We start from the raw sequence: 57,671 nt of genomic DNA on the forward strand, positions 1-57,671 counted from the left end.
TAAATCCTATATTTATAAGCTTTTAACATATCCTCACATCATTTCATTCCTTGATTTTCTATATACTTTTTAACTATATCTATAGGAACACCACCAGTTGTTATAAGACAATAGCTTCTACTCCAAAAATATTCTTTCCATAACTGATTTTTTATTTTCGGAAATTCTTTTTTTATAAGTCTACTACTGGCACTTTTATACGCATTAATAAATTTTGATATATCTGTATTAGGTGAACCTTTAAATAATAAATGTACATGGTCTAAATCATGATTCCATTCTTCTAAAACAATATTATATTTAGGACAGATATACTCGAATATTTCTTTTAATCTATTTGATACTTGGTCATCTATAACGTTCCTTCTGTATTTTATAACTAATACCAAATGATAATTTAGCAAGAATGCTGAATGGTTATTATTATATAATTGCATTGATAATACTACCTTTCAGTTAATGTAACTGATTATAATTTATCATATTTGTTGCCTATCGGCAAGCGCTATCCATCTCCCACCTATAGAGGATGGGAGATGGATAGCACAATTAGGTTAAATTATTTTATCTTTCTTCTTATAGTGATTTAAACTTGAAACAATATTAGAAACACCTAAAATTATAAAAAATACTGCAAAATATTTTTTCTCAATTAAATTTGATATTCCTAAAGCCAAAAACATAACACCTGTAAATGCATCTATTTTCCACAAGTTTTTGTTATTTATTATTTCACTTTTACACTTACCGTATTTTTTTATTTGTTTAATTCTAGAATTATATGCTAAATAAGGCATAAAATTAAAAACAAACACAACAATATCAATTATTAGTAATCCAAATATAATCAGAAACATAGGTCTTGCAGTAATTAAGGAAGTAACTAACAAACCTATTAGTACTATAGCTATTATTAAAGAATAAAATGTTCCCTTTCTTGTTTGATTTCTTGCACTTATATATTTATCTATTTCTGATTCACAATCACTATAAATAGGTTTAGTTCCAGCTTGTGCCGAAAAAATATGCATTTGGTTTCCTAAAGAAACAACAGGTTTCCATCCTGCTTCTTTAAATATAGTAAAATACTCTTCATCTGCCTCACTTTGATAGTCTACACTATATACTATGTCTTGAGGCTTATCTTTTTTTAATTTATAGAAAAATCCTCCCATTATATCTTCTAGTATCCAACCTTCTCTTGCATAATTTTTTAGTTTTTCCATATCACTTTCTTCACTAAAGGCAAGTCCACTAATCATTACATATTTATTTTTCATGAATATTCTCCTTTTCTAAATCCAAAAATTTTTCAGCAAATTTAATCATCTGTTTTTTACGTTCAATCTCTTTTATAAGCATATCTCGTCCTTTATTTGTTATTTTATATACTTTTTTATTTCCATCAGTATTAGGATTTAATTCCACTAAGTCTGCTGCTAAAAGCTTTTTAAGTGTTGTATAAAGTGATGCAGGACCAATAGTAACTTCATTATTAGTAACATTCTCAATAGTTTTCATAATTAAATATCCGTGCTTTTCCTCAATAACACTAGATAAAATATAAAAAGCAGAATCTGTTAGTTCCCCAATGTCAATAGAATCTTTTCTTGCCATAAAATTCTCCTTCCTATTTTTCAATATATCATTAAATGTAATATATCATTTAATGATATATTCGTCAAATGATATATTTATCAAAAATTAAAATGAACCTTTTGGTATATATATGCATCTAATTAGTGTAAGGCAAAAAAGTAGCGCTACATTTTGCGAAGAAAGGTAGGAATTCAATTGAATAAAGATGCATTTGTAGAGAAAGTCCTTGAGGCTGAATCTACTTTATATCATGTATCAAAATCAATTTTGATTCATGATGAAGATTGTGAAGACGCAGTTCAAAATGCAATTTTAAAAGCCTATAACAAATTAGACACATTAAAGAAAGAAGAATATTTTAAAACTTGGCTTATTAGGATACTCATAAATGAATGTTATAGTTTAAAACGCAGAAAGCATCCAATGGTATCTTATGAAGAGTACTTTGAGTATGCCAAGGCTAAAGATAAAGAGGATTATAGTGAATTATATTTCGCTATTAGGCAATTACCAAATCGTATTCGTATTACAATTGTTCTTTATTATGTGGAGGGATATTCTGTAGAAGAAATTAAACAGATTTTAAAAATACCTTCAGGAACTGTAAAAAGTAGATTAGCAAGAGGACGAAAATTATTAAAAATAGAATTAGAGCATATGGAGGTAACTTATGAATAATTATAATTGGAATAATGCCTTTCCAGATACACCTGAAAGTTTTAAAAATAAGGTAAGTGCAACATTAAACAGCTTACCAAATCAAAAGGAGAATTGTGAAATGGAAAATAAAAAAATATGTATAAAGGGATTATTTAAGAAAAAAATTGTGGCTGCTCTAGTGGCTGTTATGGTAGTAGGGACAACTGTATTTGCTGCAGGAAAAATATTCTCTATAACTTCACATAGCAGTATCATACCAACTTACACTGATATACCTACAATAGAGCAAGTAAAAAAGGACTTTGGATTTAATCCTAAACTAGTTAAGAAATTTGATAACGGATATACATTTAAAAGTGGGCATACTGTAAATAATGAGGGGCTTGATGAAAAAGGTAACTCTGTAGAGAAAACCAAATCACTTGATTTTACCTATACAAAAGAAAATGATAGCTTAGGTCTTTATATGGAAAATGGAAGATTAGGTGAAAAACCAAAGAAAGCAACTATTGTTGATACTTATAATGGTATAGAGTTATATTATCATTCATATACTAACAAGGTTGTACCAGAAGATTATAAAATGACAAAACAAGATAAGCAGGATAAATTGTCTGGTAAATATGTATTTACCTATGGATCTGATAAGGAAAAAATTTCTCAAGTTCAATGTTTAAATTGGATGGAAAATGGAATTAACTATTCTTTCGTAGCAATAGATTCTAATGTATCTCAAGATGAATTAGTTAAAATGGCACAACAAATTATTAATACAAAATAAAATCAGTATCTATAATGACTTTTAATGTCATAGATGTTTATATTCCCTGGTTATCCTTATAAAACTAAAAGGCTGTATTCACTTTGGAGTACAGCCTTAATTTTTTATCCGATGACTACCCGCTTTTTACTCCCGTCTTCTTTAAAGTGGAAGTAAAAAGCGGCTACGTCCCTCCTGGATAACGATTTCTAAGCTTCAATGGGAGTAAAAACTCCTTCTGAAGCCAAGAACTCTGTTTATAATGATAACCTAATGCCTTGTCCACCATTTATGCCGTCAATATCTCTTAACATCTTCATTACCTTATCATTTTTCATAAGGTTTTTAATCTTATCACTTGATTGTAAACTTGTATTACCATTTAAATTAATTTTATTATTTTTATCAAAACTTAGTTTAACAGAACCAAGCCTTTCTTGTTTAGATTTAGACTTACGCTTTTCTCTTTCCTTATCAGCTTCAGTTAATATCTCAATAATTCCTTTTCTAAGTCTTCTACGAGCTTCTTTTTCCTCTTCGCTAAGTGGACATTCAAAACGTTGTCCATTAATAACAACCCATCTTTTATCATCATCAATACCCATTTCCTCCCATTGACATTCTGGATTATTAGCACTATAGTTCAATATTTTCTCAAAAGAACCTCTATCAACATATAAAGTTGTATGTGCTGCAGTTCCTTTATCTATAGTTATTCCTCCAATCCCATTTACCCTTGGAAAATTTTTTCTTGATGCAGAAATATCTATGCTATCCTTAAATTCTAAAGATCTTCCCGCACTGTTTTTTGATGAATATGTATCTTTAGTTTCAGAATTCATCATTGATAAATTATTTAAATATCCCCCATAATTTCTTGTAATATTATTAATACTCATATTAACACCTTCTTTCTTTTAATAATATTATCTTCGTTTCAAATTGTTTCCTACTTTAATAGTTAATTTATTTATCTGTTATATTTTCTATACCCCATTTCACAACTTTACCATCTTCTGTATAAACAAAAAAATAATAATTCTTCATATTATATAAATACAATTCTCCATCAGATGTAGACTTCTTATCATAACTTATGCCATATAGCTTTTTCATTTTATCTATAGAATCACCTATTTTTAAATCTAATGATGTATTAACATCTTTTGTACTAGTTATTGCATATAATTTATTATATTTTTTATCAAAATCAAATATTATAGATTCTGTAGAAAGTTCTTTGTCTCCAAAATGCTTATCATTAAAATCCGAAGTTATTTCAATTTCATTATCAATTTTTATATTATTTTTCTCTAAAATTGACTTTACTCTATCAATAGACATTCCCAATTTAAAAGGCTTACTTTTGTCAGGTTCCATTTCATTTATTATAAATTTTACTTTCTCATCTTGTAAATTTATTTTATTTGAATGTTCCTCTATATTTCTAATATTTTTATTATCTTTTTTTACTTCTTTATCATTTGAACTACACCCTCCTAATAAAAAACTAAACATAATAATTATTGTAATTAATAATTTTTTCATATTTCCTCCTTAAACTTATCTGTATTAACTATGTTTTATCTATTCCATAATATAATTTCTGAATTTAATTATATATTAACACTTACTTGAAATTTTTCATATAAATATTATTAATTACCTATTTTAAATTTTATAAATATCTGAAAAATACTCTATAAATAAGTAATCAAATTTATAAATTCAACATAATGTAAATATAGAAACATTATTTTCACACAATAAATAATTTGAAATTTAATTTTCTGAAAGTCTATACCATAATTTTGAATAAAAGTATGTACTTTGCTTTATATTTATGGTATATTCTATATATAGAAATATTTCAAATATTCTAAATATTTCTATAACAACTTAATTGTTGTTCATAATATTAACCATCTTATCTTAAATATATGGTTAATTAAAATATTATAAAAAGGGGGACAAGATATGTTTAAGACAAAACAAAAAAAATTTATAGCCTCTCTACTATCTATGGTAATGCTTCTATTTACCTGTAGTACATCTATGGTTTCTGCAAAAGAGGTAACTACCAATCGCAAAGCAATGACTATTATAAGTAAAAACCTTGTGACAAATGAGGAAGGTAAACAAATATACTATGAAGGTGTTGAACCAGGAGATAAAACCTCTGGACGTAGCAATCCTTATATACCACCTCAAAAACCAGATGAAGGGCCTAAAAAAAGTGTAATAGGTACCGATGATAGATTTATGATAGATGATACTACAGCATTTCCTTATTCTGCTATAGCATATATGGAAATGACATGGGAAGATGGAGCTAGATATATAGGAAGTGCATGGATGTATGGCCCTAATATAGCAGTTACAGCTGGTCATTGTCTTTATTCAAGTAAAAATGGTGGATGGCCAAAAGAAGTTGTATTATATCCTGGAAGAAATGGATCCAGTTCACCATTTGGAAGTGCTAAAGCAGTAACAATACATGTTCCTGAGAACTATGCAAATAATAGCGATACCAATTTTGACTGGGGAGTAATTGAGTTAGATAAAAATATAGGAAATACAACAGGCTATTTTGGAGCTTCTTGGCAACTTGATTCACTAAATAATATTAATGTAGATGTAACAGGTTATCCAGGTGAAAAGCATAGAGAAATGTGGACAATGAATGGTGATATTACTTCTAGCAGAGAATATAAAATTGAATATACTATAGATACTACTGGTGGTCAAAGTGGATGTCCAGTGTATTCAGATGATGATCATGTATCTATTGCCATTCATACAAATGGAGACTTTTTCAAAATATCTAATAAAGCAACTCGTATAACAAAAGGTATTTTTGACTTTATAGAATCCTTTAGATAATAATTAATTAACCCTCTCCCCTATGAATAAAGTTCATAGGGGATTTCTTCTTAAATATATTTTACATTCATTAAATCTAATAAATGTAAAACTATTAAGCCTTTAACTATTTTTTGTACTGAAAAAATAAAATATAAAATATATATTAATCTTTTTTTAGATATATAAATATATTATAAATGTATAAAATTCCACCAATAAAACTTACAAATATAATAAAATTATCAGATTTAAAATTCATCTCATCATATAAAACACCCAAATAAAAATTTAAAAATATAATAGATATAACTATAAATAATGAACTAATTAAATTATAAATATTCTTTTTTTTCATAGTGAGAATAGTATTATATAATATAACAACTGTTAATAGTAGTACAGCAATTCTTAAAGATGACCAATATTTAAAGTATGGGTTATACATTATATATACTTCCTCCTTTCAAACAAAGTATTTTCTCTATAAAAATCAATGTTATATTGATTTTAGCCTTAATGTTATTTGGTAAATATGAAATTACATTACCTAAAAATAAGGTGATTAAGGTAGTGCTTATTATTACCAAATCCACTATATAAAGATTATTGATAATAGATCCTAAATTTAAAAAAGTATCTACCATTTTCCCACCTCATATAATTTTAATTACCTTTAAATGCTGCCTTCAATCTCAATAGTACACCTATTTAAAATAAAATTATACATTTCTTAGCCTATTAGTTGATATTATGTATTAAGCTTCATACTTGGGTAAACTCATCCTACTAAATACATTTTTATTGACTTTTAAATATTTATTTATTAAATCTTATATATAATTCCTGTATAAACACATCTTCATTAAAATTTGTTTGTAATAAAACATTCTCATATTTTTTATCTATATATATACAAACATAATAAAATACAAATCTAAATATTAACTATATCCAATATTTCATCACATTTTTTAATCCGCTTCTAGACAGTATACATTTAACATCATCCTTTAATATAACATAGGGATTATTATAATTTTTACAAACATTTTTTATATAATTTTTATTAATTATAGTTGTTCTATGAATCTGAATAAAATTATCATCCAATAAGCTACTTAAATTCTTTAATATATCATAAAATTCTAATCTACTATTAGATGTACATAAAACAACCTTACGATTATTTTTTATAGTTTCTATATAATTTATATCTTTAAATAATACAATTATATATCTGTGATTGTACTTTAACTTGTAACTTCTTTTCTTCTTGTTCATTTTCTTTTTTATTCAATATGTTAGTGGCAATTAAAAGGCTTTCCTTTAATTGTTTTTTAAATTATAATTTTTATCAATAAAATCTAAGGCTCTCAATTTATATTGAAAAACATTCATCATTAAAATGTCCCCCTTCATAAGAAAAAATGTCTATGATTAAACCCTACATTTTACAATAATATTATTTATAAATTAATTTTACCTCTATTTTCCTAGACATTCAATATTTAATTATTACTTTTTTGAATTTTTTGTCAAATTAGATATACACTTCTATTATAGACTCTAAATAATTTCATATTGTACTATTAATTAAAAAAGGAACATATCAAACTTTTGATATATCCCTCAGCAATTACATTTAACTACATTTGATCCCAATACTCTTCTTTTTTCATCTCTTCTAAAATTTGTTTTACTTTCATATTATCCACTGAATTAAATACTTTTTCATAAAGTTTTTTTCCATCTTCAATACTTAGATTATCTACTAATACTGATTTTAATAACTCATTGAAAAGTTCCTTATCTTTTTTAGATATATTATCCATGTTATTGAAAGCATCTATTACCTTTGCTACATTCATCTTTCTTAAATTAATTTCTCCACTTGTTAATACATCTATAGCTTTTTTATAATCCCCTAAATACATATCAATATAAATCATATTTATAAATTTGTAATCTGTCATTTTTTCATAACTTTCTCTAGCCTTTTCAAATTCCTCTAAAGCCAAATGGTATTTAGCTCTTTGATGATAATAATTTGTATCTCTATGCTTTTGTGGAATGTTATCTAATATTTCTTTTACTAATTTTTTATTTTCTCTTATATTTTGATTTTTCATAAAGTCCACTACTTCAAAGGAAAGTTTATTATTAGTTAAATCATCATATTCTTTGGCATATTTCAAAGCTTTATCATAATCTTTTTTATCTTTTTTCCAACCAATCATGTAAAATTTAGATAAATAAAGAAGTGCTTCCTTATCTTTTGGATTTTTATTTAATTTTTCTTCATAATATTTAATGGCTTTTTCATATTTTTCATCTAGTATAAGTTGTTCACCTAAAGTTAAATCCCCCTCCACTTTTATACTAGATATTTCATCATAATTACATATTGAAGGAAGGCTTTTAGCTATTAATTTTCCTTCTTTATCATATCCATTAACTACAATTGGATATTCTATATTAGGAGTGAATGTTCCTAGTATTCCTGATGGGTTAACTAGCATCTCTTCTTCATCAAAGGAAAGTCCTCCTACACCTATATTTTCATTTAGCTTTTTTATATTAAATTTAATATTATTTCCCTCTATCTTGTACTCTCCATTTTCATGATGTAATAGATACCTAAAGCTACTTCCTGACTTTTCCTTTGGATTACCAAATGTTATAACTTCTACTGTATAATAATCCACTCCCTTTACTTCATCCCAAGACACTTCAAATTTTTCTTCTATTGTAGTGCCTGGTAATGGATTTTTTATCCTTATTGGATTGGATAAATTAAAATTAAAATCTATATCTTTATTTAGTTGTATAGAGTTTATATTTTGTCTTAAAAAAACTTTATCATATAATTGAGAAGTATTAATTCCAATTCCCACATCATAAACACCTTGTGTAAATCCTAAAGTTTCAAATTCTCCATTTTTATCTGTTATAGCAACTGGGAAATTACCTCCTTTATAAAATACTCCAATTTCATCATTCATATAAACTTCTACAAAGGGTAGCCCTTTTCCATTGTAACTTACCTTTCCTCTAATTTTGTAATCTCCTTTTAATTTCTTTTTATAATCCTTAAACCATGTATTTTTATGACTTATGTTACTTCCCCCAAATAAATACTCTCCTGATATCCACCCGATACTACTTGCTTTTTCAAAGTAGTCCATAGCCTTTTCTATATTGCCCCTGTGCGAATAAATATCTCCTAATAAATAATAATATTTAAAATCTAAATCCATTCCCTTATTATATCCATGCAAAATTGTTTCTGCCTTTTTATAATCCCTTTGAGTGTAATAATAGTATCCTTCATAAAGTTTACTTATATTTTTAATTTCTTCATTATTCTTGTCTTTTCCCCAACTTATCCAATGTAGTAATTCATCTATATTTAAAGTAGCTATGCTTATATCCATTAGCCTAGAATAAGCTTTTTTAGTGTATTTATTATTATAATTTTTATCCGAATCCTTTAATAGAATTTTTTCAAATGCTTCTTTTGCCTTTTTTATGTCTTCTAGAGTATTATTTTTCTCTTCACCAAATCCACTAAACATAATAGTGTATTTATGAAATCCTCCTAAAATACTTTCCCCATATAAATATAAAGCCTTTTTTTCGTTTAGTTTTATGGGACTAGATAAATAATTTTTATAAAAAGCTTGTGCTTTAGGAGATCCCTTTTTATTTAAATACTCACCTATTCCTAAATTTATATAGGGTACTACAATTAAAATTATAAATAAACTTAATAATAAAAGTGATATTAAAGTTTTTAATTTTACCTTTATTTTCATATCCTCCACCCCCTAACTTATTGTACTATATATATCAAAAAAGGTTGCAAATCTTCTGATATGATTAAAATATAATGAACCAATCATAACTTTTATCTATCTATATAAGTGAAAGTACTAAAATACCATGGTATTAAGTTTAGGGGGAGACATAATGGAATTTATTGAAGATGTAAAATCAGCTCAAGCTGGAAATAAAGCTTCCTTTGTAAAACTTATAAGACATTATGAAAAATATTTTTATGTAGTCTCTAAATCAATTTTAGATAAAGATGAGGATTGTGCTGATGCTATACAGGAAACTATATTAAATTGTTATAAAAATATAAAATCCTTAAATAATCCAAAATGTTTTAAGGCTTGGTTTACAAAATGTCTTATAAATAATTGCTACAAAATATTAAAAAACAATAAAAAAATTATTTTATTAGATGAAATTGAAGATAAGAAATACTCTAAAGATGAATTTTACTTAGTTGAATTAAATCATCTATTAAGTACATTAGATGAAGATTTAAAAACAGTGATATTTCTTTATTATTTTGAAGATCTCTCTGTAAAAGATATTAGTAATGCAATCAATGTAAAGGAAGGTACTGTAAAATCTAGGCTTCATAGAGCTAGAACTAAGCTTTATGATATATTAAGAAAAGATGGGGAGGCTGTTTCCTATGAAAGACAAGTTAATAGATGAATATATTAAACATGAATTAGATAAATATAAAGAATCTATAGATAATGTTGAGGTTTCTTCTATTTTTCATGATAAATTAGAGGATAGTTTAGCTAATCTCTCAAATGAACAAAATAATAATACTACTAATAAAAAATCTAAAAATAAAAAATTAATTATTGCTGCTTCTATAGCCATAGCCTTAGGAGTTGGAACTCTATCCTTACCTGTTTTAGCTGAAAATATACCCATTATAAATAGTTTCTTACAAGGAAAATCTATATTTGAATTTCAAAAGAGAGAAACAAACTTTGGTACGGATAATCCCAATCTAAAGGAATATACTACAAAAGTAAATCAATCTTTAACTTTCAACGGAATTACTATAACTGTTAACGAAGTTGCTTGGGATGGCAATAAATTATTTGTAGGATATATAATTAAGGGAGAAAAAAAACTTTTACTTAATTCCCTTGGAGAACCTGATGTTCTTTCAGGCTATACCAATTCTATAAATGGTAAAATTTCTGGTAGTGGTGGATATGATTTTCAAAAAATAGATGATAAAACTTATTTATTAAAAGAAGATATTAATCTAAGTAATGATGGAAAAATACCTGATAAGTTTAGATTCTACGCTAAATTTACAGAAGTGTCAGGTGTTAAGGGCAATTGGGAATTTGATTTTATCGTTTCTCAAAAGGATTTTAAAGACCAATGTAAAACTATAAAAATAAATAAAAAGCATAAAATAGATAATAACAAACTTGTCATAAAAAGACTATCTTTAACCCCTGTAAGTTCTTTATTAGAAATGAGTGCCATAAATGCTACAAACGACAATAATCATATATCTTTTAACAATTACGAATTTTTAATAACTAATGAGAATGGTCAACTTCTAAAAAAAATTAGAGAGGGATATAGGACGGAAGAAAATGATACCTATGGAAGTATTGAATTTATACCTGATGAAATAAATAATTCAGAAAAAATAAATATAGAAATTTTGAAAAAAAACATAGATATTCTACGACCTGAAAATTATAAAACAACATATGAAATTCCTTTAAATAATGAAACTTTACCTAAAAAAATAACAACTAAAAAATTTGGAAGCATTACTATAAATAGATTTGAAGTAAAAGATGATAAACTTACTTTATATTTTTCTGTAGAAGGTAATTACTCAAGTTTACTTACACAAAATATTTTAATTAAAAATAAAAGTGACGATTCTACTTCCGATAGAGCTGCATTGTTTCGTCAATTTATCGCCGAATATAACAATAAGGAATATAAAAACTCTATAGATTTTAAAAATTCAAAAGATGAATTAAATCACATACTTAAAGACCCAATTATAGTAATACCTGATCCAAGCCCCTACTATGAACCATTAAAAGGATCTGAAACTGAAGTAAAAATAAAGTAAAAAATAAAGTGCCTAACTTTAGGCACTTTATTCTATTAAAATATTATTTTTCTGGAATTTCATAAACTGATACTGTATCTAAAGTAAGTACTGGGTCTTCAAATACATTAACAGCTGATGCTTGCTCAGCTATTCCTGCATTTTCAGCTATCTTAAATGCTCTTGCTTGTATTTTTAATTTATTTCCACAAACCCCTATGATTCTTCCCACAACTTCTATGAAGTCTCCTGAATATGTTGGAGCTGTAAAAGCTAATTTTTCATATTTTTTGCATTCCCCTTCGTTGCCTGCATACATAATACATAAATTTGTAGCAACATCCCCTATATATTCTGTTGTACGGGAACCATTTACTAAATCTCCTGCATAATGTGCATGTGACGCTGATATACGAACACGTATCATCGCTTCATAATCTTTATCAGGCTTTACAAATACTTCTGCCATTTAAAAGCACCTCCAAATTTATTTTAATTTTATTTTCAGATTTTAATTTTAATACTCTAATCCCATTTATTTTTTACTATACCTTCTGGTTGGTCTCCTCTTTGTAAATTCTTTTTAACAATTAAAGTTCCTTTAGCCTTAGCTACTAGAACTGGTGGATCTAATACATCAACATCATTTATCGCAGCATTTTCTTTTCCGTTTCTTGAAGCAGGTGTAGCAACTTTATAAGTTTCAAATTCACAAACTCTTGAGGAGTTCCCTAATTTAACAACTTTTCCTTTACACTCAATATAATCTCCTTCGTAAACTGGTTCTAAGAATTCTACATAATCATAACCTAAAAATAAGGATTCATCTCCGTCCTTTAAAACACATAACTCTGTTCCAATATCCCCATAGATATCTAAATGCTTATTAGGCTGAACTACTCCTCCTAAATAATGAGCATCTTCTGGATTCATTCTATACCTGTGTATAGCTTCTCTAACCATAAAAGGCCACCCCCTAATTATTTTCTGTAGGTCATCTCCTACACTACTAATATATTAGGATTCTTTTGAAAATATTTCTAATTTATTACATTTAGTTGAAAGTTTTTTATTTCATTATTTTACATCTTATTACAACCACTTGATTAATTAAGAAGAATTATCCTTAGTTGTTTATTATTAACTACCCATAAGAAAAGGCTTTACCTTATGACGTAGTAGATTTTAGTCTAGCATTAACGTATAATATATATTGTAATTCCAATTATTCATAAAGTATAAAAGAGGTGTTCTAATGACTTTATATGATGAAGATAATATAAATCTAATTAAAGATGACCTTAGATATTTAAAACTTTTATCAACTAAATATCATAATATTCCCTCTGCTTGTTCAGAAATAATAAATTTACAAGCAATATTAAATTTACCAAAGGGAACAGAACATTTTATAAGTGATATTCATGGAGAATATGAATCCTTTACCCATATGCTTAAAAATGCTTCTGGAGTTATTAAAAGAAAATTAGATGATATATTTGGTACTTCTCTAATGGACAAGGATAAAGATAGTTTAGCTACTCTTATTTATTATCCAAAAGAAAAACTTGAAATATTAAAGGAAAGTAATAACGATTTAGAAGAATGGTATAAAGTTACTTTATATAGACTAATACAAGTTTGCAAATCAGTTTCTTCAAAATACACTCGTTCTAAAGTTAGAAAGGCATTACCTAAAAACTTTTCTTATATTATAGAAGAACTTTTAAACGAACAAGCTGATAGAGTAAATAAACAAGAATATTATAGTGGTATAATAAATACCATAGTTGATATTGGTTGTGCAGATTCATTAATAATTGAAATATCAAAAGTTATACAAAAATTAGTTGTAGATAGGCTTCATATTATAGGCGATATATATGATAGAGGTCCTGGTGCAGAAATAATAATGGATGCTTTGATGGATCATCATTCAATGGACATACAATGGGGAAATCATGACATACTTTGGATGGGTGCAGCTTCTGGCTCTAAGGCTTGTACTGCCAATGTTTTAAGAATTTCCCTAAGATATGCTAACTTATCCACAGTTGAAGATGGTTATGGTATAAATCTACTTCCTTTAGCTACTTTTGCTATGAAATACTACGGAAATGACCCTTGTGAAAGTTTCATACCTAAAGCTTTAGATAAAATGCTGGATGAAAGTGATAAAAATTTATATGCTAAAATGCATAAAGCCATATCTATAATTCAATTTAAATTAGAAGGTCAAAAAATTAAAAGGCATCCTGAATTTAAATTAGAAAATATGCTTTTATTAGATAAAATAAATTTTGATGATGGAACTATAACCTTTGAAGGTTCAACTTATAAATTAAATGATACTAATTTGCCAACAATAGATCCTAAAAATCCATATAAATTAACAAAAGAAGAATCAGAACTAATAGAAAAACTTCAAGGATCATTTTTGAATAGCGAAAAACTTCAAAAACATATTAGATTTATGTACAGTATTGGAAGTCTTTATTTAGTTTATAATTCTAATTTATTATTCCATGGATGTATTCCTTTAAATGAAGATTCTTCTTTTAGAACTTTAAATATTTGTAATAAAGAATATAGCGGTAAAAGTCTTTTAGATTTATTTGATAAATATGCAAGGGAAGCTTATTACTATAAAGATGATGATAATGTAAAAAATTATGCCATGGATATGATGTGGTATTTATGGTGTGGCCCTATATCTCCACTATTTGGTAAGCATAAAATGACCACTTTTGAAAGATACTTTATAGATGATAAGAAAACTCATAAAGAAATTAAAGATCCTTATTATACTTATAGGGATAGTGAAGAACTTTGTAATAGAATATTTGAAGAGTTCCAATTGGATCTAGAAAAGTCTCATATAATAAATGGACATATACCTGTTAAAACTAAAAATGGTGAAAGTCCTGTAATGGCAAATGGAAAACTTCTTGTAATAGATGGTGGTTTTTGTAAAGCCTATCAGCCACAAACAGGTATTGCAGGCTATACATTGATATATAATTCCTATGGATTTTTACTTTCTTCTCATGAACCCTTTGAATCTACCAAAAAAGCTATAGAAGAAGAGCAGGATATTCTATCCTCTACTGTTATTTTAGAAAACTCTGTTACTAGAAAAAGAGTAATGGATACTGATATTGGAAAAGAGTTAAAAGAACAAATTAAAAATCTTAAAAAACTATTAGTAGCTTACAGAAAAGGACTAATACAAGAAAATATATAATAAATAATGGCGTTGTAAAAGAATAAAATAATCTTTTACAACGCCATTATATTATATTTTATTTAGAGGATATAGCTTTTTCTAACTTCATTAATTGTTTCATATTCTTAGAAAGGAAGAATACAGTTACTATAGCTGCTAAAACATCAGATACAGGTCCTACTATCCATACTCCATTTAGTCCGAATATTGGTGGTAGTATTAAAAGCATTGGAATAAGTAATATAACCTGTCTTAAAAGACTTAAAAATATTGCAATCTTTGCCTTTCCTACAGCTTGAAAGTAGTTTGAACTTACCACTTGGAATCCTATTATAGGAAGCATAGATAAAAATATTCTCATACCATAAGCTCCTATAGATACCAACTGTTCATCTTTATTAAAAATCTTTATTAATGCCGTTGGAAAAACTTCAACAACTATAAATCCTATAGTTGCAATAATCATAGCTGATGTTATGGCAAGTTTTAAAGTTTTTCTAACTCTTTTATATTGTTTTGCTCCATAGTTATATCCTATTATAGGTTGCATACCCTGATTTATACCAAACATAGGCATAAAAAACAACATAGATATGCTATTAACAATACCCATTGCACCTACCGCTAAATCTCCACCATGTGTAAGTAAATTTTTATTAAAAATAGTTGTAACTAAGCTAGCTGCTATTTGCATGGAAAAAGGAGATATTCCTATGGACATTATGGTTTTTATAGTTCCTTTATGCAAATTTAAATTTTCTCTTCTTATTTTTAAAGTACTTCTTCCACTAAAGAAGTAATATAGTACCCAAATAGATGATACTGTTTGAGCAAATATAGTTGCAAGAGCTGCTCCCTTTATTCCCATTTTAAATACAAATATAAAAATGGGATCTAATATAGTATTTATAATGGCACCTATTAACATTGTTGCCATAGCTATTTTAGGATTTCCTTCTGCACGAATTATATTATTCATACTAAATCCTATATTTTGAAGTAATGCCCCTGCAACTATGTATTTCATGTAATCTCTAGCATAAGGTAGGGTTTCTGCACTGGCACCAAATATTTTTAATATATCGTCTAAAAATATAAGACCTACTATACTTAAACAAATTGATATTAATATAATTAATATTAAAGAGTTACCTAATATTCTTTCTGCCTCATCCTTCTTTTTTTCTCCAAGCTTTATAGATATCATAGTAGAAGAACCTATCCCTACAAGCATTCCAAATGCCATACCTATTATAGATAAAGGAAATCCTACTGCTAATCCTGATATAGCAAGGGCTCCTACCCCTCTTCCTATAAACACTCTATCCACCATATTATATAATGCATTAACTAACATTCCTACTATTGCTGGCAAGGAAAACTTAAACAGAAGTGTACCTACTTTTTCTTCACCTAACTGCTTTGACCTATCTATATCTTTTTCCACAATTTTTCCTCCTTTATGACATCTTCTGTATAATAACCAATTATATAATTATATATTAAATAAAAATAAATTTCAAACATGAAACATTTTAAGGGCAATTGATAATGAATAACCTATATGCCCCCTAAACTGTTACTTGTTCATTAAATAAAGGTTTTCTGATCAAAGTCAGAAAACCTTTATTTAATGAGCTCTAGTTAATATTAATGCCCCTTATGTTTTCTTAATTTCTTTTCTTGTCTTAGTTTAAATTTCATCTTTTTTTCTGCTTCTTTTTTTTCTTTTGAAACCTTTTTTCTCTCTATCTTCTTTTCTTCATATTGCAATTTTATAGCAATTTGTGCTTGGGTACCTACTCCCATATTTTTCGTCTCTTTTTTGATTTTTCTTTGAAGTCTTTTAGGATTTATTTTTTTATCTTTAAGTAAATTACTAGATAGTGAATTACTAAATCTTAAATCATTAAAGTTTTTTAATATAAAATCATAAACTTCATAATCTTTAGGTTCAGAACCAAATGTAACTCTTGAAACTTCATACTTACCTTCATAAACTCTTTCAAATACTCCTACCCAAAATGTATCCTCAAAAAATACTGTTAATTCAATACTAGTTTTCATTTTAAAATTCCTCCTGTTAAAATTAATTTAATCATAGAGAATGGACAACCCCAGGAGGGCAGGTTACTGCTATTTAAAAATCAAATAGGTTCGGACTACCAACCGAACTGTGTTTTTATCTCTACTAAATCATTATATCAAAAATTATAGTTTATCAAAACTTCTAATAATTATACTACTTGACATTACATAGTAGTGGTAGTATGATTTTCATATAAGCTATTATGTAATGCAAAGTAGGTGGTTTTATGGCACGAAGTACTCAAATGTTAAAGGGTATATTAGAAGGATGTATATTAAAAATCATAAGCAAAAACGAAACTTATGGTTATGAAATATGTGAAAAATTGATAGAATTTGGATTTGAAGAAGTAACAGAAGGCAGTGTATATCCTATTCTTATAAGATTAGAAAAAAAAAGACTTCTACACTCTCTTATGAAACCATCTCCATTAGGTCCTATGAGAAAATATTATTATCTTACTAATGAAGGTAAAGATGAATTAAGTGAGTTTATAACCACTTGGTATAATATTAAAAAAAATGTTGAAAATGTATTGGAAGGGTAACTATGTTTTTGGAGTTAAAACTTTTAAAAATAAGAACTAAAGAAGAGAAAAAGTTAAATAAAAAAATCATACTATATTTAAAGAAATAGAGGAGTATATGAAAAATAGTACATTAAGCTCTTTTAAAAAAGAAGAGTTTTTTCAACAGTTATTAGATATGATGCTTCAATGACAGCTAGAAAACAAAAGTATAGACTTATTTATTGGTGAAGATTATAAAAAGTTTTGTGACTCAATAATAAATGAATATAATGAATCCAAAAGTTTTATATTTAATCAGCCCTGAAATCATTTCCGTTTGTAGTCCCAATAGTTTTTGTTGCAAAAATTATAATAACTATTATAACAGGTCTTTTTAATTATGATTTATCTAAAACAATAAAACTATATTCTATAAGATATGTTATATTGATTAGTGTATTATTTATATTACTATCTGAAATATATAAAATTAAATGTAATAAATCAAAAGTTATCTTATAAAATCTTGGTATTCAGTAACTCTGAACAAACTGCTTCATAAATTAACTAAAATAGCGATGTTAATCTCAGCTTAACGAGCCTACACAAATAAAATGAAAGGTGTTCTGACCAAAAAGTCAGAACACCCTCCTTAGTTATTGACTATATAAGCTCATTTTATCTAAAACTTTTGCAAAGTCTTCTACTTTTATGCTATTATCTTTTAAAATTACACTGTATCTTACATTGTTTTCTGCCCAAAGAAATATATTTATATTTCCTTCCACAACTGATCCTTTTTGTCCTCTTATATTTATATCCTTCTCACCAGGCATTTTAGTATCTTCTGGAATATTATCTCTGTCCTTTCTAACACTAATACTACAAAAGGGTTTGTTATCTTTTGTATACTCCATAATAATTTCATTATCAATATCCTTACTACCATATTGTTGTAGGTTTATGTCCTTTATATCTATTTTTGATTCTTTATTAAAATATAAGAAACTACATCCTAAATAATCTTCTACCGCTTTTAAGTCCATTTTCTTTGTTTTTGGACCTATGTCCTCCATCTTTTCAACCTTTACTCCCTTAGGAATTTCTTGTGTAAACAGACTATCTTTAATTTGAGGTGAAAAATCAAGTTTTGTGTATTCGCATGAAATCTTTGTATTTGCACTTTGTGAAATGCTTTTAACTACAAACCAATTATCTTTATTTATCCATAGCTCTTGTTCTCCTAATATACTTTTTTCTTCATTTGGTGTAGCCTTTAAATGATAAGTATGCATACCATTTATTTTTTCTTCTCCTAAAGTTTTTATTTCATGACTTTTCTTTATTATATCTAAAAGCTGTTTTGTTTCTTCTCTTATAGATTTTACTGGAAGACTACCACTATCTATACTTTCCATGGTTAAAGCCTTATTTTGATCCTTCATATAAAGTATAACTTTATCTCCATTATTTGTAGATACAAATCTAGGTTTATTGTTCTTGTCATAATCTTCAATTCTTACTCTGATTTTATCTTTAGAAATATCAAACCATTCTTTAGCGCTACTCTCCCCTACTACCTTATCTCCTTCATAAACCAACATTTTTCTTTCACCATAATAGGTTTTATTTTTATCATTTGCTTCCATAGCATGGGCAACTATTTCTTCTGGTAAAATACTATTTTTACCTTCACATCCTGCTAATGCAGTTACTCCAATTAAACCCACCATAAATATACTCATAATTTTCTTTTTTATCATAAAAATTCATTCCTTTCCTCTTTTAAAACACAAACTATCAAGGTTCCTCTCTTTTTACTTGATAAAATATTTATTTCTCCACCATGTTTTTCTATTATCAATTTCACTATACTTAATCCTAGTCCCGTCCCCCCTCGTTTATTTCTAGAGTTGTCCCCTTTATAAAAAGGTTCTATAATTCTTTTTATATTTTCTTTAGATATTTCATCTCCTTGATTTTTTACAATTATAACTGTATGATCTTTTCTAAAATTATTAATTTTTTCCCTATCATCTCCTTGTACCCAATTTGGTAATTCATATTGGCTACTAATTGCCCCCATGCAAATGTACTTTTCTTTTTCTGTATGTATTATGGCATTGGCTATTAAGTTGTCCACAAGTCTTATCATTTGTTTTACATCTACTTTATAATTTCTATTAACCTTAATTTCTGATAAATAATTTATATGATTCTTTTTACAAAGTTCTTTATATCCTGAAAATAACATTTCAAAGAATTCTTCACCTTCTACATCTACAAATTCCATATTATAGTTTGATGAAAGTATTGTGTACATTAATAAGTCTTGAAGCATATTGGTCATATAGTCACATTTATTTAATATGCCTTTTACATATTTATTATTTTTTTCTCCTTCTACATTCATAAGTTCTGCATAGGCCCTTATAGAAGTTAAAGGTGTTTTTAAATCATGGGATATAGCAGCTATCATGTATTCTTTGGACTTTTGTTGTTTTTCTATTTCATTATTTTTCTCTATTATTTCATCCTTCATATAATTAAAATGATTTATAAGTTCTCCTATTTCATCAGTAGCTTTATAATCTATAGAACTTTCTTCTCCTAGTGGAAAAGCTTTCATGGCTTTAATGAGCATTTGAATGGGGTTATTAAATTTTTTATTCATAAACTTTATCATACATAATAGTACAGTTAGAAAAATTAAAATAAATATAATAATTGCTTTAATAGTTGCGTCATTTACTCCTTTAATTATGTTATTACGCATTATGGTAATCTCATAAAATCCAATTAAGTCCTCATCTTTAAATACAGGTTTTTTTAGTGTATCTGCTCTAAAACCATGTATTATTTCATAAAGATTTGAATAAAGTTGTTTTTTAGGTAGTGGATAAAAGTATTCATCACTACTAGAGGAATATATCTTTCCTCCATTTTTATCGTAAAGCTCAATTCTCATACTATCTTTGTCTTTTTCATCTATTATATTTAATTTTTTAGTAGCGTAACTAAATAACCTTTCATTATTTAATAGTTCATCATATTTTTCAAAGGTTTGCATATTCTTTATATAATCTTCCATTTCTGTTTTTCTATTATAATTTTTTATCCAAGAAAACAACATTACAGCAGTTAAAATAGGTATGAGCATTACTGTTATATAGGAAACTGTAATCCAATTTTTAATTTTCATGGTAACACTTCTCCTATAAATTTGTATCCTACTCCCCATACTGTTTCTATAAAGTTAGGATTTTTAATATTTTCTTTTAGCTTTTCTCTAAGTTCTTTTATGTGCACAGTAACTGTATTATTTCCATGTACATCCTTTTCTCCCCATAAAATTTCGTAGAGTTCACTTTTTGTAAAGGTTTTTTTAGGATTTTCAGCCATTAACATTAGTAGTTCAAATTCCTTTGACGTTAAATGAATGTTTCTTCCATCCACTTCTACATATTTTCCTTCTTGGTATATTATAAGACCTCTTTTAAACTTTAAAATATGTTCATTATTTTCTATTCCATTATATCTTCTATATCTTCTTAAATGAGATTCTAACCTTGCTTGAAGTTCTACTAGACTAAATGGTTTTGTAATATAATCATCTGCACCTATATTTAATCCTTTAACTTTATACCCATCTTCATTTTTAGCACTTATAATAAGTATTGGTACATCACTTGTAAGTCTTATATTTTTGCAAAGAGTTAATCCGTCCATTTCTGGCATCATAATATCTATCATTAAAAGACTAAAATTTTCTCTCTTAAATTCTTCATATCCCTCTTTTCCTGTGGATGCCCACAAAACTTCATAACCTGTTTTTTCTACATATTCTTTTATACATAAAGCTATTTCTTCATCGTCTTCCACTATTAATATTCTTTCCTTCATAGAAAAGCCCTCCCTATACGTTAAATTATAGGTTATATTATAATGGTTTTTAAAAACTTTATAAATTCTTTATAATTAAAGAAAAAAGGTAACTTTTTCAACGCTATAAACCTAATAAAAAAACGATATAGTAGAAAACTATAATTAAATTAAAGTGTACTTTTTATATAATTATTGCGTAAAAATACACTAATATAATTGTAAAGGAGTATTTCACTATGTTAAAAGTTATGAGAACACCTTCTAGATACGTACAAGGATCAGATTCTATTTTAGATATTTATACTCATACTTCATTTCTTGGAGATTCATATTTCATAATAGCAGATAATATAGTTATGGAAATGACAAAAGGTAAAATAGAAAAAGCTTTTGAAAACAAGAATTGTAACATTGTATTTGAAAACTTTAATGGTCAATGTACAAGAAAAGAAATTAATAGATTACTGGATAAAATAAAAGAAAATAATTGCACTATAATAGTTGGCGTAGGTGGTGGAAGAACTCTAGATACTGCTAAGGCTATAGGACATTTTGGAAACTTACCTATTGTTATTATTCCAACAGTTGCGGCAACAGATGCACCTTGTACAGCTCTTTCTGTTCTATACACAGAAGAAGGAAATTTTGAAGAATATCTTTTTTATGAAAAAAATCCAGACGTAGTTCTTGTTGACACCACAGTAATTGCAAAAGCACCAGTAAGGTTTATGATAGCAGGTATGGGCGATGCACTTGCTACATATTTTGAAGCAAGAGCTTGTTTAAATTCTAATTCATTAAACCTTGTAAGTGGATCAATTTCATTGGCTGCATATTCACTTTCAAAACTTTGTTATGAAACACTTTTAGATTATGGTTATAAAGCTAAATTATCTGTAGAAGACAAAGTTGTAACTCCATCAGTGGAAAAGATAATTGAAGCTACAACTTATTTAAGTGGTGTAGGAGCTGAAAATGGTGGTCTTGCTGCAGCCCATTCGGTATATAATGCCTTTACACTTCTTGAAGAATGCGAAAAATATATGCATGGAGAAATTGTTGCCTTTGGTACCTTAGTTCAACTTGTTCTTGAAGATAGTCCAATGGAGGAAATAAATGAGGTTGCTTCATTCTGCGTAACTGTTAATCTTCCTTTAACTTTAGCTGAAATAGGAATTAATGAAATTAACGAAGAAAAATTAATGAAAGTTGCCAAAGCTGCCTGTGCACCAGGGGAAACTATTCATAATATGCTTGGAGGTGTAACCCCGGAACAACTATATAATGCTATTTTGGTAGCTAATAAATTAGGGCTTCAATATAAAAATTTATGTTAATTATAAAGTAGCAGTACATAAAAAATGTACTGCTATTTTTTAAATAACCGATGCTATTAATAAAAGTTCTTCATTATCTTCATAAATTTTATCAAACTGACTTATAGGTAGTGGATTTTTACCAAGTCCTACTTCTATAGTAAAACCAGGTCTTCTAAATTCTTCAATAAACCAATCTTTATAGCCTGCATATGAGGCTATTCCTTCCGTTTGACTTGGCGTATAACCGCTTACTTCTGCAAAAATTTCTACTATTCTTTCTGATTCTGGAGGTGTTAATGTGCTATATTGCCAGTATATTACCTCGCCTTGACTATGATATGCTAGTGTTAATCTAAAGTCATGTTCTCTAGTAAATTTAACCATAGCCTGAGTTTCTGGCTCTGATTCTGGATATGGTCCTGAATACCTTGTAGGTCCTGGACCATATATTCCATATTCTTTTTCAGCATCTTTAGATTTTTGCCAAGAAGCATTGTAATTATGATTTAAATCTACTCCTCTATTATTTGCTTGCCAATTTGTTGAAAAATCTGTACTTCCATTATTCCATACTATTAACTCATCATAATATGGATTGTCTCTTTTTAAGCCATTTAAAACTAGATCCACTCCATCTGGATTAACCATAGGCACTATATATATTGTACTTCTACTCCATATATCTCCTATATTATACCCTCTCATTTCTTCTCCAAAGGCATAACTTCTTATAAAGTTTTCAGCAAACTTCATAAGAAGAGGTGTAGTAATCCATTCTAAAGAATGATGTGCTCCATTATAAAAAACTTTATTAGGACCATTTCCTAGTTTTAAATAATAAAGCTCTCTTCCTAAAACACTTTTTCCTATGGAACCTACTTCTATAAAGGGATATCTTCTTTTTAAGCCATTAATATCTCTTTCTAATATTTCATAAGTATAATCAATATCTGTTTGAACTACTGGTATACCATAAGGTACTATTATTTCATTGCCTACCTGTAAATTATAGGGATCTATATTAGGGTTTGCTAATAATATACTATATAAATTTGTATTATATTTTTTAGCTATTTTGTAAAATGTATCTCCAGGTCTGATGGTGTATACATCATATCCTGATAAATATCTTCCTAAAGCTCTATAAGTATTTTCTCCTACTATTCCATCAGCTATAAGCCCCATATTTTTTTGAAAATTCCTTACCGCAGCTTCAGTTTGAGATCCATATATCCCATCAACCGTTCCTCTATAATATCCCATTTGTTTTAATATTGATTGGACTTCCCTTACTCTAGGGCCTCTACTCCCTAGTTTTAATAACTCCATATAACAACCTGCCTATTTATTGTTCCATTAACATTTTATTTTATAGTTATAATTATGTGAATAAATTATTCTACGCAAATTCAACATTTTACTTGTTTTTACATTATAAATTGACTATTTCCCACTTAATTCACATTTAATTATTGCTTTATAATATGGTAGTATATTAAGTAGATAAATATATATTATTTTTAACTATATATTAATTATTTTGTAACTACTTATAATATATAATTATAGTAAAATTCTATATGAGATACATTTCTCTCTTCTTAAAAGAGAGAATTTTATTGTTGCAAAGTTCTGGAGGTATGACAATGTATGATAAAAGAAAACTAAATAAAAAGAAATTTACTCGTTCTTTATTGATTATTCTAATATTATTATCAATTCCTACTTTTTTAATAAAAATCTGGGTTAATAATAATTCTAAAAAATCATCTTCAGCTTATTTGACTCATAAAGATAAGCCTATTGAAGAAACTAAAATAGAGGACAAGTCCTCTTCTGAAAAGAGTAATGAAAAAGATATTAAAAAGGATAATATTAATTTGGACAGTAAACCTTTAAATATTAATATTACCGACTATAAAACTTTCTTTAAAGATTCGATAATTTTAGGAGATTCTATTTCTGAGGGATTATCTTTTTATGAAGTTTTAGATACAAATAATGTAATTGCTAAAAAAGGTCTTACATTATATAAGGCACAGAAAGAAGTTCCGAATATAGTCGTTAAAAATCCTAAAAAATTATTTATATTTCTTGGTAACAATGATCTTTTTGAAGAAAACTTAACTAAAGATCAATTTATAAAGCAGTATTCAAGTTTAGTAAATACTATAAGGCAAAATGTTCCTAATACTAAGATATACATATTATCTATTTTGCCTGTAAGTAATAGTGCTGAAAAAGAAAACTCCTTTTTAAACCGCGAAAGAATTTTATCCTTTAATAATGCAATTAAATATATGGCAGAAAAGCATAATTTAAATTATATAAACACATTACCTGTTATACAAGGTAGAGAAAATCTATATGAACAAGATGGTATTCACTTTAAATATGATTTTTATAAATATTTGCTAAGCTATGTTGAAAACTACATTAAAGAAAATAATATATAAGGAGATTGATACAATGTTTAATATGAAAAACTTCAAAAAAATTTTAATGCCACTTTTAGTTATTAGTTTTATGGTTGCCACTTTTACTGGTTGTTCTAAGAGCTCAGATGCTAAGAATGTATCTATTAAAGAAATAGGTACAAAAATAGAAAAAGAAGTAGATCTATCAGATATGAACTCTGGAGATGAAGCTAAACTAGAAAAACTATATAAAATTAAATCCGATGATATAGAAGAATTTTTTCTATATGTTCCTAAATCAAATATAAAAGCTAGTGAAATAGCTATAGTTAAAGTAAAGGATGCTAAAAAAGTTGAAGATTTTAAAAAGAATTTTACCGAAAGATTAGACAAGCAATCCTCAAGCTTTAAGGATTACTTACCAGATGAATATTTTCTTATAGAAAAAAATGTATTAAAAACAAAAGATAATTACATATTTTTTACTATATCTAAAGATGTGGATAAAGTTGAAAAAATATTTGATGAATCATTTAAATAAAAATCACATTAGAAAAGAGGAATAAATTTTGGTTTTTAGCAGCTTAGTTTTTATTTTTGTATTTTTACCAATAACCTTACTTACTTATTATATATCCCCTAAAAAGTTAAGAAACTTAATTCTACTCATAGCAAGTCTTATATTTTATGCTTGGGGAGAACCTATATACATATTTTTAATGATGTTTACTACTGTATTTAGTTATTTTTCTTCTCTTTTTATTGATAAATATAAAAATCGCAAGGGAACATCTCTTGCCCTTTTTATACTATCTGTAATGGTTAATTTAGGTATTTTGTGTTTTTTTAAATATTATGGATTTTTCATAGATAATATAAATAATTTATTTTCTATGAATATAAATGTAAAAAAACTACCTTTACCTGTAGGTATATCTTTTTATACTTTCCAAACTCTTTCTTATGTAATTGATGTTTATCTTGAAAAAGTACCAGTGCAAAAGAATATAATTTCTTTTAGCACCTATGTAACTATGTTTCCTCAATTAGTTGCAGGACCTATAGTCAAGTATGGAGATATTAATAAGCAATTAGATAATAGAAAAGAAAGTTTAGATAAATTTGGAGATGGTGTTAGTTATTTTATTAGAGGACTTTCTAAGAAAGTTCTTCTGGCTAATAATTTGGGACTACTTTGGACAACTGTAAAAGCTACATCATTTACTGAGCTATCTATATTTTCAGCTTGGCTTGGAATAATAGCTTTTACTCTTCAAATATATTTTGATTTTAGCGGATATTCTGATATGGCCATTGGTCTTGGAAAATTTTTTGGATTTGAACTTATGGAAAACTTTAATTACCCATACATATCCAGAAGTGTTACTGAATTTTGGAGAAGGTGGCATATATCTTTAGGTTCTTGGTTTAGGGAATATGTGTATATTCCTCTTGGTGGTAATAGGACGGGGGCTATTAGACAATATAGAAACTTATTTATAGTTTGGTTTTTAACTGGCTTTTGGCATGGTTCAAACTGGAACTTTATAATATGGGGACTATATTTTGGAGTATTTATTACCTTAGAAAAGGTCTTTATTTTAAAATGGCTAAATAAAATTCCCAAATTTATAAGTCATTTTTACACTTTAATTATTCTAATTGTAGGTTGGGCAATATTTGAATTTGAAAATACTAGTTTAATGTTTTCATATATAAAAACTATGTTCGGCATGGGCTCTAACCCTTTAATAGATAATCAAAGCATTTACTATTTATATACAAATTTATTCTTATTTATGTTGGCAATAATCTTTTCTACACCATTACCTAAAAAGTTATTTCAAAGATTTATTTACAATATAAAACTAAGATCCTTTTCTAAATTAATAGTTCCAATAATCTATTTAATTTTGATTTTCTTATGTACTACTTATTTAGTAAATGAAACTTATAATCCTTTTCTTTACTTTAAATTCTAAATGAAGGAGTGTTATCTTTGAGGCAAATTAAAGCCACCATGAATAAAATCATGGCTATGCTATTTCTTATATTTATTAGTATTATGGTGATTTTAAGTTTTATGACTCCTATTAAAGAGTTTTCATCTTCTGAAAATAGAAGACTTGAACAAAAACCTAAAATATCATTATCTCTTATATCTAATGGTAAATTTACTAAGAATTTTGAAAAATATATTTCTGACCAATTTCCATTAAGAGATTTTTGGATTGGAATTAAATCTAATGTGGAAAAATTTATTGGCAAAAAGGAAAGTAACGGAGTTTTTTTAGGTAAAGATGGATATCTTCTTCAAGATTTTAAGACTCCCAATGATAAAGTTGTAGATAAAATCGTTAAAGCTATAAATACTTTTGCTAAATCTAATAAAAATGTAAATACTTATTTTATGTTAGTGCCAACTTCAATAAAAATATATGAAGATAAGCTTCCTAATTTTGCTTCAACAGAAAATCAGTTAAAATATATAAATATTATGGGTGAAAAATTAGATAAAAATATATCTTTTATATCTACTTATGAAATACTTAACTCTAAAAAACATGAGTACATATATTATAAAACTGATCATCACTGGACAACCAATGGAGCTTATTATGGATATGAAACTTTAGGAAAACATATGGGATTTACCCCACTAAAAAAAGATGATTTTAATATAAAAGATTTATCTAATAATTTTTTAGGTTCCCTTTATTCTAAGGGTGGTTTTAGGAATTTAGATTATGATAAAATACAATCTTATATTCCTAAGAATATAGAGGATATAAACTATGAAGTTTGGTATTCAGATACTAATAAAACTTTAAGTTCTTTTTATGATAAAGAAAAACTCAATGAAAAAGATAAATATGCGGTATTTTTTGATAGTAACCACCCGTTAGTTAAGATAAAAACAAAAGTACAAGGTGATATTAAAGGTAAAAAACTTTTGGTGATAAAGGATTCTTATGCAAATTGTCTTGTACCATTTTTAACTTCTCATTATGGTGAAATATATATGGTAGATTTGAGATATTATGATAAAGATTTAAATGAATTAATAAAATCTGAAGGTATAGAAGATACTTTAATTCTATACAATGTTAATACCTTTTTTGAAGATGCTTCAATTACAAATGTTATGTAAAAATAAGGGGACGGTACTTTAATTTAAAGATCCGTCCCCTTACTTTATAGTTTTCACAATTATATATATAAATACATATTATAATAAGTGTGTAAATATTATAAGAAAGAGGTATTTTTATGGCTTTTGCATATTGTGCTATAAAGGGTGGTCCTTTAGCTCCTTCAATAAGAGGTATGGTTTACTTCACTGATGTACCTGGTGGCTGTAAGGTTTGTATAACAATTAATGGCCTTCCTCCATATAAACCTGCTTCTGGAAATAATCCTCCTGTAGGACCTCATGGTTTTCACATCCATGAATTCGGCAATTGTAACATAGGTGATCCTAAAGATCCTTTTAAATCAGCAGGTGGACATTGGAATCCTACAAATCAACCCCATGGGAATCATGCTGGAGATTTCCCAGTAATTTTCTCAAACAATGGTTATTCTTTTATGTGTTTTTTCACCAATAAATTTAAGGTAAAAGATATTCTTGGTAAGTCCATAATAATTCATGAAAGTCCCGATGATTATAGAACTCAACCTGCTGGTGATTCTGGTAGAAGATTGGCTTGTGGTGTAATTCAAAGAGTATAAGTAGTAAATAGAATAAATCGTGATTTCCAAACAATTTAGAGGTTATTTTAAAAATACCCTCTAAATTTTTTACTTATATTTTAGATATCCTAAATCCATATCAGACTTTTTATTGGCTATATTAATATCCTAAATGTTTATTTACAATAATCACTTTTATTCTACTTTTGAACTGACCTTTTATTACTGTAAAGTAATTACAAATTCTCTCTGAACTTTTACAATCTACACAATATCCAATTTTAGCACAAGGTGTATTTTTTCCTAATCTTTTTGCATCTAATGGTGCTGCATAATTTCTAACTCTTTTTTCGGCCTCTTCTAAGTTATCTACTATTTTATTTATGCCTGCTACAATGATGACTTGTTCTGGACCATATATCATTGCAGCTACTCTACTGCCATTTCCATCTATATTATAAAGCTCTCCACTTTCTGTTAAGGCATTGGTACTACTTAAATAAGTGTGCGCAGTAAAACTTTTATTATATATATTCTTTTTTTCTTCACTTGTAATGCCTTCTTTATGTTTGTCCAAATAAATATATTTATCATTTCTTAACATATCAATGACCCCTGTTTCTAAAAGGGTCATTGAGTCTCCAGCAGTAACAATAACCCCTTTAGGTATCATTTCATCTATATTTTTTTTAAGCTCATCTTCATCTTTTACATAAAATGCCTCTATATTATGTTTTTCTAAATTTTCAATAGTTCTTTGTACTTTTTTATCTATATACCATTCTATGTTTTTATCCAATTTATCTCCTCCTAAAACATTTAGACATACTACTCATTTTTATTTAATTGAACTAATATCATTCCTAGTATATTATCATATTAATTTGAAATCAACCTACTCTAAAAGTTTCTCTTTTAAAAACTTCCCTAATCCTATATAATCTTTTATATATATTTAGAAATTAAACAAATTATTTTATACAGAAAGGATTAAAAAATGAGTATTTTATCAGTTGAAAATCTTACACATGGCTTTGGTGATAGAGCTATTTTTAATGATGTATCTTTCAACCTTTTAAAAGGGGAACATATTGGTCTTGTTGGCGCAAATGGTGAGGGTAAATCTAGTTTTATGAATATAATAACTGGAAATCTAGAGCCTGATGAAGGAGTTATTGAGTGGTCTAAACGTGTTAGAGTAGGCTATTTAGATCAACATACAGTTTTAAAGTCTGGCACAACTATACGTGAATTTTTAAAAACCGCTTTTAAATATTTATTTGACTTAGAAAAAGAAATGAATGAAATATGTGATAAAATGGGTACTGCTAATTCAGATGAGTTAGAATTATTATTAGAAGATATGGGTACTATTCAAGACATTTTAACTAATAATGATTTCTATATTATTGATGCCAAAATTGATGAAGTTGCAAGGGGCATGGGAATTGCTGATATAGGCTTGGATAAAGATGTGCAAGACCTTAGTGGTGGTCAAAGAACTAAGATTTTATTAGCAAAATTACTTCTTGAAAAACCAGATATACTTCTTTTAGATGAGCCTACAAATTACTTAGATGAACAACATATTGAATGGTTAAAACGTTATTTGCAGGATTATGAAAATGCATTTATTTTGATTTCTCACGATATACCATTCTTAAATAGTGTAATTAACCTTATATATCATATGGAAAATGGAGAACTTAATCGTTATGTTGGAAATTATGATGACTTTTTGAAGGTTTACGAAGCTAAAAAACAACAGTTAGAAGCTGCATATAAAAAACAGCAACAAGAAATTCAAGAACTTAAGGATTTTGTTTCAAGAAACAAGGCTAGAGTATCTACCCGAAATATGGCAATGTCAAGACAGAAAAAATTAGATAAAATGGACTTAATAGAACTACCTAAAGATAAACCAAAACCTGAATTTAACTTTAAAGAAGGTAGAACCTCTGGCAAAATGCTTTTTGAAACAAAGGATCTAGTTATAGGTTATAATGAAGCTTTATCTAAACCACTAAATCTTCATATGGAACGTGGTGAAAAAATAGCTCTTGTTGGAGCTAACGGTCTTGGAAAAACTACTCTTTTAAAAAGTATTTTAGGTGAAATAAAACCAATATCAGGTCATGCTACCTTAGGTGATTATCTAAATATAGGATACTTTGAGCAGGAGATAAAAAAAGCTAATTATAACACTTGTATAGAAGAAGTTTGGAGTGAATTTCCATCTTTTACTCAATACGAAGTTCGTGCAGCTCTTGCAAAATGTGGATTAACTACTAAACATATAGAAAGTAAGGTACTTGTATTAAGTGGTGGAGAACAAGCTAAAGTTAGATTATGTAAATTAATTAATAAAGAAACTAATTTCCTTGTTTTAGATGAGCCTACAAATCATTTAGATGTAGATGCAAAAGAAGAACTTAAAAGAGCAATTAAAGCCTATAAAGGAAGTGTTCTTCTTATTTGCCACGAACCTGAATTCTATCAGGACATAGTAACCGATGTTTGGAATTGCGAAAATTGGACAACTAAAATAGTTTAGCAATAAACAACATAAATAAAAATGATTAAAACATATATAATATGTTTTAATCATTTTTATTTAACGTTATTTTATTAACAATACTCCTACATAGGCAAGACTATCATCTGAATAATTAAATTGCAAACTACAGCTTTTTAAAAGGCTCCCCAAATTTATTCCATATGCTTCAGCGGAAGATATAGCTTTCTGTGGATAAATACACTTTTCACCTTTAAGATATCCACAAGTTGTGCATAATTCACAGGGTCCTGCACCCATAGGGAAAAATTCTAAATCTATGTATTTTTCTCTCAAGTTTTCTGTTAATTCTTTTGTAAAATTATTATGCTTGTCCCTAATCACATCTGTTTCTGCTCTATCCCTTATATTTTTTACAGGATGAATTGTTTGGTATATTATACCCTTTTTAAAGTTCATTACTTCCTTTTTTAAATCTTCTATTTCTCCTACCCCGGGAGGACACATCCAGTTTGTCCCATAATGTCCACAAAGATTTTCTTTACAATACTCCCTAAATTTATTATCAAATTCTACCTCTTCTAAATCAAAATCCTTAGCATATTTAGCTCCAAATTTTATTATATCTGCTAATATCAATTCTAAATTTAACATAATTAAAATACATCCCCCTATAAACTTATATATATAATTAAAGGTATAAAAGTATGGAAAAGAAATGACATACACTTCCACCTAACACAAATACATGCCATATTGCGTGGTTATACGGTATTTTATCCTTAGCATAAAATATACATCCTACTGTATATATTAATCCACCTGCTATTAAAAGAACTATTCCTTTAACTGGTAGAGAAGAAATTATACTTTTCAATGCTACTACAATTACCCATCCCATAGCTATGTATAAAAATGTAGATACCTTTTCCATTTTTTCAAAACAAACTATTTTTAATACTATACCTACTATAGTTATTACCCAAATAATTCCTAAAATAGACCAACCTAATTTTCCCCTAAGTATTGTTAAAGTAAAAGGGGTATAGGTTCCTGCTATAAGTAAGAATATAGATGAATGATCAAATTTTCTAAATATCTTTTTAACTTTTTCATTGGTAAAACTATGATAAAGAGTTGAACACATATATAGTATTATTAAGGTTGAACCATAGATACTATAACTTACAGTATACCAAGCATCTTTATATTTCGTGGCAAAAACCACTAATAAGACTAACGCCACAATAGAAAATATAACCCCTATTCCATGAGTAATAGCATTTGCTATTTCCTCCTTCTTAGTATAAAAATTCATTGTCCCCATAAAATTTATCTCCTCACTAAGTTATTTTTTTATATTAATTCTTAATATATATTCTATCACTATCTGCTTTAAAATATAATCTGTTTTTCTTATTTAAAATTTATTTCTCTTTATTAGATATATCTTCTACTATATCTTTAAAATTACTCATTATTTTCCCATTATTTATTAATCCACCTATTACAAATTGATTTATTCCCCAAGGTAATCTTATACCCTCATATCCCTTGCTATCTTGCCTTATATCACTCAAATGGCAGTATATATCTTTATATGGTATTTTTTCCTTTATTTCTTCTAAAGTATATCCTTCTTCAAATAACTCATAGAAATAATTTACTGTCCATGCAATAAATAATTCTGCTATAGTTCCTGGATCTTCATCATCAAGCTCTGCTACTATATAATTTGATTCTAATACTTTTTTACAGTCATTATTAAATATAGTCTCTGCTGTTGGCACCTTAGATTTATCATTTGCTTCAGGATCATTTATAGGATTATGCCACTTTACATTAGATATTTCTTTTTTTAAAGATTCTTCCTCATATAATCTTTGTCGTATATCCCCCTCTTTAAATAATTTACCTGCTATATATCCTTTTTTCATTTTTCAACAACTCCTCCTGATTTATATTCTAACTATTCTTTTAGTCTTAATCCATATAGAAATTATTATATCATTAAATTAATAAATTATTTTTTACTCAATTAATTTTTAATTTTCAGAAATAAAAGGCTTTTATTGCACATAATTATAGGTAGTACTAAAAATATTAAATGGAAATAAGATATATTAAATATCCATATTAGAAAACATTAGTTTTAAATATAGTATGTAACATAAAAGTAAAATTATTTAAATAATTCTATTGTCATATAAACGTTATTCTGATAAAATTTTATTATAGATTTTATTTTCAAACTTTTCTATCTATTTAGATTTATTAAAAATTATATAAATGAAAGGAGGGTTTAATTTGTGAGAGGAATAAATTTACAAACTATTAGAAGCAAAATAAAAAAGTATAAAAGGAGAGAATAGACATGGCTAAAGAAAAGAAAAGATCACTATTTGACCGATTTATACAAGGTGTAGAAGTTGCAGGAAATAAACTACCTACACCCTTTACCCTATTTCTTTACTTAATTATAATTATATGTGTATTATCTTTTGTATTATCTTCAATGGGAGTTTCTGTAACTTATATGGCAGCAGGTAAAAATGGTGCTGAAATGAAAGAAACAACTGTTGCAGTTGTGAATTTGCTTAGTAAAGAACAATTCAAATCATTTTTAACTGACTTTACTAAAACTTTTATTGAATTTCCACCATTAGGATTACTAATGATTATGATGATGGGAATTGGTTTTGTAGAAGAAACAGGATTTATAAATGCACTTATGAGAAAAACTTTATTAAGTGCTCCCTCCTTTTTAATAACTGCAGTGTTAGCTTTCGTTGGAGTAAATGCTAACATAGCATCTGATGCAGGTATGATATTCACAGCAACAATAGGTGCAATTTTATTTAAGTCTTTAGGTAGAAATCCTTATATTGGTATTATCATAGGATTTGCTGCTGGGTCTGGTGGATTCACCGCAAATCTTTTTGTAGCAGGAACAGATGCTCTATTATCTGGTATCAGTGAATCAGCTGCAGAAGCTGCTAGAATTACAACTCCTATTCATCCATTAATAAACTATTACTTTATGGCTACTGCAACATTTATAGTTACTGGCGTTGTAACATTAATAGCAGAAAAATACATTATTCCAAAATTAGATTCAGGTTCAGGAACTTTAGAAGATAAGGACTTAGCTGCACATGAATTAACAGATTTAGAAAAGAAAGGTCTTTCTAATGCAGGCATAGCTACAATAATTTATATTATCATTATATTAGCTTTATCCATCCCTAAAAACGGTCTACTAAGAGCAGATGACGGAACAATACTTCCAAAATCCCCATTAATATCTGGTATTGTACCTTTAATCTTCTTCTTCTTCTTAACAGTAGGTATTACCTACGGAAGAACTATAAAATATATAACATCCGAAAAAGATATACCAAAAATTATGAAGAATTCGTTAAGTGGTGCATTAACATTCTTGGTTGTTGTTTTACCATCATCTATATTTATCAAGTTTTTTAATGAAAGTAAATTAACTACTGTAATGGCAGTAAAAGGATCTGAGTTATTAGAAAAAGCAAACATGGGTGTAATACCACTGCTTTTATCCTTTATTTTGCTTGTTGCACTTGTAAATATGTTTATGACAAGTGGATCGTCGAAATGGCTTATACTTGCACCAATATTTGTACCTATGTTTGCTATGTTAAATCTATCTCCAGCAGTTTCACAGGTTGCTTTCAGAGTTGGAGATTCCGCTACAAATATTATTTCTCCAATATCCTCTTCACTAGCGGTAGTTATTGGTATTATGGAGCAGTATAATGAAAAGAAAGACGAGCCTGTTGGCATAGGAACAGTTATAGCTCTAACGCTACCATTTGCACTGGGTATTTTATTGTCAATGTCACTTCTTCTAATTTTATGGGTAACATTTGATATACCACTGGGCCCTGGAGCAAACATCTTTCTTTCATAAACAGAGTTCTCTAATAAATAGCTATTCATATAATTAAAATATACTAAAGACTATAAAGGAGATGAATTATATTGTTACTTATTAAAAATTGCAATCTAATAGACATGGTAGGAATTCATAAAGAAAAATATGATATTTTAATAAATAAAAAAAAGATATTTAAAATAGAAAAAGAAATTGATGAAAAACAACTAGAAAATGTACAAGTAGTTGATGCAAAGGGTAGAATAGTAACTCCTGGGCTTATAGACCCCCATTGCCATATGGGAGTTTATGGAACAGCTACATTAGAAGGAATGGACGGAAATGAAACTTCTAATCCTTCAACTCCAGAATTAAGAGCCATAGATGCTATTGATCCAATGGATGTTGCCTATGATGTGGCTATAAAACATGGAGTAACAACAGTTGTAACAGGTCCTGGAAGTGCCAACGTAATAGGCGGTACTTTTACAGCTATGAAGACTTACGGAAATGATATAAAGGATTGTGTAATAAAAGAAGAAGTTTGCATGAAAATGGCTTTAGGTGAAAACCCAAAAGTATTTTATGGCAAACAAGGAAAAGCTCCAAAAACTAGAATGATGAATGCTGCTATAATGAGAGAAAATCTTTTTAAAGCTAAGGAATATCATAGTAAGTGGAAAGAATATAAAAATAACACCGAATCTGATAAAAATATTTCTGAATTTAAATATGATTTAGGAATGCACAGTTTAATGAGGGTGTTTGATGGTTTAAGAGTAAAAGTGCATGCTCATCAATCAGATGATATATTAACAGCAATTAGAATTTGCGAAGAATTTGGGCTAAGGTATACTATTGATCACTGTACAGCGGGGTATCTTATTGTAGATGAATTAAAATCTAAGGGTGTACAATGCATAATTGGTCCTACAGCAGGTGGAAAAAGTAAACTTGAATTACAACACAAAAATTTAGAATGTGCAAGGATTTTTGAAGAAAGTGGAATTGATTTTGCCATAATGACAGACAATCCTGTTATTCCTATAGAAGGTCAATTAATGCAGTTAGCTCTATTTGTAAAAAATGGACTATCTAAAGAAACTGCACTTAAAGGAATTACTATAAACGCAGCAAGACTAACAGATATAGATGATAGGGTTGGAAGCATAGAGATCGGTAAAGATGCAGATATTGTTATATGGAATGTGGATCCATTAGATACTATGAGTGAGGCTGGAATAGTTATCATAGATGGACAAGTAGTTTATGAAAGAAAGGCGGGCGAGATTGATGTTGATTATAAAAAATTGTAATCTGTTAAATATGGCTGATATATATGAAGAAAGAAAAGATATTCTAATAGAAAATGGTAAAATAATTGAAATATCTAATGAAATTGACATAAGCAAACATAAAGATTACAAAATTATTGATGCTAAAGGAAATTTCGTTACACCAGGAATTGTAGAACCTCACTGCCAATTAGGTATTAAAGAAGAAATTCATAGATTTGATGGTGATGATTCTAATGAGGAAACTGATCCTATATTACCACAATTAAGAGCTATAGATGCTATTAACCCTACAGATGAGGGATTTGATATGGCAAAACGAGCAGGAGTAACTACTGTAATTACAGGACCAGGAGAATCTAATTTAATAGGTGGTACTTTTGCAGCTGTTAAAACTTATGGAAAAACAGTAAATGATATGGTAATTAAAGATGAAATTGCTTTTAAGTTTTCACTTGGCAATACTGTAAAAAATATTTATGGTAAAAAAGGAAATATGCCGAAAACTAGAATGGCTTCTGCTGCTATGATTAGAGATATTCTAATAAAAGCTAAAGAGTATCATAGACTATACCAATTATCTATAAATGATAAAACAGGTAAGGTTAATCCACCTAAATTTGATATAAAATTACACTCTTTAATGAGGGTATTTGATGGAATGCTAGTTAAATTTACAACTCATCAGGCTTATGATATATTAACAGCTATAAGAATAGGTGAAGAATTTAAACTAAATTATACAGTAGATAAATGTAGTGAAGCCTATTTAATTCCTAAAGAGTTAAAAGGATACTCTACAAAATGTGTTATAGGTCCTGCATATGGTGGAAAAAGAGATCCTGAAGTGAGAAACCGAGATACAATAATTGCAGGTATTATGGAAAAAAATGATTTAAATTTTGCAATTTCCTCTGGACACCCTGAAGTAAATATAGAATTAACTATGGTACAAACTATTATGATGTATAAGAAAGGATTATCACGTAAAATGGCATTAAAAGCCATGACTATAAATGCTGCAAAAATTCTTGGATTAGAAGATAGAATAGGAAGCATAGAAATAGGAAAAGATGCGGATATAATAATATGGAATGGCGAACCTTTAGATTACTATTCTTATCCAGAAACAGTATTAATTGATGGTAATGTGGTTTACAACAAAGAAGTAATATAATAAATATAATTTATTTTAAAATACTCTTTTCTGACTTTTATATTATATTGGTTGTTGCCAGAAAAGAGTATTTTTATTTATTTTTTACTATTTAAATATTCATCATAAGTCATTTGTCTGTCTATAATTCCATCTGGAGTTATTTCAATAATCCTATTTGCTATAGTTTGAACAAATTGGTGGTCATGGGAAGTAAATAAGATAGTTCCTGGGAAATTTATCAATCCATTATTTACAGCTGTAATGGATTCAAGATCTAAATGGTTTGTTGGTTCATCTAAAATAAGAACATTTGCTCCACTTAGCATCATTTTTGAAAGCATACATCTTACCTTTTCTCCTCCAGATAATACTTCAGCACTTTTTAATGCTTCTTCTCCTGAGAAAAGCATTCTTCCAAGAAATCCTCTTATAAATGTTTCAGATTTTTCCTCAGAGAATTGTCTAAGCCAATCCACTAAATTTAAATTTACTCCATTAAAGTAGTTACTATTATCATTTGGAAAATAAGATTGACTTGTGGTTATTCCCCATTTAAATTCTCCACTATCAGCCTTATCTTCTCCCGTAAGTATTTGAAATAATGCTGTTTTTGCTATACTGTTTTCTCCTACAAAGGCTATTTTATCACCTTTATTTACTCTAAAGCTTACATTATTTAAAACTTTTTCTCCATCTATAGTTTTAGTAATTCCCTCTACTGCAAGCAAATCATTTCCCGCTTCCCTATCTGGCTTAAAACCTACAAAAGGATATCTTCTAGAAGACGGCTTTATATCTTCTAAAGTTATTTTATCTAGCATCTTTTTACGTGATGTAGCTTGTTTCGATTTAGATGCATTAGCACTAAATCTTGCTATAAATTCTTCAAGATCTTTTATCTTTTCTTCTTTCTTTTTATTTTGATCTTTTGCCATTTCCAATGCTAATTGACTTGATTCATACCAGAAATCATAATTTCCAACATATAGTTGTATTTTTCCAAAGTCTAAATCCGCTATATGTGTACATACTTTATTTAAAAAGTGTCTGTCATGAGAAATCAATATTACAGTATTTTCAAAGTTTATAAGAAATTCTTCTAGCCACTGTATTGATTTAATATCCAAATGGTTTGTAGGCTCATCTAGTAATAGTATATCTGGCTTTCCAAATAAAGCCTGTGCTAAAAGCACTCTTACCTTTTGTCCGCCATCTAAGTCTTTCATTAATTTATAATGTAATTCGACAGGAATTCCAAGCCCTGTTAACAGAGTTGCTGCTTCTGATTCCGCTTCCCAACCGTTAAGTTCTGTAAACTCTCCTTCTAGTTCTGCAACTTTTATTCCATCTTCTTCTGAAAAATCTTCTTTTGAGTATATCTTTTCCTTTTCTTTCATAATATTATAAAGTCTTTCATGTCCCATTATTACCGTTTCTAGCACAGGTTCACTATCAAATTGGAAATGATCTTGTTTTAGTACAGCCATTCTTTTACCTGGCTCTAATATAACATCCCCTTTATTTGCTTCAATTTCCCCTGAAAGAATTTTTAAAAATGTAGACTTTCCTGCCCCATTTGCACCTATAAGACCATAACAGTTTCCTGGTGTAAATTTTACATTTACATCTTCAAATAAAACTCTTCCTCCATATCTTAAACTTATATTATTAGTACTTATCATAGTTAATACGTTCCTCCATCTATTTCAATTTTAGCTTCTGTATTTTCGCTAATCTCAAATATCCGCTATTATATCATATTAATACACCTGAATCCAGTATTTTACCAATGATTTTTATATTATAAATCTTGCCTTACTTCCTTCTTTAGTTGGAATTATCTCTAATATGCTATCTATTCTTTCTTTAAGTTCTGGTACATGAGATATTATACCTACCAGTCTTCCGCCATTTTGTAGTTCCACTAAAGTTTCTATAGCATTATCTAGTGATTCGGGGTCTAATGTTCCAAATCCTTCGTCAATAAAAATAGTATCTAAGCTTATACCGCCTGCATAGGATTGTATAACATCTGCTAGCCCTAGAGCTAGAGATAAAGATGCTTTAAAACTTTCTCCTCCAGATAATGTTTTAACATGTCTAGCTTTGCCTGTATAATTATCAAAAACCTCCAATTCTAATCCTTCTTGTCTTCTTCCTTTTCCTTTTTCTTCTTTTCTACTAAGTAAAAACCTTCCTCCTGTCATTTTGGACAAACGTATATTAGCAGCAGCTATTATTTCATCAAAATAAGCAGCTAATACGTATCTTTCGAAAGTTATTCTTTCATCATTATCCCCATTGGATATCCTTGCTAATTCACCTATAATCTTATAATCATCTTCTTTTTCACTTATCTTTTCATTTAACTTCTTTATTTCTTTTAAAGTCTTTATATTGTTATCTAACCTAGAAAACACTATATTATATTCTCTGTTTAATTGATTTTTTTCTTGATTAACTTTCTCTAACTTTTCTTTTATAATATCTAAATCTATAAACTCTAAATCTTTACTATTATTAATTGCTCTATTTAAATTAAACTTTATGATTTTAATATTTTGATTATAATCTTGTATGTCTTCATCTAAACTTTTTAATTGATCTTCTGAAAGTTTCACAGCTAAATAATTATTATAATCTTTCAAACCACATTCTATTATTTTTTTATTCATATTATCTTTATTTTTTTCTATTTCTTTTAAAAGTTCTTGTAAATTTTCTAACTTACTTTTTTTATTTGTTTTTAAAGATATATATTCATTATTAATAACCTCGTATTCTTTCCTAGCCTTTTCTAATAGCTGATTTAATTCTAATAATTTATTTTCTATATTTTTTATTTTTTTATTTAATTCTGGCACACTTCTAAATTTCTCTGGTATCTCTTTTTCTATAGCTAAAATAGAACTTTCTTCACTTTTTACTTTAGCAAAACTATCCTTATATTCTTCATTTAATTTTTCTAATAATATATTATTTTCTTCTATTTCCTCTTCTAATTTAATAAGACTATTCTTAATATTTATTTTCTTTTTATTATCCTCTTCAATTTGTTTTAGTTTCTCTTTTAAATTTTCTACTTCTAAGGCAATTTCTTTACCTTTTATGGATATAAAATTTAAAATATCTTTTTTCCAATATTCTTCTATTATTTTACCTAAACTCTTTTCTAGCTTTAATTTATAATCTGATATTATTTCGTTGCTACTAGTAATTACCCCATTTAAATCAGACATGTTTTGCAAAATCATATCTCTTTGTTCTTTTATTTCATCAAACTCATATTTAATTTGATTTAATTTTTCTTCTGTTGGTACACCTTTTATCATTTCAGCAGGGCTTGGATGATGCTTTGAGCCACAAACAGGGCATTTAACTCCATCTTTTAAATCTTTTGCTAATATTCCAGCTTGCCCTTTTTTAAAGTTATCTTCCATTATCTCATATTTTAATTTAGTTTCCATGTATTTTTTTTCGATTTTATCAAAGTTTATTTTTAAATTACCATGTTTTTTTATATTTATTAAATAGCTATTATAATACTTATAAAAATCCCGCATATCATTGCAAATAACTTCTTTTTCTTCTACTTTACTAAGTATTTTTTCTTTTTCCACTTCACACTTTTGTAGTTCAACAAACTCTTTGTTTAAATTATTAAGCTTAGTTCTGTCATTTTTAATTTTACTACCTAAACTAGAATATTCTTTCTGTTTTTTCTCTAATTCTCCTTTAATTTGTTCTATCCTATTCTTTTTTTCTTCATAATCTCTAACTTTATTTTGAAAACTTTTAAGAATTGTTAATTTATTGGAAGTTTCTTTTCTTTCTTCCTCTTTAGATTCTTCTTCTTTTAATTTTTTTATAGATTCCTCTACTTTTTTTCTATACAAATTAACCCTTTGTTCTACTTCTATATACTCCTTTTCTTTTAACTGAAAATAATTTTCCTTTTCTTTAAAATTATTTTCAAGCATTGTAACTTCTAATGCTTTCCTTCCTTGATACAATTTATCTTTTTTATTTTCATATTCTTCTTTTTGAAAAATAAGTTCCTTGTATTTTTTCTCATATTCTTCTTTTTCTTTAATCTTTTTATTTACCTCTTCTAGCAAAACTATTTCATTTTGAATTTTTATTTCTTCTCCATTTATTTCTTCAATCTTTTTAGAAAGATTTTGTTCTTGTATTTCATCATTCTCTATTATTTCTTCTATTCCTAAAATTATCTCTTTAAAATTTAAATTTTCTTTATCTATAATTTTAGAGAGTTCTTCATTATTAGTAACATCTACACGCTTAACGTTAGTTATTCTTTCAGTATTCACTTTGGCAATATCTTTATAAATTTCTTTTCTTTTATCATCCAATACTTTCTGAAATTTTTCAAAATGTTCTGTCCCAAATATTTTTCTAAATATAATCTCTCTTTCAGAACTATCAGCCTCAAGAAGTTTTCTAAATTCCCCCTGTGGCAACATAACAATTTGTCTAAATTGATTTTTATTTATACCAAGAATCTCATTTATTTTTTCTTCCACCAAAGTTACCCCAGATACAGTATTACCTTCTGATAATATTAAAAAAGCCTCTGAGTTTTTGTAGGTAAAACCCTCACCTCTAGATTTTTTTCTTGGTTGTTGTGGATATCTAGTTACTTTATATTTCTTATCCCTTAAAGAAAATTCTAGATCTACATAAGTAATAGTTTCTTGTGACGCAAAGTCACTTCTAAGTCCGTCCCTATCTTTATTAGTATTAGACGCTTCACCAAACAAAGCATAACTTATAGCATCAAATATAGTAGTTTTACCTGCACCTGTTGGACCATTTATAAGAAATATATTTCTATTATCTAGCTCCGTAAAATCTATAATTTGCACATCTGCATAGGGTCCAAATGCACACATAGTTAACTTTAAAGGCTTCATCTAGTTCACCTCTTTTTCTATTTTCTCTATTACATTGGTTATTATTTGTAGACTTTCTTTTTCCAAGTCTTTTCCTGTTATCGAATTATAAAACTCTTTAAAAAGCTGTAATTTAGTTTTGTTTTTGTATCCCTGCCCTGCTGATGTTTTACTATCTTCTTTTTTTATTTCCCCTTCTCTGCTAAGTCCCATTATATTAGGGTAAACAGCTCTTAATTTTGCTATGGGATCTACTAGTTCCCCTTCATCTGTTAATAATGCATATACGTAATCTTCTATATTAGTACCCTTATAAATCTCTGGACTTATCAGTTTTTCTAATGGTCCTTTTATGATTCTCATATCTCTTTTAGGTTTAAATTCTTTAAAATCTATTTGGATTTCTCCATATTTATTTATATTAACTATAGTTGCTCCTTTTTTATGGTTTACTTCTGAAAAAGAATATTTTAAAAGAGATCCTGAATATCTTATTTTATTATCTTTAACCTTTTGAGGCTTGTGTAAATGTCCAAGAGCTGTATATGTAAATTCGGAAAAATACTCTGCATTTACAATATCTGTCCCCCCTATACTTAGAGGTCTTTCCGATTGGCAAACTTCAAGACTTTGGTTGTCTTTTATAAAGCTTGTATATGCGTGAGTTATTAATACATTTTTTTCATTTTTATTTAAATCCTTTTCTATGATGTCTACTAAAACCCTCATTGCGTCATCATGAGTAGAAATTTTATCATCTTGAAAAATATGTTTTATTTCTTTTGGATCACAGTAAGGTAGCAAATAAAAATTAAAATTTTCATTATTACTTTTTAATATTACTTTTTTTATCTCTCTTTTTTCTTTATTAAAACTTCCCGCTATATGAAGACCATTTTCCGTAAGAATTCTACTGCCAAAAGCTAGTCTTTCTGGACTATCATGATTTCCAGCTATAGCTAATATGGGAACTTTTAAATCTAACAGAATTTTATTAAAAGTCCTATCTAATAATTCTACAGCTTCCACAGGTGGTATACTTCTATCATATAAGTCTCCAGCTATAATTAATGCATTAGGCTTTTCTTCTTTAATTATATTTATTAATTGTTCTAATACGATTTTTTGATCCTCTATCATACTAAATTCATTTACTATTTTTCCTATATGCCAATCTCCAGTATGAATTATTTTCATATTTACACCTCCAAAAGATGTTTAATATAACTATATTTTAATATACTATTATCAAAAGGTAAAAACAATAATATATAGGGACAGAGTTTAAATATTTAACCCTGTCCCTAAATTATTTCCTAATTTACTTTATTCAATATACTAAAGAACCACTTTTTTAAATCTTCTACATCAAGTTCCATGCATACTTTCACTTGTGCCTTACCATTAGAGTAATTATCAAAGTCTACCACTGTGGCACCTAATGTATGTTCTCCTTTGGTTTCTATATCAACCTTTGCAGAAACCGCTTTAAATATTTCAGGTTTATCTAAATAAGCTATTGCACATAAATCATGCATTCTTAATCCCTTCTTAAAACTTCCACTTCTGTAACATTTAAATAATGAATAAAGCATATATCCTGTTTTATTTAGATTTTTTATATAATTTATATCTTCTTCTTTAAATATAGCGTTGTTTGTAATATCTAACCCACACATTACTATATTTATTCCAGATTTAAATACTATATTAGCACTTTCTGGGTCAACATAAATGTTAAATTCCGCAGCAGGTGTTTTATTTCCTCTAGATGCAGATCCCCCCATTATAACTAACTTGTCTATTTTATCTTTAACTTCTGGATATGAACTTAAAAGTAATGCAATATTAGTTAAAGGTCCTATTGCTACTAAAGTTATTTTCTCTTCTGAATTAATTATAACTTCTCTCATCTTATCTATAGCGGGTTTTTCATCTGTTTTTCTTGTAATTTTACCAAAATTGTAACCATCTAATCCAGAATCTCCATGTATATCACTTGCATCATCTAATTCTCTCATTAATGGTTTTCTAGCACCTTTTGCTATAGGTACATCTTTATTTAAAAATTCTAATATTTTCAGTGCATTTTCTGTTGTTTTATCTACATCTACATTTCCAGATACAGTAGTTATTAATTCCACTTGAATTTTAGGACTAAATAATGCGGCTACTATGGCTACAGCATCATCAATTCCTGGATCTGTATCTAAAATAATTTTAGTTTTCTTATTCATTTTCAAAATCACTCCTAAAGTAAATTAGTTATTCATCTTTTAGTTTATTAACTAGTAAATTAGTTATCATATATATTATAATAATTATTCCACCAAAAATCATAGAAAATTTAAATGTTATCTTATTAATGTTTTTAGATATAAGGACTATAGTTTTATAGGGGGCTATTATAACATTCCAACTACAGAAGTTTTCAAATCTACTTAAGTATATATTAAATCCGCTAAATATACTTACTATAAATAGGAATAACCAGCTGAATATATTATTGTATTTTTCCATAATAATCTGCTTGTTTATGTATAAGGACGCAAAAGATATAATACTAGAAATCCATACTGCTATAAATATGTAGAAAAAATCTGTCCACACATTTAAATCATTGTTAAATATAAACTTCGTTCCTTCTGTATTTACATTTATTATTTCAAAATATTTATTACCATTTAAATGAGCTAAGTCAGTAATGATGTAGGGAGCATTTGGATATGATATAATCCAAATCACACTTAATAATATAATTAACGTTTGTGAATATTTTTTTTTATTCTTATTTGTAGATACTTTTTTAAAAAAATATGAAATTTCTAATGGTATCCATGCAAGTAGCAAATTCCATATCATATATATATTATTTAAATTCCTTCCAAATATAATAAATAAAAAATAAATAAAGGTTATTACCATAAGAATATTTTTAAAATTATTTTTTCCACCTTTATTTTTTGAAGCTCTAGCCACATAATCACCTCTCATTAATATATATTTCTTCAAATATGTTAGAAATCATTTATTAATATGAATATTTTTTACTTTATGATTCCAAATGTGTAAAATAAAGTAATTAACTTCGATAAAAAAGGTTTATTTTTATGTAGTGGCTAGAAAAATTTTATTAAGTATTTAATTTATACAATAAGACTTAAGAATTTTTTAATTTAGAAAATGTAATTTTCTCTAACTCCTTAACAAATATATTCTGTACTTTTCGTAACTCTTTATGTACAACACATATTTCTGTCTTCTTTGCATTACAAAAATCTTTATCTGTTATACATCTATTTACTGCTATAGGTCCATCTATAGACTCTATAACTTCCTTTAAATTTATATCTTCACTATGTTTATTTAAGGCATATCCTCCATTTACTCCTCTATAGGAACGTACTATTCCTGCTTGAATAAGTTTTCTTAATAATTTTAATAAAAATCTTAAAGGAATATTCCCTCTTTCTGCAATAGTTTTTGCATCTAATTTTTCCCCTTCGCCTTCTTTGGCTAGTATTAAAACTGCTCTTATTCCATAATCTGCTTCTTGCGTTATATTCATTCTCATCACCTTATAATAATTTTATTTTTTATTTCCGTAATAGTTTATATCTTTAAATAACCTTTCTTTGCCTCCTCTTTCTTAATTATGTATTTTATTGTATACTCTTTTTATCTTTATTATATCATTATTTTTATATAATAAGTGAATATTACTTTATTTATATAAGTATAATAAAATATATTTCTAATAAGCCCATCTTTTAACTATACATTGTATTGTTTTCTTATAATATACTATATATTGTATAGCAAAATGCATCATTATACCATATATGCTTATATAGACTAATTTAATTCGATAATATAATGTTTGTATATATTCTTTTTTTATAATATACTTATTAAGTATTCTTTAAACAAGGAGGAACTATTTTGAAATTATTAAATAATTTAGATAATACAGATTTCCTAAATAAAATAATTAGAAGAAAATTTACAAAAGAATTAGAGAAAAATAAGAATTTAACTGTTTATGACCTTTTTAATTGGAAACTAGTAGACGTTTTTCTAAAAGATCATAAAACAGGAAAAGTTCTAGTAGATATGAAAGACCTTGAATTTCCAGAACATTATTCTCAAAATTCATGTGACATCATAGCATCTAAATATTTTAGAAAAGCAGGTGTCCCTAATAAATATGGTTATGAAAATAGTATGAAAATGGTAGCTCATAGAATGGTAAACTTTTGGGCTAGTGCTTTACATGAACAGGGTTTGTTAAAAACTAAAGATGAAAAGCAAATATTTTATGATGAAATGGTATATGCCCTATTATCCCAAATGTATGCTCCAAATTCTCCACAATGGTTTAATACTGGCTTATGCATGGAATATGGAATTAAAGGAAGTCCTAACGGCAATTATTATTATGATGAAAATTTAAAACAGGTTGTAGAAAGTGTAGATTCTTATTCAAGAACTCAAGCATCTGCTTGTTTCATACTTTCTATAGAAGATAAACTTTTAGGATCTCATTCTATATCCGATCAATATGTTAATGAAACAAAATTATTTAAAGGTGGTTCAGGTACAGGTACTAACTTCTCCACTATTAGAGCAAAAGGTGAAAAACTTTCTGGCGGAGGTGTTTCTTCTGGACTTATGAGTTTTTTAAAAGGATTAGACAGAAACGCTGGTGCTATTAAATCTGGTGGTACTACTAGAAGAGCTGCTAAAATGGTATGTTTAGATATAGATCATCCAGAAATATTAGATTTCATTACTTGGAAAGCTCGCGAAGAAGATAAAGTAAGAGCTTTAGGTAAAATGGGATATGATATGGATATTGATGGAGAAGCATATGAAACTGTTTCTGGTCAGAATAGTAATAACTCTATAAGATTTTCAGACTTTTTCATGGAAAAAGTTAAAAACTTAGACTCCATGCCCGATGATACTATAGAATTAGAAGGTAGAGTAGATTCCTCTGTGAATCAAAAAGTTAAAGTTAAAGATTTGTGGGATTCTTTTGCAAAATCTACATGGATGTGTGCAGACCCAGCACCACAATTTTCTGATACCTTTAATGCATGGCATACTTGTCCAGCTGGAGAAGATGGGAATGTTAATGCTAAACATAATAAAATAAATTCCACAAATCCTTGTGGTGAATATGCTTTTTTAGATAATAGTTCTTGCAATTTAGCATCTATAAATATATATAAATTTTATGATGGTAAAGAAAAAAATATTGATTTAGAAAGTTATCTCCATGTTGTAGGACTTGTTCAATTAGCATTAGAAGCATCTATTTACTGGGGACAATTTCCTACAAAGGATATAGCACAAAAGACTTATATGTTCAGAGCAACAGGGCTTGGAATAACTAATTTAGCTTCACTACTTATGGTACTAGGCTATCCTTATAATTCTACAGAAGCTAGAAATATTTCATCTGCTTTAGTTGGATTATTAACTGGATATTCTTACTATATATCTTCATTAATGGCTAAGGAAATAGGTACTTTTGAAAAATTTTCAATAAATAAACCACATATGCTGAAAGTAATTAGAAATCATGCTAAAGTAGCTGGTAGCATAAATGGTTTATATGAAGATTTAAATTATAATCCTGTAAAAGTTGATCACAATTTACTAGAAAACATAGGTTTTTCTGACTTAAGTAATTTATTAAAAAAATCTTGGCTAAAAGCATTAAATAGTGGTGAAGAACATGGATATAGAAATGCTCAAGTATCAGTTATAGCTCCTACTGGAACTATTTCCTTTGCAATGGATTGTGGTGCTACTTCTATAGAGCCATTTTTTAGTCATGTAGTTTATAAAAAGCTATCTGGTGGTGGAATGATGACTGTAACTAATCCAGTTATAGAACTTTCATTAAAAAATCTTGGATACTCTAAAGAACAAATAAAAGACATTTTACAATACGTTTTAGAAAAGGAAGTAGTTCAAACTAAAGAAGGATTTAAATATGAAAAAGTATTGGATGGTAAAATAGAAGGTGCCCCTCACTTAAAGAAGGAACATTATGCTATTTTTGATACCGCTAATAAATGCGGTAGTGGGAAACGATACATTGAACCAATGGGTCATGTTAAAATGGTTGCCGCTTTGACGCCACTTATATCTGGAGCTATTTCTAAAACTGTTAATTTACCTAATAATGCTACCATAGAAGATTTCAAAAAAGTTATATTAAATTCTTGGGAATTAGGTGTAAAAGGAATCGCTCTTTATAGGGATGGGTGTAAAGCTAGTCAACCTCTAAATGTAAGTCTATCTTCAGAAAAAGATTTTGAACTAGAGGATTTAGATTATAAATCCCTTCTTGAAAAATCAAAAGAACTTCAAAGAAAACTTCAAGAGGGTGTAAATTATTCAAGTCGTGAAAAAGCTATAGGTATAAGAAATGGAACTACCCATCCTGCCCAAATAAATGATGTTAAAATCTACACTACTATTAATAGAAGACAAAATGGAGAGATATCAGAAATTTATATTACAACTGATAGAGAAGGTACTATTATAATGGGATTATTAAATTCCCTTTCTAAAGCTTTATCTATTATGTTACAATATCACGTTCCTCCTCAAGATATATCCAAAATGCTTAGGGGACAAAAATATGAACCTTATGGATTTGTTCAAAAACATCCATATATAAAATATGTATCTTCTATATCTGACCTTATTAGTAAAATAATAGACATAGAAGTTGGTGATTTTTCTAGATGCCAAGTAAAACCTGAGAATTATGATTTAAATACCAATGCTCGTAATGTTTTTAATACAAATGATATTATTAAAGATCAATTTGCTACTAATTCACCTAATTATATTAGTAATCAATCTAAAGATTCTAACAATAATGATAATAGTGCATCTGATAATGATTTGGCTTCAAATAATACTTACAAAACTGTTGATGGTAAAGCTGTAGCTGGTGAACGACTTTATTGCTCTACTTGTCCTACTTGTTCTAGTACTAGAATGGTTAGAAATGGTACCTGCTTAGTTTGCCTAGATTGTGGCTCTACAACAGGATGTAGCTAAAAAATAAAAATAAAGAAGGTTCTTTATGATTTGTTCTTAAAGGACCTTTTTTATTTTTAATAATTGCATTTGTTATTCATACTTCAATATGTATAGCTTTTCTTATATGAGGAATAATACAAAAAAGATGTTTTAACTTTAAATTTTATCTTTAAGTTAAGGAGGTTTTTATAATGAATATAAAAATTTTAGATACTGGAAGTGCTCATTGCAAAAAATTAGAAGAAAACACCCAAAAGGCTTTAAAAGAATCAAATATATCCGCATCCATTGAAAAAATAACAGATTTAAATAGAATTATAAAATATGGTGATATCCCTTCTCCTGCTCTAATCATAAATGATCATATAGTTTCCCATGGAAGAGTACCATCAACTGCCGAAATAAAAGTATATATTAACTAATAATTAGTTGCAAAAATAAAAAGAGATTAAAGTACTAAAATAAATTTATAATACTTTAATCTCATAAATTTTATTTATCTAAATAATCTATAATAGCTCTCATATATGCAGGTAAATCCTTAGGACTTCTAGATGTTATTAAATTTCTGTCTACCGCTACTTCACTATCTATATAATTGGCTCCAGCATTTTTCACATCATCTATTATTGCATTTACACAAGTCATTTTATAATCTTTTATAACTCCTGCTGATATAAATACCCATCCTCCATGACATATTGTAGCTAATAATTTATTTTCTTTTGCGAAGTCTCCTACTAATTTTTTTACGCTGTTATATCTTCTTAATTTATCTGGTGCCCATCCACCTGGAACTATTATTCCATCAAACTCTTTTGAAGATACCTCATCAGCATTTTTATCAACATCTACAGGTATTCCATGTTTTCCTTTATAAATTTTACTAGTACCAGATCCTACAATAACTACTTCACAACCCTCTTCTCTCAGTCTTATTACTGGATACCAAAGTTCTAAATCGTCAAATCCTTCTTCTGCTAACATTATCATTCTTTTCCCTGTAAGTTTCAATTTAGTCATCTCCCCTTTATATATATTGTATATTAGATCACGAAATCTTGTATTTATTATACCATCAAATAGCTTCTAAGTTTACAAACATTTTTATATGCTTTTGATAAGAATTCTTCTGCTGATTTGTTTTTATCCTCTTCTTTTGTGAATACTTCCATACTTAGATGTCCTTTATAAGTTTCTATTGGAAAATTATTTTTCATTTTTGCCCAATTTATATTTCCTTGGTAAGGAATCCAATGTCTATCCTTTAGACCATCATTATCAGAAATATGAAGAGTAAATAATCTGTCTCTATACTCTTTTAATAAATTTATATCATTTCTGTCTGAGATTTCATTATGAGAAGTATCAAAACAAAATCCTAGATTAGGAGAGTGTATATTCCTTAGTGCATAATCTATAAAAAGATTATTATCTGTATTTTCTATAGCTACCTTTACATTATTATTTTCAGCTTCTTTTATAATTTGTCTAATACTTCTTATTCCTAATTCATTAGGTGTTTTTAATAAAAATCCTTCTGATATATGCATTACCATTATCGGTATCTCATATTTTGCACAATCCTCTATTAATTGCACATGTTTCCTAACTGTTGTTTTTCTTAAATCCTCATCTTCACTCCAAAGCATATTACAATTTAAAAATGGGGCATGTATATTTTCAAATATAAGTCCAGAATCTTTTACTAGTTTAGGAAATTCCTCTTTTTTTACTACTCTGTCACCTTCTTCATCTTCCCACCATATAGCTGTAGAATCAAAGCCTGCTTCTTTTATAAGCTTTAGTCTTTCCTGAATAGGCATTATAAATCCGAACCAAGAAAATATACCTAGCTTCAAATCTTCCTTCTTCATTTAAAACATCTCCTTTTAATTTTATAACATTTACTATATCTTTTTATATTACTAATCCCCATATACCTATTTTTTTTATTTTAATACTTCTTTTATTACTCTTTCTGCATTCTTAAAACATATTCTTTCTATCTCACTTTCATTGAATCCTGATGAACTTAATTTTTCTATCAGTTTATCCATTTGAGATATATCTTCTATTTCTACTTCACAATCTATTCCATCAAAATCACTACCTAATGCAATACAATCTATTCCTCCTGTATTTTTTATATATTTTATGTGAGTAATCATATCTTCAACTCTACTTATCTCTGTATCTCCTAAGAATTCATTACAAAAATTTATTCCTATAACTCCACCCTTTTCACTTAAGATTTTTATCATATCATCTGTTAAGTTTCTGCCATGGTTTGTTATGCTTCTTGCATTTGAATGAGATGCTATAAAAGGAACCTTTGAGTATTTAGCTACATCATAAAATCCACCATCTGATAAATGAGATACATCTATTATCATTCCCAATCTATTCATTTCTTCTACTATTTCTATTCCAAATTTCTTTAAACCTTTTTGCATAAATATTTTATTACAGTTAGGATAACCTATTTCATTTTCATAATTCCAGGTTAAGGTTAATAGTCTTACTCCTAGTCTATAAAAGTTTCTCAAATTATAAATTTCTCCTTCTAATGCTTCTCCGCCTTCTATAGTTAGAAATGCAGACATGATGTTATTCCTAATATTTTCTTTGTACTGTGTATAATTTTTAGTTAGTTTTATAGTTTCTTTATTTTCATCCATTTCTTCATAGAATCTATCTAACATTTTATTGCAAGTTTTAAGCGGAGTTTCTGTTTCTTCTCTATCTATAAAAAGAGCAAAAAATTCACCGTTAACTTTTCCCTTCCTCATTTTGTTTAAATCTATAGATATATTATTATCCTTTAAATTTATTTTATCTTTGCAATTTGTTATTTTATATATAGTATCACAATGCAAATCTATTATTGACAATTTTATCACTCCAATGCCATAATACTTTTTTAAAAAATTCTTAACAAAATCAATATATATTATATTATATTCTATCACTTATTCCTATAATAAAAAACATGCCCTAGGGCATGTTTAAAAGTTTTCTTCTATAAAAGTTTCTAAAACTTGTAATTTACATTCATATGAAGATAAATTGTGTTTTTCAAAAGCTTTTGTGTATTTTAATCCACTTCCTGTTAATACACAGGCTACTGAGTCATTCTCATCTAAATATCCTTCAATCTTTAGCTTTTTTACAGATGCTAATGGCACGCAAGATTCTGGTTGAACAAATATTCCTTCTTTCGCCATTTCCTTTTGAGCCTTTATTATTTCTTCATCTGTAACCGCTACACATGTCCCACCATTTTCTCTTATCTTTCTTAAAGTATCATTTCCACTTGGAGGAAATGGATTTTCTATACCATGAGCAATAGTGCAAGGATCCATTATTCTTTCTATTTCATCTTTTCCCTCTTTAAAAGAATTACAAATAGGTGAACATCCTGATGCTTGAGCACATATCATCTTAGGTACTCTATCAATTATTCCTGCCTCCTTAAATTCCTTGAATCCTTTAAGGATACCCCTTATATTTCCTCCTGCACTTGTTGGTACAACCACATAATCAGGAACATTAAAATTTAATTGTTCACACATTTCAAAAGCTGCTGTCTTGTATCCTTCAACTCTATATGTAACATCGGAGTTTATAAAATAAATTCCTTGATCTTTACCTATTTCAAGACTTTCATAATAAAGTTTTCCATAGTCTCCTTCTACTTTAATTAGATTGGCTCCATATATTGCAACAGGATTTAATTTTTCTTCTGGTATATTTTCCCCAACAAAAATAAAGGTTTCAAATCCTGCTCTTTGTCCATAAGCTGCTACAGATACCGCCATATTTCCAGTTGAAACCGCTCCTACTTTCTTGTAGCCCATACTATAAGCGTGGTGTATCCCAAACAATGTTCCTCTATCTTTAAAAGACCATGTAGGATTTTGACTTTCATTTTTAAAATATATATTCTTTATTCCTATTCTTTTAGCCATTCTTGGAGATGACACTAGAGATGTAAATCCTTCATTTAAAGATAATTCATTATTTATTTCATCAAAGGGAAAAAAATCCTGATACCTTTCAAGTATAGTTTGAGTTAATGGATTCCCATCTTTTATTTTACCTTCTTTTACAAGCTCCATTTCTAGTGGTTCATTACATTTCTCGCATCTTGGATGGACTCTTTTTATAGAATAAGTCTCTCCACAACCTGTACATATAAGTTTAAAATCTTTCATATCTAAATTCCTCCTTAATTTTAAATTATAGCTATAGCTTCAATGTTAAATATTAAAATCCTCTTAAAATAAATAATTTTGAGAATATTATATCTATAATTCTCTTGCTAATTAAACAAATTTAACTTTATAATAAGCCTGTACTAAATTATATATTAATCATAAAACTTAGATACAGGCTTTTTTTTAATTTTTATCTTTGTTATGTTTAACTCTATTTGGTTTTGCTTTTGGTCTAATTTTTATATCTTTTTCTTTGTTCTTCATTTCATATTTATCGTTTTTAAATAAATCGATAAACCATAAAAATAATATTATAAATACAACTGATACCAATAATCCTGGTATAGTATTATAAAATCCAGGTTTCATGGCCTGTGGTCCCACTAGCATAGCTGTAGCTAAAGCAAATATAATCCATTTATTAGGCTTATATTTTGATAATACATATATATTTAGTACATTGTATATTATAATAGTAACAATTGCAAAGCCAAATAATTTTAGAAAAAATAATAGCCAATTCATTTTTACGTTCCTCCTTTCACCTTGCAAATTAAGCCTACTATATTATTATTCTATATTTTATTGAATATATCAACAAAAACAATTTATTTTTTGTATAATACTTGTATAATAATATTTATAAATACATTTTTTTGAGGTGACTTTTATGGATATAACGAAAAATCAACAATTAGACTCATTAGATTTACAAATACTCAATATACTTATGAAAGATTCTAGAACCCCTTATCTAGAAATCGCTAGACAATGCAATGTTAGTGGTGGAACTATACATGTTCGTCTAAAAAAAATTGAAGAAATGGGAATTATTAAGGGCTCTAAGCTAATAGTGGATACAAGTAAATTAGGATTTGATATCTGTTGCTTTGTTGGCATAAACTTAGAGAAAGCTTCTTATTTAACTGAAGTAGCAAATAAATTAGAGGAGATACCTGAGGTTGTAGAGCTTTATTATACAACCGGTTCTTACTCTATATTCTTAAAGGTGCTATGTAAAAATATCTCTTACTTACAAAAACTTTTGGCAAATAAACTTCAAACTATAGAAGGAGTTCAAAGTACTCATACTATTATATGCCTTCTAGAAAAGATTGATAGAAACATAGACTTACATATATAATTTTTAGGTAGAGATAAAAAATTTATGTAGAAAAATAGGTTGACTTAAAAAGTCAACCTATTTTAAATTATTATTTTGAAGTTGCAACTTCATCAGAAAAATCTTTTGCCTTACTTATTTCTTCAACAGGCTTTCCTAATAAATAAAGCACTAATACAGTCATAATTATTGATATCGGCAAAACTATTGATGCTTTAAATCCAAAACCTGCTGGGATATATCCAAATAATATTGTAATAGTTGCAACTGTTAGTGAATACCACATTTGAGTTTTAACATGTTCTAAGTGGTCACATGCTGTACCCATAGAAGATAATATAGTTGTATCTGAAATAGGTGAACAGTGATCTCCAAATATAGCTCCAGTTAAAACTGCACTAGCATTTACAATAATATACTGAGCATCTCCCCCACCTAAGCTAAATGCTAATGGGATTGTAAGCGGCATTAATATTCCCATTGTTCCATAGGATGTTCCAGTAGCAAAGGATATTATAGCTCCCATAACAAATATAATAGATGGCAATATAAAAGCAGGTAACGCATCTGAAAGTACTGTTACTAAAAATTTAGCTGTTCCCAGTTCCTTTATAACACTACTTAAAGACCATGCTAATAATAGTATTACACCAGTAATCATCAGGGATTTCATACCTTCAACCCAAGTATCTACTGCTTCCTCTATAGTAAATATTTTTTGTGCTACACCCATAACCATAGCTACTATACTTGCAAATAAAGCCGCTTGGAATAAAACCACACTGGCATCAGATGCTCCAAAAGCTTCTCTTATTGCTGCAAAGGAATATGGACTTGATGTAAATATTGCCTTCAAAGCCTCATCTTCTCCACCCATAATTGCATTATATCCGTTAAAATAAAAACCTACGAAAGCACCAACTAATAAGACACCTATAGGTACTATTGCATTCCATATATTTAATTTTATGTTTTCTTTAGGTTCAAGAGCTGTAGCTTCTGATGACACCATAGGCTTTGCTCCGTCTCCTAAAACTTTACCTGTTGTTCTAGCTCTTACTTCTGATTTAAGCATAGGTCCATAATCTCTTAGCATTATAGCTGAAGCCACTATAAATACAAGTATTAATATGTTATAAAATCTATATGGTATTGTATCTATAAATACTCCATAGGCATTTATATCTTGCCCTATACTACCATAGGCATCTTTTATTAAACTAATTTCATATCCTACCCAAGTAGATATAAGTGCTATACCTGATATAGGTGCTGCCGTAGAGTCTACAATAAATGCTTGTTTTTCTCTAGATATTCTCATTTTATCCGAAACTGGTCTCATAATTGGTCCAACTATTAAAGAGTTTGCATAGTCATCAAAGAATACAAGTAATCCTAAAAACCAAGTTATTAATTGAGCACTGGTTGGACTTTTTGCCCTTTTAGCTAAGCTTTCTGCAACAGCCTTCGCTCCACCCATTTTAGACACTAAAGCTATAAGTCCTCCTATAGTCATACATTGAAGTATTATACCTGCATTCCAAGGATCTGATAGTGAACCTAATATTTTATTTACTATATCTAAGAATCCATTTAATATTGCTCCAAATATATTTTTACCTTGCAATTGTAATAAAAATGTACCTGAAAAAACTCCCAAAGACAATGATAATACAACATTTTTAGTTATGAATGCTAATACTATAGCTATAAAAGGTGGTAATAACGTTAAAAAACCAAATCTATCTGCATTTAACTGTACTTGATCAACCTCTGCCGCAAATACCGTAGTTCCCATTAATACCACTAGCATAAGGCATATGGTCAGAATAAACGTCCTCTTCCTTTTCATAATTTTCTTTCTCCTCCTTAAATATTTTTATAATTAATTTTAGTGAATATCTTTTGAGGAGAAGAGTCCATCCAACAAAAAACACTCCTTGAGCTTCGTCAATCAAGGAGTGTGATGTTTCTACACTTTAAAGGTGTTTTCCATTGAATGATAGCTCTCCACAAATTCATTTTGTGACAATCTTATTCATATTTTAAATAAGACCAGTCATACAGTATCAAAGCTTTAACTGCATGCTTCGGCGATATTTCCTTTCACTGTACATCATCTTGCTTTTATCTGTACAGATACTATTAAATACCGCGCCTCTACCTTTCTATATTCACTTGTATCTATGTTTAAAACAAAGTATATCATTTATTTTTCATTTTAGCAAGAACTTTTTAAAATATGCTTAAATTTAACTCTTCAGATAGTCTCTCTAAAATCTTAACTCCTGCTATACTATTACCTTTTTTATCTAAAGCTGGACCAAATACACCTATTCCCATTACTCCAGGAACTGTTGCAAGTATCCCTCCACCTACTCCAGATTTTGAAGGTATGCCTACTTTAACTGCAAAACTTCCTGAAGCATCATACATTCCACAAGTAACCATAACTGCCTTTACTATTTTTGCTACTTCTGCTGGTATAATTCTTTCTCCCGTAGAAGGAAGTACTCCATCATTAGCTAAAAAAGAAGCTATTTTAGCTATA

54 protein-coding genes and 1 riboswitch (1 of these 55 running past the window's edge) are annotated in these 57,671 nt (G+C 27.8%); of the genes, 20 read left to right on the forward strand and 34 right to left on the reverse strand.

The annotated features are described in order from the left end of the window. Positions 1-38: 38 nt before the first annotated feature. The 3 genes from tnpA to B5D21_RS11005 all read right to left on the reverse strand — a co-directional run bounded on the left by tnpA (position 39) and on the right by B5D21_RS11005 (position 1,617). A complete protein-coding gene (gene tnpA, locus B5D21_RS10995; protein WP_011098899.1) occupies positions 39-437 on the reverse strand; it encodes an IS200/IS605 family transposase in 399 nt (132 codons plus the stop codon). A gap of 117 nt (positions 438-554) precedes the next feature. Next, a complete protein-coding gene (locus tag B5D21_RS11000; RefSeq protein WP_011098898.1) occupies positions 555-1,280 on the reverse strand; it encodes a DUF2812 domain-containing protein in 726 nt (241 codons plus the stop codon). Beyond that, positions 1,270-1,617, reverse strand: a complete 348-nt coding sequence (locus tag B5D21_RS11005) for a PadR family transcriptional regulator (protein WP_035110747.1) — start codon at positions 1,615-1,617, stop codon at positions 1,270-1,272. The genes B5D21_RS11000 and B5D21_RS11005 overlap by 11 nt, the downstream gene beginning before the upstream one ends. Positions 1,618-1,794: 177 nt before the next feature. Here B5D21_RS11005 and B5D21_RS11010 point away from each other — a divergent pair, with 177 nt between their 5' ends. Continuing rightward, positions 1,795-2,277, forward strand: a complete 483-nt coding sequence (locus B5D21_RS11010) for an RNA polymerase sigma factor (protein ID WP_035124432.1) — start codon at positions 1,795-1,797, stop codon at positions 2,275-2,277. Next, the gene (locus B5D21_RS11015) at positions 2,270-3,040 is read left to right on the forward strand and encodes a hypothetical protein (protein ID WP_011098895.1); all 771 of its coding nucleotides are present in this window, start codon (positions 2,270-2,272) and stop codon (positions 3,038-3,040) included. The genes B5D21_RS11010 and B5D21_RS11015 overlap by 8 nt, the downstream gene beginning before the upstream one ends. A gap of 236 nt (positions 3,041-3,276) precedes the next feature. Here B5D21_RS11015 and B5D21_RS11020 read toward each other — a convergent pair whose 3' ends face one another. Then, on the reverse strand, positions 3,277-3,918 hold the full coding sequence (locus B5D21_RS11020; protein ID WP_011098894.1) for a hypothetical protein: 642 nt from the start codon (positions 3,916-3,918) through the stop codon (positions 3,277-3,279). A 67-nt stretch (positions 3,919-3,985) separates the two neighbouring features. Further along, complete coding sequence (locus B5D21_RS11025) at positions 3,986-4,567, reverse strand: hypothetical protein (RefSeq protein WP_011098893.1); 582 nt, start codon at positions 4,565-4,567, stop codon at positions 3,986-3,988. A gap of 429 nt (positions 4,568-4,996) precedes the next feature. Here B5D21_RS11025 and B5D21_RS11030 point away from each other — a divergent pair, with 429 nt between their 5' ends. Beyond that, complete coding sequence (locus B5D21_RS11030; protein ID WP_011098892.1) at positions 4,997-5,902, forward strand: trypsin-like serine peptidase; 906 nt, start codon at positions 4,997-4,999, stop codon at positions 5,900-5,902. A gap of 145 nt (positions 5,903-6,047) precedes the next feature. Here the strand turns inward: B5D21_RS11030 and B5D21_RS11035 are convergent, their stop codons facing one another. From B5D21_RS11035 to B5D21_RS11050, 3 genes are all read right to left on the reverse strand, one after another. After that, the gene (locus B5D21_RS11035) at positions 6,048-6,329 is read right to left on the reverse strand and encodes a hypothetical protein (protein WP_035110742.1); all 282 of its coding nucleotides are present in this window, start codon (positions 6,327-6,329) and stop codon (positions 6,048-6,050) included. Positions 6,330-6,829: 500 nt separating this feature from the next. Then, positions 6,830-7,165, reverse strand: coding sequence for a LytTR family DNA-binding domain-containing protein (locus tag B5D21_RS11045; RefSeq protein ID WP_011098891.1), 336 nt, complete (start codon positions 7,163-7,165; stop codon positions 6,830-6,832). 365 nt (positions 7,166-7,530) lie between these two features. Further along, positions 7,531-9,699 (reverse strand): tetratricopeptide repeat protein, encoded by a 2,169-nt coding sequence (locus tag B5D21_RS11050; protein WP_035124430.1) that lies wholly within the window; start codon positions 9,697-9,699, stop codon positions 7,531-7,533. A 154-nt stretch (positions 9,700-9,853) separates the two neighbouring features. Here B5D21_RS11050 and B5D21_RS11055 point away from each other — a divergent pair, with 154 nt between their 5' ends. Together B5D21_RS11055 and B5D21_RS11060 are read left to right on the forward strand one after the other, a co-directional pair. Beyond that, a complete protein-coding gene (locus B5D21_RS11055; RefSeq protein ID WP_035124428.1) occupies positions 9,854-10,393 on the forward strand; it encodes an RNA polymerase sigma factor in 540 nt (179 codons plus the stop codon). Then, a complete protein-coding gene (locus B5D21_RS11060) occupies positions 10,371-11,807 on the forward strand; it encodes a DUF4179 domain-containing protein (RefSeq protein ID WP_035124425.1) in 1,437 nt (478 codons plus the stop codon). The genes B5D21_RS11055 and B5D21_RS11060 overlap by 23 nt, the downstream gene beginning before the upstream one ends. A 43-nt stretch (positions 11,808-11,850) precedes the next feature. Here B5D21_RS11060 and B5D21_RS11065 read toward each other — a convergent pair whose 3' ends face one another. Then, positions 11,851-12,255 carry a hypothetical protein gene (locus B5D21_RS11065; RefSeq protein ID WP_011098887.1) on the reverse strand — a complete coding sequence of 135 codons (405 nt, stop codon included), beginning with the start codon at positions 12,253-12,255 and terminating at the stop codon, positions 11,851-11,853. Between the two features lie 56 nt (positions 12,256-12,311). After that, a complete protein-coding gene (locus B5D21_RS11070; RefSeq protein WP_011098886.1) occupies positions 12,312-12,749 on the reverse strand; it encodes a hotdog domain-containing protein in 438 nt (145 codons plus the stop codon). A gap of 292 nt (positions 12,750-13,041) precedes the next feature. Here B5D21_RS11070 and B5D21_RS11075 point away from each other — a divergent pair, with 292 nt between their 5' ends. Beyond that, on the forward strand, positions 13,042-15,030 hold the full coding sequence (locus B5D21_RS11075; RefSeq protein WP_011098885.1) for a fructose-1,6-bisphosphatase: 1,989 nt from the start codon (positions 13,042-13,044) through the stop codon (positions 15,028-15,030). Positions 15,031-15,088: 58 nt separating this feature from the next. On the opposite strand, the gene B5D21_RS11080 is transcribed toward B5D21_RS11075, so the two are convergent. After that, entirely contained in the window at positions 15,089-16,447 is a 1,359-nt protein-coding gene (locus tag B5D21_RS11080; RefSeq protein WP_035110829.1) for an MATE family efflux transporter, read from the reverse strand. Positions 16,448-16,662: 215 nt separating this feature from the next. Next, positions 16,663-17,079, reverse strand: a complete 417-nt coding sequence (locus tag B5D21_RS11085) for a YjdF family protein (protein ID WP_011098883.1) — start codon at positions 17,077-17,079, stop codon at positions 16,663-16,665. A gap of 248 nt (positions 17,080-17,327) precedes the next feature. On the opposite strand from B5D21_RS11085, the gene B5D21_RS11090 reads away from it, so the two are divergent. Further along, entirely contained in the window at positions 17,328-17,648 is a 321-nt protein-coding gene (locus B5D21_RS11090) for a PadR family transcriptional regulator (RefSeq protein ID WP_011098882.1), read from the forward strand. Positions 17,649-18,265: 617 nt separating this feature from the next. On the opposite strand, the gene B5D21_RS11095 is transcribed toward B5D21_RS11090, so the two are convergent. The 3 genes from B5D21_RS11095 to B5D21_RS11105 are packed head-to-tail and all read right to left on the reverse strand — an operon-like array spanning position 18,266 to position 21,512. Beyond that, positions 18,266-19,372, reverse strand: coding sequence for a LolA family protein (locus B5D21_RS11095; protein ID WP_011098881.1), 1,107 nt, complete (start codon positions 19,370-19,372; stop codon positions 18,266-18,268). After that, positions 19,369-20,811: a HAMP domain-containing sensor histidine kinase gene (locus tag B5D21_RS11100; RefSeq protein WP_035110736.1), complete on the reverse strand. Its 1,443-nt coding sequence runs from the start codon at positions 20,809-20,811 to the stop codon at positions 19,369-19,371. Before B5D21_RS11100 ends, B5D21_RS11095 begins: the two co-directional genes overlap by 4 nt. Then, positions 20,808-21,512, reverse strand: coding sequence for a response regulator transcription factor (locus B5D21_RS11105; RefSeq protein WP_011098879.1), 705 nt, complete (start codon positions 21,510-21,512; stop codon positions 20,808-20,810). Before B5D21_RS11105 ends, B5D21_RS11100 begins: the two co-directional genes overlap by 4 nt. A gap of 218 nt (positions 21,513-21,730) precedes the next feature. On the opposite strand from B5D21_RS11105, the gene B5D21_RS11110 reads away from it, so the two are divergent. Further along, entirely contained in the window at positions 21,731-22,831 is a 1,101-nt protein-coding gene (locus B5D21_RS11110; protein WP_011098878.1) for a glycerol dehydrogenase, read from the forward strand. A gap of 39 nt (positions 22,832-22,870) precedes the next feature. Here B5D21_RS11110 and B5D21_RS11115 read toward each other — a convergent pair whose 3' ends face one another. Next, the gene (locus B5D21_RS11115; RefSeq protein ID WP_011098877.1) at positions 22,871-24,142 is read right to left on the reverse strand and encodes a M14 family metallopeptidase; all 1,272 of its coding nucleotides are present in this window, start codon (positions 24,140-24,142) and stop codon (positions 22,871-22,873) included. A 317-nt stretch (positions 24,143-24,459) separates the two neighbouring features. Here B5D21_RS11115 and B5D21_RS11120 point away from each other — a divergent pair, with 317 nt between their 5' ends. The 5 genes from B5D21_RS11120 (at position 24,460) to B5D21_RS11140 (ending at position 28,962) form a co-directional block, all read left to right on the forward strand. Next, positions 24,460-25,269, forward strand: coding sequence for a GDSL-type esterase/lipase family protein (locus tag B5D21_RS11120; RefSeq protein WP_052042360.1), 810 nt, complete (start codon positions 24,460-24,462; stop codon positions 25,267-25,269). Positions 25,270-25,282: 13 nt separating this feature from the next. After that, entirely contained in the window at positions 25,283-25,771 is a 489-nt protein-coding gene (locus B5D21_RS11125) for a DUF4358 domain-containing protein (RefSeq protein ID WP_023437423.1), read from the forward strand. Between the two features lie 28 nt (positions 25,772-25,799). Next, positions 25,800-27,212, forward strand: coding sequence for an MBOAT family O-acyltransferase (locus tag B5D21_RS11130; protein ID WP_011098874.1), 1,413 nt, complete (start codon positions 25,800-25,802; stop codon positions 27,210-27,212). 8 nt (positions 27,213-27,220) lie between these two features. Then, a complete protein-coding gene (locus B5D21_RS11135) occupies positions 27,221-28,381 on the forward strand; it encodes a DHHW family protein (protein ID WP_011098873.1) in 1,161 nt (386 codons plus the stop codon). 119 nt (positions 28,382-28,500) lie between these two features. Then, positions 28,501-28,962: a superoxide dismutase family protein gene (locus B5D21_RS11140; protein WP_011098872.1), complete on the forward strand. Its 462-nt coding sequence runs from the start codon at positions 28,501-28,503 to the stop codon at positions 28,960-28,962. Positions 28,963-29,083: 121 nt separating this feature from the next. On the opposite strand, the gene B5D21_RS11145 is transcribed toward B5D21_RS11140, so the two are convergent. Next, a complete protein-coding gene (locus B5D21_RS11145; RefSeq protein ID WP_011098871.1) occupies positions 29,084-29,722 on the reverse strand; it encodes a lactate utilization protein in 639 nt (212 codons plus the stop codon). A 198-nt stretch (positions 29,723-29,920) separates the two neighbouring features. Between B5D21_RS11145 and B5D21_RS11150 the strand changes: the two genes are divergently transcribed. After that, positions 29,921-31,477, forward strand: a complete 1,557-nt coding sequence (locus B5D21_RS11150; RefSeq protein ID WP_011098870.1) for an ABC-F family ATP-binding cassette domain-containing protein — start codon at positions 29,921-29,923, stop codon at positions 31,475-31,477. A gap of 66 nt (positions 31,478-31,543) precedes the next feature. On the opposite strand, the gene B5D21_RS11155 is transcribed toward B5D21_RS11150, so the two are convergent. The 3 genes from B5D21_RS11155 to B5D21_RS11165 form a co-directional block, all read right to left on the reverse strand. Then, entirely contained in the window at positions 31,544-32,092 is a 549-nt protein-coding gene (locus tag B5D21_RS11155) for a DUF2284 domain-containing protein (protein WP_035110728.1), read from the reverse strand. A gap of 37 nt (positions 32,093-32,129) precedes the next feature. After that, a complete protein-coding gene (gene trhA / locus B5D21_RS11160) occupies positions 32,130-32,765 on the reverse strand; it encodes a PAQR family membrane homeostasis protein TrhA (RefSeq protein WP_011098868.1) in 636 nt (211 codons plus the stop codon). A 100-nt stretch (positions 32,766-32,865) separates the two neighbouring features. Next, the gene (locus tag B5D21_RS11165) at positions 32,866-33,375 is read right to left on the reverse strand and encodes a TIR domain-containing protein (protein WP_011098867.1); all 510 of its coding nucleotides are present in this window, start codon (positions 33,373-33,375) and stop codon (positions 32,866-32,868) included. A 437-nt stretch (positions 33,376-33,812) separates the two neighbouring features. Here B5D21_RS11165 and B5D21_RS11170 point away from each other — a divergent pair, with 437 nt between their 5' ends. From B5D21_RS11170 to B5D21_RS11180, 3 genes are all read left to right on the forward strand, one after another. Further along, positions 33,813-35,378, forward strand: a complete 1,566-nt coding sequence (locus tag B5D21_RS11170; RefSeq protein WP_011098866.1) for an AbgT family transporter — start codon at positions 33,813-33,815, stop codon at positions 35,376-35,378. A 71-nt stretch (positions 35,379-35,449) separates the two neighbouring features. Then, positions 35,450-36,658 (forward strand): amidohydrolase, encoded by a 1,209-nt coding sequence (locus B5D21_RS11175; protein ID WP_011098865.1) that lies wholly within the window; start codon positions 35,450-35,452, stop codon positions 36,656-36,658. Positions 36,659-36,668: 10 nt separating this feature from the next. Next, positions 36,669-37,814 (forward strand): amidohydrolase, encoded by a 1,146-nt coding sequence (locus B5D21_RS11180; protein WP_242844264.1) that lies wholly within the window; start codon positions 36,669-36,671, stop codon positions 37,812-37,814. 77 nt (positions 37,815-37,891) lie between these two features. On the opposite strand, the gene B5D21_RS11185 is transcribed toward B5D21_RS11180, so the two are convergent. The 6 genes from B5D21_RS11185 to B5D21_RS11210 form a co-directional block, all read right to left on the reverse strand. Further along, on the reverse strand, positions 37,892-39,478 hold the full coding sequence (locus B5D21_RS11185) for an ABC-F family ATP-binding cassette domain-containing protein (RefSeq protein ID WP_011098863.1): 1,587 nt from the start codon (positions 39,476-39,478) through the stop codon (positions 37,892-37,894). A gap of 114 nt (positions 39,479-39,592) precedes the next feature. Beyond that, a complete protein-coding gene (locus tag B5D21_RS11190) occupies positions 39,593-42,730 on the reverse strand; it encodes an AAA family ATPase (protein ID WP_011098862.1) in 3,138 nt (1,045 codons plus the stop codon). Further along, positions 42,731-43,906, reverse strand: coding sequence for an exonuclease SbcCD subunit D (locus B5D21_RS11195; RefSeq protein ID WP_011098861.1), 1,176 nt, complete (start codon positions 43,904-43,906; stop codon positions 42,731-42,733). Positions 43,907-44,025: 119 nt separating this feature from the next. Beyond that, positions 44,026-44,946, reverse strand: coding sequence for a ribonucleoside hydrolase RihC (gene rihC / locus B5D21_RS11200; RefSeq protein WP_035124422.1), 921 nt, complete (start codon positions 44,944-44,946; stop codon positions 44,026-44,028). Positions 44,947-44,974: 28 nt separating this feature from the next. Further along, positions 44,975-45,688, reverse strand: coding sequence for a DUF1361 domain-containing protein (locus B5D21_RS11205; RefSeq protein ID WP_035110878.1), 714 nt, complete (start codon positions 45,686-45,688; stop codon positions 44,975-44,977). A gap of 181 nt (positions 45,689-45,869) precedes the next feature. Further along, positions 45,870-46,277: an Rrf2 family transcriptional regulator gene (locus tag B5D21_RS11210; protein ID WP_023437407.1), complete on the reverse strand. Its 408-nt coding sequence runs from the start codon at positions 46,275-46,277 to the stop codon at positions 45,870-45,872. A gap of 374 nt (positions 46,278-46,651) precedes the next feature. On the opposite strand from B5D21_RS11210, the gene B5D21_RS11215 reads away from it, so the two are divergent. Further along, entirely contained in the window at positions 46,652-49,795 is a 3,144-nt protein-coding gene (locus B5D21_RS11215) for a vitamin B12-dependent ribonucleotide reductase (RefSeq protein ID WP_011098857.1), read from the forward strand. A gap of 173 nt (positions 49,796-49,968) precedes the next feature. Continuing rightward, entirely contained in the window at positions 49,969-50,199 is a 231-nt protein-coding gene (locus tag B5D21_RS11220; RefSeq protein WP_023437405.1) for a thioredoxin family protein, read from the forward strand. Between the two features lie 70 nt (positions 50,200-50,269). Here B5D21_RS11220 and B5D21_RS11225 read toward each other — a convergent pair whose 3' ends face one another. The 5 genes from B5D21_RS11225 to B5D21_RS11245 form a co-directional block, all read right to left on the reverse strand. Then, entirely contained in the window at positions 50,270-50,800 is a 531-nt protein-coding gene (locus B5D21_RS11225) for a type 1 glutamine amidotransferase domain-containing protein (RefSeq protein ID WP_011098856.1), read from the reverse strand. Positions 50,801-50,847: 47 nt separating this feature from the next. Then, a complete protein-coding gene (locus B5D21_RS11230) occupies positions 50,848-51,654 on the reverse strand; it encodes a sugar phosphate isomerase/epimerase family protein (RefSeq protein ID WP_011098855.1) in 807 nt (268 codons plus the stop codon). Between the two features lie 75 nt (positions 51,655-51,729). Beyond that, a complete protein-coding gene (locus tag B5D21_RS11235) occupies positions 51,730-52,671 on the reverse strand; it encodes a dipeptidase (RefSeq protein ID WP_035124419.1) in 942 nt (313 codons plus the stop codon). 114 nt (positions 52,672-52,785) lie between these two features. Then, positions 52,786-53,994 carry a threonine synthase gene (gene thrC / locus B5D21_RS11240; RefSeq protein ID WP_011098853.1) on the reverse strand — a complete coding sequence of 403 codons (1,209 nt, stop codon included), beginning with the start codon at positions 53,992-53,994 and terminating at the stop codon, positions 52,786-52,788. Positions 53,995-54,180: 186 nt separating this feature from the next. After that, positions 54,181-54,522 (reverse strand): hypothetical protein, encoded by a 342-nt coding sequence (locus B5D21_RS11245; protein WP_035124417.1) that lies wholly within the window; start codon positions 54,520-54,522, stop codon positions 54,181-54,183. Positions 54,523-54,667: 145 nt separating this feature from the next. Between B5D21_RS11245 and B5D21_RS11250 the strand changes: the two genes are divergently transcribed. Next, positions 54,668-55,141 carry an Lrp/AsnC ligand binding domain-containing protein gene (locus B5D21_RS11250; protein ID WP_023437398.1) on the forward strand — a complete coding sequence of 158 codons (474 nt, stop codon included), beginning with the start codon at positions 54,668-54,670 and terminating at the stop codon, positions 55,139-55,141. Between the two features lie 70 nt (positions 55,142-55,211). Here the strand turns inward: B5D21_RS11250 and B5D21_RS11255 are convergent, their stop codons facing one another. From B5D21_RS11255 to glsA, 3 genes are all read right to left on the reverse strand, one after another. Beyond that, positions 55,212-56,972: a Na+/H+ antiporter NhaC family protein gene (locus B5D21_RS11255; RefSeq protein WP_011098850.1), complete on the reverse strand. Its 1,761-nt coding sequence runs from the start codon at positions 56,970-56,972 to the stop codon at positions 55,212-55,214. Further along, positions 56,887-57,078: a hypothetical protein gene (locus B5D21_RS14200; RefSeq protein WP_162178462.1), complete on the reverse strand. Its 192-nt coding sequence runs from the start codon at positions 57,076-57,078 to the stop codon at positions 56,887-56,889. Before B5D21_RS14200 ends, B5D21_RS11255 begins: the two co-directional genes overlap by 86 nt. A 37-nt stretch (positions 57,079-57,115) precedes the next feature. Beyond that, positions 57,116-57,291: riboswitch (Lysine riboswitch) on the reverse strand. A 64-nt stretch (positions 57,292-57,355) separates the two neighbouring features. Further along, on the reverse strand, positions 57,356-57,671 hold the end of the coding sequence (gene glsA / locus B5D21_RS11260; RefSeq protein WP_035110859.1) for a glutaminase A. The gene runs 602 nt beyond the window's last position; only the last 316 of its 918 coding nucleotides appear in the window; the start codon falls outside the window, past its right edge; its stop codon occupies positions 57,356-57,358.

Source organism: Clostridium tetani, assembly GCF_900167265.1.
GTDB lineage: Bacteria > Bacillota > Clostridia > Clostridiales > Clostridiaceae > Clostridium_G > Clostridium_G tetani.

Bases quoted from the DNA above. Each gene is read 5' to 3' on its own strand.
- tnpA (WP_011098899.1), bottom strand. From the start codon at position 437: ATGCAATTATATAATAATAACCATTCAGCATTCTTGCTAAATTATCAT.
- B5D21_RS11000 (WP_011098898.1), bottom strand. From the start codon at position 1,280: ATGAAAAATAAATATGTAATGATTAGTGGACTTGCCTTTAGTGAAGAA.
- B5D21_RS11005 (WP_035110747.1), bottom strand. From the start codon at position 1,617: ATGGCAAGAAAAGATTCTATTGACATTGGGGAACTAACAGATTCTGCT.
- B5D21_RS11015 (WP_011098895.1), top strand. From the start codon at position 2,270: ATGAATAATTATAATTGGAATAATGCCTTTCCAGATACACCTGAAAGT.
- B5D21_RS11020 (WP_011098894.1), bottom strand. From the start codon at position 3,918: ATGAGTATTAATAATATTACAAGAAATTATGGGGGATATTTAAATAAT.
- B5D21_RS11025 (WP_011098893.1), bottom strand. From the start codon at position 4,567: ATGAAAAAATTATTAATTACAATAATTATTATGTTTAGTTTTTTATTA.
- B5D21_RS11030 (WP_011098892.1), top strand. From the start codon at position 4,997: ATGTTTAAGACAAAACAAAAAAAATTTATAGCCTCTCTACTATCTATG.
- B5D21_RS11035 (WP_035110742.1), bottom strand. From the start codon at position 6,329: ATGTATAACCCATACTTTAAATATTGGTCATCTTTAAGAATTGCTGTA.
- B5D21_RS11045 (WP_011098891.1), bottom strand. From the start codon at position 7,165: ATGAACAAGAAGAAAAGAAGTTACAAGTTAAAGTACAATCACAGATAT.
- B5D21_RS11050 (WP_035124430.1), bottom strand. From the start codon at position 9,699: ATGAAAATAAAGGTAAAATTAAAAACTTTAATATCACTTTTATTATTA.
- B5D21_RS11055 (WP_035124428.1), top strand. From the start codon at position 9,854: ATGGAATTTATTGAAGATGTAAAATCAGCTCAAGCTGGAAATAAAGCT.
- B5D21_RS11060 (WP_035124425.1), top strand. From the start codon at position 10,371: ATGAAAGACAAGTTAATAGATGAATATATTAAACATGAATTAGATAAA.
- B5D21_RS11065 (WP_011098887.1), bottom strand. From the start codon at position 12,255: ATGGCAGAAGTATTTGTAAAGCCTGATAAAGATTATGAAGCGATGATA.
- B5D21_RS11070 (WP_011098886.1), bottom strand. From the start codon at position 12,749: ATGGTTAGAGAAGCTATACACAGGTATAGAATGAATCCAGAAGATGCT.
- B5D21_RS11075 (WP_011098885.1), top strand. From the start codon at position 13,042: ATGACTTTATATGATGAAGATAATATAAATCTAATTAAAGATGACCTT.
- B5D21_RS11085 (WP_011098883.1), bottom strand. From the start codon at position 17,079: ATGAAAACTAGTATTGAATTAACAGTATTTTTTGAGGATACATTTTGG.
- B5D21_RS11090 (WP_011098882.1), top strand. From the start codon at position 17,328: ATGGCACGAAGTACTCAAATGTTAAAGGGTATATTAGAAGGATGTATA.
- B5D21_RS11095 (WP_011098881.1), bottom strand. From the start codon at position 19,372: ATGATAAAAAAGAAAATTATGAGTATATTTATGGTGGGTTTAATTGGA.
- B5D21_RS11100 (WP_035110736.1), bottom strand. From the start codon at position 20,811: ATGAAAATTAAAAATTGGATTACAGTTTCCTATATAACAGTAATGCTC.
- B5D21_RS11105 (WP_011098879.1), bottom strand. From the start codon at position 21,512: ATGAAGGAAAGAATATTAATAGTGGAAGACGATGAAGAAATAGCTTTA.
- B5D21_RS11110 (WP_011098878.1), top strand. From the start codon at position 21,731: ATGTTAAAAGTTATGAGAACACCTTCTAGATACGTACAAGGATCAGAT.
- B5D21_RS11115 (WP_011098877.1), bottom strand. From the start codon at position 24,142: ATGGAGTTATTAAAACTAGGGAGTAGAGGCCCTAGAGTAAGGGAAGTC.
- B5D21_RS11120 (WP_052042360.1), top strand. From the start codon at position 24,460: ATGTATGATAAAAGAAAACTAAATAAAAAGAAATTTACTCGTTCTTTA.
- B5D21_RS11125 (WP_023437423.1), top strand. From the start codon at position 25,283: ATGTTTAATATGAAAAACTTCAAAAAAATTTTAATGCCACTTTTAGTT.
- B5D21_RS11140 (WP_011098872.1), top strand. From the start codon at position 28,501: ATGGCTTTTGCATATTGTGCTATAAAGGGTGGTCCTTTAGCTCCTTCA.
- B5D21_RS11150 (WP_011098870.1), top strand. From the start codon at position 29,921: ATGAGTATTTTATCAGTTGAAAATCTTACACATGGCTTTGGTGATAGA.
- B5D21_RS11155 (WP_035110728.1), bottom strand. From the start codon at position 32,092: ATGTTAAATTTAGAATTGATATTAGCAGATATAATAAAATTTGGAGCT.
- trhA (WP_011098868.1), bottom strand. From the start codon at position 32,765: ATGGGGACAATGAATTTTTATACTAAGAAGGAGGAAATAGCAAATGCT.
- B5D21_RS11165 (WP_011098867.1), bottom strand. From the start codon at position 33,375: ATGAAAAAAGGATATATAGCAGGTAAATTATTTAAAGAGGGGGATATA.
- B5D21_RS11170 (WP_011098866.1), top strand. From the start codon at position 33,813: ATGGCTAAAGAAAAGAAAAGATCACTATTTGACCGATTTATACAAGGT.
- B5D21_RS11180 (WP_242844264.1), top strand. From the start codon at position 36,669: ATGGCTGATATATATGAAGAAAGAAAAGATATTCTAATAGAAAATGGT.
- B5D21_RS11185 (WP_011098863.1), bottom strand. From the start codon at position 39,478: ATGATAAGTACTAATAATATAAGTTTAAGATATGGAGGAAGAGTTTTA.
- B5D21_RS11190 (WP_011098862.1), bottom strand. From the start codon at position 42,730: ATGAAGCCTTTAAAGTTAACTATGTGTGCATTTGGACCCTATGCAGAT.
- B5D21_RS11195 (WP_011098861.1), bottom strand. From the start codon at position 43,906: ATGAAAATAATTCATACTGGAGATTGGCATATAGGAAAAATAGTAAAT.
- rihC (WP_035124422.1), bottom strand. From the start codon at position 44,946: ATGAATAAGAAAACTAAAATTATTTTAGATACAGATCCAGGAATTGAT.
- B5D21_RS11210 (WP_023437407.1), bottom strand. From the start codon at position 46,277: ATGAATATAACGCAAGAAGCAGATTATGGAATAAGAGCAGTTTTAATA.
- B5D21_RS11220 (WP_023437405.1), top strand. From the start codon at position 49,969: ATGAATATAAAAATTTTAGATACTGGAAGTGCTCATTGCAAAAAATTA.
- B5D21_RS11225 (WP_011098856.1), bottom strand. From the start codon at position 50,800: ATGACTAAATTGAAACTTACAGGGAAAAGAATGATAATGTTAGCAGAA.
- B5D21_RS11230 (WP_011098855.1), bottom strand. From the start codon at position 51,654: ATGAAGAAGGAAGATTTGAAGCTAGGTATATTTTCTTGGTTCGGATTT.
- thrC (WP_011098853.1), bottom strand. From the start codon at position 53,994: ATGAAAGATTTTAAACTTATATGTACAGGTTGTGGAGAGACTTATTCT.
- B5D21_RS11245 (WP_035124417.1), bottom strand. From the start codon at position 54,522: ATGAATTGGCTATTATTTTTTCTAAAATTATTTGGCTTTGCAATTGTT.
- B5D21_RS11250 (WP_023437398.1), top strand. From the start codon at position 54,668: ATGGATATAACGAAAAATCAACAATTAGACTCATTAGATTTACAAATA.
- B5D21_RS11255 (WP_011098850.1), bottom strand. From the start codon at position 56,972: ATGAAAAGGAAGAGGACGTTTATTCTGACCATATGCCTTATGCTAGTG.